This window comes from Rhizobium lentis (genome assembly GCF_014200175.1).
Lineage (GTDB): Bacteria > Pseudomonadota > Alphaproteobacteria > Rhizobiales > Rhizobiaceae > Rhizobium > Rhizobium mulingense.
Genome location: NZ_JACHBD010000005.1, coordinates 284,135 through 341,805 on the forward strand (window position 1 = coordinate 284,135; position 57,671 = coordinate 341,805).

The window sequence follows — 57,671 nt, forward strand, 5'->3', positions numbered from 1 at the left end:
AATGAAAGTGATGACGCTGATGCCGAAAATGACGGGCAGGAACTGCAACGGTCGCGTCAGAACGAATTTATAGCGATGCATGACGGCGATCGCCCCTTTGACTTCGTCGGCTCCGGTCCACTGCCTCTTGCATCAGCCTGCCTCGTGCCGGGCCAGAAAATCGAGAAGCGCCGGATAATAATCCTGCGGGTTCTCATAGAAGGGCATATGGCTGGCATTGGCAAACACCTTGAGCTCGGCATTCGGCAGCGCCAGCTTCATCCTCAGCGCGCAGGCCGGTGTCAGCTCGTCATGTTCTCCCGCAGTGATCAGCACCGGCAGCGTCAGCCGCGGCAGATCGGCAATGCGGTTCCAGTCCTTGAGGTTGCCGATATAGAGAAACTCGTTCGGCCCCTGCATCGTCTCATAGGGCGCCATGTTCCAGTCGTCGAGCGAGCGGCGGACCGGCGCCGGCCATTCCGGCAGACGGCAGACATGGCGGTAGTTGAGGATGGTGACGGCGGCGAGATATTCGGGATGCTTATAGGTGCCCTGCGCCTCGTGCTTCTGCATCATCGAGACGGTTTCGGGACCGAGTGCCGCGCGCAGCCGTTCCAGTTCCGAAATCAGATGCGGCATGTCGGCGACAGTATCCTCGAGAATCAGCGTCTTGAGGTTCTGAGCGTAAGTCAGCGCATATTCGATCGCCAGCCACCCGCCCCAGGAATGGCCGAGCATGTGGACCTTGCCGAGCCCCAGCGCCTTGCGCAACGTTTCCGTCTCCTCGACATAACGGCCGATCGTCCAGAGTGAGAGATCGTCCGGCCGGTCTGAAGCGCCGGTGCCGAGCTGGTCGAAAGCAATGATACGATAACCCTTGTCGACGAGACAGGAATGCGCCTCGCGCAGGTAATCGCAGGGCAGACCCGGCCCGCCGTTCAGGCAGAAAATCGTCTCGCTGCCGGTCCCGAAACTGTAGGCAACGACGCGATAGCCATCGACACCGATCTCGAATCGCTCGTCCGGCTGTATTTCACGCCACATTGACCGCTCCGGCAGAAAGTTTCGCTTGCTCAATATTTGGGCGTGGCTAATTTTTTACCGCAAATCGCGTTCCGTGCCAGCTATAAGAAGTGATAGGGTAGGGCGCCACGTCGAAACCGGAGCAGCTCATGCTTGACGAAATCGGAACGATCAGACGGCAGTTCACGGCGCATGAAACGCTGGACGGCCGGATCGACCAGGCCTTCGAGGCGATGAAGCAGATCGGCTTTGAGGCGCTGATCTACGACTATACGCCGGTGCCCTACGATCTCGACGGCGCGATCATGATACCGTCGCTGCTGAAGCTCAGGAACATTTCGGACGACATGCACGATTACTGGTTCGATCGCGGTTATTTCCGCATCGATCCGGTGCAGCAGGTGGCGCTGCGCACCTCCGCACCCTTCTTCTGGAATTACGATCCCGATGCCGACACGCTGATCAAAGGCTTCATGAGCGAGGACACCGCGCCGGTGACGCGCTATCTGAGCGAACGCGACATGTCGACCGGCGTCACCGTCCCGGTTCACATGCCACGCGGCGACTATGCCACCGTCACCGGCGTCCGCTTCGGCCGCAACAACGATTTCGAACGGCATGCGCTGCGCTATATTGCCGACTTCAACCTGCTTGCCCATGTCTTCCACGAGACCGCCTATTCGCTTTTCGACCGGAAGGCGAGGAGCGTCGGCACGGTGCGGCTGACAGAGCGGGAACGCGAATGCCTGCGCCATTCGGCGGAAGGTTACTCGGCCAAGGAAATCTCCCGCATCATCGACCGTTCGGTGCCGACCGTGGTCATGCATCTCAATGCGGCGGCAAAGAAACTCGGAGCCCGCAACCGCACGCAGGCCGTCGTGCGCGCCACCCATTACCGCCTGCTCGAAGAACGGCCGACGCAGACCTGGCCACCCTATAACTTGTGATAGCTGCCGTCGCCGCCACCATCGCGTTATGGTCTTCAACAGACCAGAGATGGAGACGCCGGTGACCGAAATCGCGACGAATGAAGCTTATCTGCCCTTTCGCGACTATCGCACCTGGTATCGCATCACCGGCTCGCTGGAGAGCGGCAAGCTGCCTCTCGTCGTCGCCCATGGCGGGCCCGGCTGCACGCATGATTATGTGGACTCGTTCAAGGATATCGCTGCGCTCGACGGGCGGCCGGTCATCCATTACGACCAGATCGGCAACGGCAATTCCACCCGGCTTCCGGACAGGGGCCCGGATTTCTGGACGGTCGGCCTGTTTCTTGAAGAACTGGACGCGCTGCTTACCCATATACGCATCCAGCATCGTTATGCCTTCCTCGGCCAGTCCTGGGGCGGCATGCTCGGCGCCGAGCACGCGGTGCGCCGGCCGCCAGGCCTGAAGGCGCTTGTCATCGCCAACTCGCCGGCCAATATGCACACCTGGGTTTCGGAAGCGAACCGGCTGAGGATGGAACTGCCGAAAGAGGTGCAGGACACGCTGCTCAAACACGAGCTGGCAGGAAGCCTGAGCGATCCGGACTACATTGCCGCCTCCCGGGTCTTCTATGACCGCCATGTCTGCCGCGTGGTTCCGTGGCCGCCGGAAGTGGCGCGGACCTTTGCGATCATGGATGAGGACAACACCGTCTACCGCAACATGAACGGCCCGACGGAATTTCACGTCATCGGCACGATGAAGGACTGGACGATCGAAGAGCGGCTCGACCGCATCGAGGCGCCGACGCTGCTGATTTCGGGCAAATATGACGAGGCGACGCCCTTGGTGGTAAAGCCCTACGTCGACCGCGTGCCCGGCTGCGAATGGGTGCTCTTCGAAAATTCCAGCCACATGCCGCATGTCGAGGAAAAACAGCTTTGCCTGGAGACCGTTTCCGGCTTTCTGTCGCGCTACGACTGAAGCAGATGCCCACTCGTCACAATCGGCGGACCAGCCATTTCTTGGCGACACGGCAGGCCATCGTATAGGCCGGATCGAAGACATTGCCGATATCGTAACGCACCACCTGGCCCAGCAGATGGCTTGCCGCCGTTCTGTCGAGGCCGTAATCCGAGGCCAGCCAGGTCAGCATTTCGCTGGTGGCATGCTGAAGCGCCTGATCGAGGGGCCTGGCATTGCCAATGGTGAAGATGTCTTCGGTGGTTTCTCCGCGTGGCCAGACCAGTCCGGCCTTCTTTTCCACCGTCAGCCGCACCGTGACTTCGAAAGTGGTCTCGACGCCGGTGCCGACGATCTCACCATCGCCCTGCACGGCATGGCAATCGCCGAGAAAGAACAGCGCGCCGGGAGCCGATACCGGAAAACGAACGGTCGTGCCAGGGCCGAACAGGCGATAATCCATGTTGCCGCCATATTCGCCGCTGGTCGCCGTCGAGATCGCCTGACCGAGGCTGGGCGCCACCCCGAAACAGCCGATCATCGGGGCAAGCGGCAGAACGAAATTTTCGAGGCCGGCGACCGGCTCGGACAACCGGACGGTCAGCGCTTCGCGGTCGATAGCCCAGATGGCGACATCCCGCGGCGGCAGGTCGCGAACCGTTTCGGGATCGATGACATTGGCCGCGACGATGCTGCGGGTAAAACCAGTGTCCCTTGTCGGTATCATGCTGATGATCTCGACCTTCAGCGCATCTCCGGGTTCGGCGCCATCCACGAAGATCGGGCCGTTCATCGGGTTCGGACCGGATGTCCGCCGGATGCCGTCCTTGTCAAAACCGATGGCATCGAGCGTTTCGGTGACGACGGTATCGCCATCGGGGATATGCAGCGCCGGCGCAAGTGAGCCGAGAACATTGTGAAAGCGCGTCGGAATGAAGCGGTGAGTGGTCATGAGAATACAGCTCTCGCTCGTTTCGAATGCCAGGGGGCCGCGGCTGGTCTGCCCGGCGGAGAGTCCAGACTAGATCAGAGATTACTTGGGAAGCCAACATGCCCGAGGCATGCGATCTGATCTTGCCCCGCATCCTCTCAATGCTAAATGTAGGTATGTACTTACCGCGAGCTTATGCATCTCCGCCATCACGATCCTGGAGCTGGAGCGGGGAATACTCGACGTGCAGCGCCGCGATGCGGCGCAGGGGGCTCGCCTGCGTGCATGGCTGGAAAATAAGGTGCGGCCCGCATTCGCCGGCCGTATTCTGCCGGTCGATGACGCGATCGCCACACGCTGCGCGCATCTGCATATCCCGGATCCGCGCAATGAAGTGGATGCTCTGCTTGCCGCAACCGCCCTGGTTCTCGGCCTGACCGTGGTTACGCGCAATGTCCGGGATTTCGAAGGCGCGGGCGTTGTCGTGTTGGATCTGTGGCAGGGCTGATGTCTTTGCGTCCGGTCATGGCAGCTGATGTATGGTGACATCTGGAACAACGTGCCGCGCGATCTCGCAGAGATGCCAGTGATGGGTGAGGTAGATGACCTGCCCAACCTTTGCCATTGCGCCTAGAAGGCGGAAAACCTCTTCGGAGCGGGGATTGTCGAAGCTCTCCATGATGTCGTCGGCGATGAAGGGCACGGGCGGGCGAAGTGCCGCGAATTCCTCATAACCCGCCAGCCGAAGCGCGAGATAGAGCTGGAACTGCGTGCCGGTCGACATCGCATCTGCAAGCTTCGAGCCGCCGTCGCGTGACACGCCGATCAGTACTTCTTTGTCCCGGTCGGGCTGGGTCGTGAGGCCGGAATAGTTGCCGCCGGTGATCAGGTGAAAGGCTTCCGATGCGCGGTTCATCATCGAGCTGCGGTGTTTTTCGCGATAGATGCGCAGCGCCTGTTCGGCCGCCAGCGTGCCGGCGCGCAACGTCAGATGCCGCACGGCCAGTTCTTCGATCTCAAGGAAGATGGTTCGGCGTTTGGCTTCGATCCGCGCCACCGCGTCATCTCCGCCGACGGCCTCGAGCTTCTGCCGCGCCAGCGACACGTCGGAATAGAGAAGCTTGGCCCGCTCGGTGAGATCCTCGATCCGGGCGCCGAGCTCGATCGCATCGCGCTCGGCCGCATCGGCGTCGATATCGGCAAGGCGGCGTTCGGCTTCGGAAAAACTTGCCGCGCGCAATGCCTCGGCGATCTGGCCGCGCAAGGTAGCGGCCCGCGCCTCCAGCCGGTCCCGCTCTCTTGCCTGGTTCAGGAATACTTCGACCGAGGCAAGCGAGTCCGTGCCGAAATAGCCGGTCAGTTCGTTCCTGCGGGCATTGTGAACGGCAAGTTCTTCCTCTAGCGCCCGGCGTTTCTCCAACTGTTTTTCGAGATCCGCCTGCCGGTCTGCCCGAAGCTGTGCGGCATGCCGTGCCGCCTCATGGCGTTCCACCAGCGCATTGGCCGATGCGAGCGTATCGGATGCCAACCGGCTGAGGCCGCAGTCCGCGAGAAGAGCGGCGATATCCCCGCGGAACTGCTCCTGGTCGCGCTCCATCGCGGCAACGCGGCTTGCGAGGTCGTCCCGCTCCTTCAGGATGGCGGGCAGTGCGGCGAGCGCATCCAGCACGGCGCGGACGGCGGCCATCGAGCCAGCCTTGTCGGCAAACCAGGTTCGCGACAGCGCCTCCGCCCATTCCCGGTTCCAGGCCGCGACCGCAGCTTCCGCCTCCTGCCGGTCCCGCTCGCGTTCCCTGACATTGCGGTCGAGATCGCCGATTGTCTTCTCGTGCGCCTGCCGCGCCGCCTGTTCGGCTTTGCAGGCGGCGAGCACATCGCTCGCCGCCTGCATCAGCGCGGCGACCGGCAGATCCTCGGCGCCACCATGGCCGGCATCCGCAAGGCTCGCTGCAAGCGTTGCGGCATGGCTGTCCAATTCGCCGCGAAGTGCCTCCACCGCGTCTTCGGCCCGCTGCAGTTCGTCCCAGGCGGCCAGCGCTGCGGCTCGCTTGGTGCTCCATGCCTCGAGTGCTGCTATGCTCGGCGAAGCTTCGGCGTCATATTCGATTGCCTCGGGCAGGAGGCCACGGATGCGCTCGGCAAGCACATCATGTTCGGCGCGCGCCTCGCTAAGCAATTCCGTTTGCCGTTCGATCGCCGCCGCCGTTGCCGCTTCGGTCAGGCGGAGCTGACGCAGCTCGGCAAGTTCCTGCGCGCGTGACAGGCGGCCGGCGGACACGACATCGTCCTGGCGCATCCGCTCTTCGAATGTCCGGGCGGTGGCGGCATTCAGGCTGGCAAGATGCGCCTGCCAGGCGGCATCGCGTTCATCGCGCAGCCTCGCGGCCTCGGCATCGTCGATCGAACCACCGGCGACGAAGGCCGCGATCCGGGCTTTGGTCAGCGCCTGTTCGGTGCCTAGATCGCGCAGCCGTGCCTCGTGATCCGCAATCCGCTTGTCGATGGAGATCGCCTGGCCACGCCAAGCCTCGGTCTGCCGAGGCTCCGCCGCGCTCGTCCGCTGCAGAGCGACGGCATCACCTGACCAGGGCGCAAGCTGTGCGAACTGCTTCTCATGTATTCGCTTCGCCTGCACGAGTGTGCGTTCTTCCACGGTGAGCCGCGTTGCGAGATCGGACCCGGCCAGCCGGCTCAGGGCCGCCTCGATGCGGCCGAGACGTGCGCGATCGAGGATCGCGGCTCCGTTTTGCGAGCCGCCTTCCTTGTTCAGCCTTTCGAGATTCTCGCGCGCCCGCACCAGTTCGCGGCCTGCGGCAGCCAGATTGGCCTCGACGCCGGAACGTCGCTCGATGAGATCGCGGATGATGCCGATCAGCGAGGCGGGCAGCAGCAGCGCCTCGGGCGTCGCATGGCCAGGCTGTTCGAGATCGGCCAGCAGCCGCACCAGCTCGCCTTCCTGTTCGGCCAGCGCCAGCCGGCGCTTCGGCAGGTCGCTCTCAGCCGCGAGATAGCGCGCCCGACCCTGATCCAGCATGTCCATATGCGCGGCGATCGCCAGCGCCTTGTCGTCGATCGTGATCGCCTCGATCTCGTCGGCAAGCTGGCGCAGCGTGCGGTCGGCGGTTTCGACAAGCGCCTGCAGCCGCGTCTCGTTATGGAAAAGCTGCGGCAGCAGTGTGAACCATTCGGCCGGCGGCCGCGGCAGGTCGCCCATGCTGGCTGCGTCGGCGTCCAGCCGCCGGAGTTCCAGCGCCGCCGGCAGGGCGCCGAGAAGACGCGTCAGCTCCTGGTGCCGGGCCTTGGCCTCGGCCAGTTCCCGCGTCGTCGCGGCATAGGCGGCGTCGGCCTGCTCGTGGGCCGATTTCAGGCCCGAATAGGTGGAGGCAAGCGTGTCGATGGCATTGCGCTCGGCCTTCAGCGCTTCGAGCGCGCGTTTGAGTTCCGCGAGCTTCGTGCTCGACGACCGCTTCTTGTGAATCCCATTGGCTTCATCGACGGCCGTCACCAGCGAGCGGCTGAGGCCCGCAAGACCCGAGCTTGCGGAAAACAGCAGCTCGCCAAGCTCGCCCTTGCTTTGAATGATGGCGTTGCCGCCTTCCTTGAGCGACTGGTCGTCGAGCGAGAACATGGTGCGATAGGCCTCGCGGCCGACGCCGCCGAGCGCGCCCGCGAGCAGCGCCTCGTTCACAGCCTGTCCCCGATCATCGACGAGGCTGCCGGTCCGCAATTTGAGCCGCGCCAGCTCTTGGTGCGCGCCACCGAATTCCAGCCGCGCACCGACCTTCATCGTATTGTAGGGATGCAGGAAATTATAGGTGCTGCGCTCGCCTATGCCGTAGAGCAGATCGAGATAGGCGGCGAAGGTGGTCGACTTGCCCGCTTCGTTGAGGCCATAGACGATGTGCAGATCGGGCGAACCCGGTCGGACCGCGCCGAAGTCGATCGAGTGGTCGGTGAACTTGCCATAACGGATGAGGTCGAGACGGCGCAGGCGCATCAGCTGTCTCCCCGCTCCGCGGCCTTCATCCGGGCGGCGATGTCCTCGACGCCGTCAGCGAGAAGGCGGTCGATGAAGCGTTCGAAACCCGCCTCGTCATGTCCGGCAAAGGCCCGGCTCTCGGGCGGCAGGTCGGCGAGCAGGTCGCGAACCATCTCCCTGACATCGTCGCGAAAGCCGCTGCGGGCGATGACCTCGTCCCGCATCAGCGCGCCGAGTTCGATGACGGGATCGGCGGCGGATTCGGCTGCGAGGATCGTGGGCGCTTCGAAGGCGAGTTCCAGCTTCTCGATCCAGGTTCGGCCGATCCGGTCACCGCGCTGCTCGGCTTCCGCCTGCATGAGGTCGACATCGCGGCGAAGCTGCCAGGAGAGCGGCGTGCGACCGGAAAGCCTGAGGCGCGCGACGAGATGCGGCGAGGCCGTATGGTCGCGCTGCGCCGTCAGTGCCGCTTCGATCGCCATGGCCGCATCACGCCAATCATCGACACCCGTGAGGTCGACATCGACGCGCTCGAACTGCGCGATGCTGGTGCGCCGCTCCTCGACCGTCACCGTCCGGTCGTCCGCCACGGTCACCAGCGAAACGGTTTTGACGCCCGACTCGTTGATGTCGCGGCCTTGCGGCATGCCGGGCATGATGATCGTCGCCGTGCCGGGATACTGGCTCCGCTGATGAAGATGCCCGAGCGCCCAGTAGTCGAATCCCCAGGCGTGAAGGTCGAGTACGTTGCAGGGCGCATAGACGTCATGGCCGGCGGATCCGGCAAGGCTCGTATGCATGATGCCGATATTGACCGCTCCCGCCACCGGCGGCTTGTACTTCGGCAGAAGCGGGTCCGGCGCTTGCGGCTTGGCAAAGCTCAGACCGTGGATCGCGATCGACAGGCTGCCTTTTGTCGCCTCCACGGTCTCGGCATGGCCGCCGAAGATCTTCACCGTGTCGGGCATCACCAGCTCCCTGGCGATCTTCGACATCGCGTCGTGATTGCCGCGAATCTTGAAGACACCAATCCCCGCCCGGTGCAGCCGTTCCAGCTGGCTTGCCAGGAAGCGCGCCGTTTTCATCGACGTCTGCTCGCCGTCATAGAGATCGCCGGCGATAATGAGTGCATCGACCTGCTCCTCGAGGCAAAGGTCGACGATCACGATCAGCGCCTGCCGGCTGGCGTCACTCACGAGATCGGCCAGCTCGGCGTTGCGAAGCGCCAGGGAACGCAGGGGAGAGTCGAGATGGAGATCGGCAGTGTGGACGAAACGATAGGCCATGAATGCAAAAGCCGCGTGGATAGGACGATGAGCCGGTGCCGTCGGACAGGTGAACGCGCGGTCGCTGTCCTGACCGTGAGCATGAGATTATGGAGCACGCCTCCAAGGGGCGCGAGCGAAATGGGCCGGCAAACCGGCCCATCCACAATCAATGTTGGTCGACCGGCGCCGGTACGGCCGCCGGCACACTCTGCGATCCCAGCCGATCGGCAACCAGCATCGACAGCCACTGCCTTGAAACGCAAAAGGGCTTCTTGACACAAAGGCCGCTGCGGTCTTTGATGGCCAACATTCACCAGGGGTGTCCCGGCAAGGGGCTGAGATTCTGCTAGACGATACGGCTTTGCCTGTTGTGGCGCAGTGACCCGTTGAACCTGATCCAGTTCATACTGGCGTAGGGACGGTGCGGACGCTGCGGCTGTTGGGCGGATTTTCGCTTTGTCGCGCAAGGCGTCTTTCCATCATTCCAACACTGGAACTGGGTCTCCAAACGTCAAACCTTGGAGCCTCATCCATGAATATTGTTGCACCCCAGCTTACTCCCGTCGTCACCACCGGCTCGCTTCCGGCCTCGACCAAGATCGTCAAGCCCGGAACGCTCTATCCGGATCTGCGCGTGCCGATGCGAGAAATCAGCCTTCACCCGACCTCCGGCGAGCCGCCGGTTACGGTCTATGATTCCTCCGGCCCCTATACCGATCCGGCCCATGTGGTTTCTATCGACGCCGGGCTGCCGCGTTTGCGCGAAGCATGGGTCAGGGCGCGTGGCGACGTCGAAGCCTATGAAGGCCGGGTGGTGAAGCCTGAAGACAATGGTTTTGCCACCGGCGAGCGGCTGACGCCGGAATTTCCCATTCGCAACACGCCGCTGAAGGCAAAGGCCGGACGTGCCGTCACCCAGCTCGCCTATGCGCGTGCCGGCATTGTCACCCCGGAAATGGAGTTTATTGCGATTCGCGAAAACCTCGGCCGGCAGGCCGCGAAGGAGGTGCTCGCGCGCGACGGCGAGAGCTTCGGCGCGCATGTTCCGGATTTCGTGACGCCCGAATTCGTGCGGCGGGAAGTCGCCGAGGGCAGGGCGATCATCCCCGCCAATATCAACCACCCCGAAACCGAACCGATGATCATCGGCCGCAATTTCCTGGTGAAGATCAACGCCAATATCGGCAATTCGGCGGTCACCTCGTCGATGGCGGAAGAGGTGGAGAAGATGGTCTGGGCGATCCGCTGGGGCGCCGACACGGTCATGGACCTTTCCACCGGCCGCAACATTCACAACATCCGGGAATGGATCATTCGCAATTCGCCGGTTCCGATCGGCACCGTGCCGCTTTACCAAGCGCTCGAGAAGGTGAACGGCATTGCCGAAGATCTGACCTGGGAAGTCTATCGGGATACGCTGATCGAACAGGCCGAGCAGGGCGTCGACTATTTCACCATCCATGCCGGCGTGCGGCTGGCCTATATCCCGCTCACCGTCAATCGCGTCACCGGCATCGTCTCACGCGGCGGCTCGATCATGGCCAAGTGGTGTCTGCATCACCACAAGGAGAGTTTCCTCTACGAGCATTTCGAGGAAATCTGCGACATCTGCCGTGCCTATGACGTCTCATTCTCGCTCGGCGACGGTTTGCGTCCGGGGTCGATCGCGGACGCCAATGACGCAGCACAATTTGCCGAACTCGAAACCCTCGGCGAATTGACCAAGATTGCCTGGGCGAAGGACTGCCAGGTGATGATCGAAGGCCCCGGCCATGTGCCGATGCACAAGATCAAAGAGAATATGGACAAGCAGCTCAAGGTCTGCGGCGAAGCCCCCTTCTATACGCTCGGACCGCTGACGACCGACATCGCGCCGGGCTATGACCACATCACTTCCGGCATCGGGGCCGCGATGATCGGCTGGTTCGGCACGGCCATGCTCTGCTACGTCACGCCGAAGGAGCATCTGGGACTGCCTGACCGCAGCGACGTCAAGACCGGCGTCATCACCTACAAGATCGCCGCCCATGCGGCCGATCTCGCCAAGGGACATCCGGCCGCCCGCATCCGCGACGATGCGCTGTCGCGCGCACGCTTCGAATTCCGCTGGGAGGACCAGTTCAATCTCTCCCTCGACCCGGATACGGCCCGTTCCTTCCACGACGAGACCCTGCCGAAGGAGGCGCACAAGGTGGCGCACTTCTGTTCGATGTGCGGCCCGAAATTCTGCTCCATGCGAATTTCCCACGACATTCGCGCCGAAGCCCAGAAGGAAGGATTAGAAGCCATGGCGGCCAAGTACCGCGATGGCGGCGATCTCTACATGCCGGTCGCAGAGGTCGCGAAAACTCCAGCCGGAGAATGACCATGCGCGTTCTCGTCAAAGGGGCCGGCGTTGCCGGCCTCACCGTGGCCTGCGAGCTCTATCGCCACGGCTTCCGCGTCACCCTCGCGGAGCAGGCCGACAAGGCCGGGGCCGGCGCATCCGGCTTTGCCGGCGGCATGCTGGCGCCGTGGTGCGAACGGGAAAGTGCGGAGGAGCCGGTGCTGACGCTCGGTCGCCTTGCCGCCGATTGGTGGGATGCGGCATTGCCCGGCCATGTCAATCGCCGGGGAACGCTTGTCGTGGCCGGCGGGCGCGATGCCGGCGAGCTCGACCGCTTTTCCCGCCGGACAAGCGGATGGGAATGGCTGGACGAGGCGGCGATCGCCGCTTTGGAGCCTGATCTCGCCGGCCGCTTCCGCAGGGCGCTGTTCTTCCGGCAGGAAGCGCATCTCGACCCACGGCAGGCACTCGCGGCCCTGGCCGCAGGGCTTGAGGACGCCCGCATGCGTCTTATGCTCGGCGTCACGGGCGAAGCTGACCTTGCCAATTGTGACCGGGTAATCGACTGCACCGGTGCCGCCCAGATCGGCCGGCTGCCCGGATTGCGCGGTGTTCGTGGCGAGATGCTGTGCATCGAAACGGGCGAGGTCAGTCTCTCCCGCCCCGTTCGCCTGCTGCATCCGCGCCACCCGATCTATATCGTCCCGCGCGAAAAAAACCGCTTCATGGTCGGCGCGACGATGATCGAAAGCGGCGATGACGGCCCGATTACCGCGCGTTCGCTGATGGAATTGCTGAACGCCGCCTACGCCTTGCATCCTGCCTTCGGCGAGGCACGGGTTACGGAAACCGGCGCAGGCGTGCGGCCCGCCTATCCCGACAATCTGCCGCGTGTGACACAGGAGGGACGCACCCTCCATGTCAACGGCCTCTACCGCCACGGCTTTCTGCTGGCGCCGGCCATGGCCGCAGAGGTCGCGCGGCGTCTTCTCACAGAACAAGGACAACCGGAAAGGAAGGCGTCATGACCTTCATCATCAATGGCGAGGAACAGGAGGTCGCGGCCGCGACGCTCGCAGATCTGCTTCTCGCTCTGGACTACGAAGGCGGGTGGCTCGCAACCGCGGTGAACGGCGAACTGGTGCACCGCGAGGATCGTGCCGATTTCATGCTCGGCGAGCGCGACCGCATTGAAATTCTCTCACCGATGCAGGGAGGCTGACATGCTGAAACTCTACGACGTCGAGGTCCATTCCCGGCTGCTGCTCGGCACCGCCCGCTACCCGTCGCCCGCCGTCCTGGCAGAAGCCGTGAGACGCTCGAAGGCGGAAATTGTCACCGTCTCGCTGCGGCGCGAGGCCGCCGGCGGCAAGGCGGGCGGCGCCTTCTTCGAGCTTATCCGCGAGCTCGGCGTGCGGGTGCTGCCGAATACGGCCGGGTGCCACAGCGTGCAGGAGGCTGTGCTGACAGCGAAGATGGCGCGCGACGTTTTCCGCACCGACTGGATCAAGCTCGAAGTGATCGGCCATCACGATACGCTGCAGCCCGATGTCTTCGGCCTTGTCGAAGCGGCCCGCATCCTAACCGGAGAGGGCTTTCAGGTCTTCCCCTATACCACCGACGACCTTGTCGTCGCCGAAAAGCTGCTGGAGGCCGGCTGCCGCATCCTGATGCCCTGGTGCGCGCCGATCGGCTCCGCCATGGGACCGATGAACCCGATGGCACTGCGGTCATTCCGAGCGCATTTTCCTGAAGTGCCGCTCATCGTCGATGCCGGCATCGGCCGCCCGTCGCATGCCGCCGCCGTCATGGAGTACGGTTACGACGCCGTTCTTCTCAACACTGCCGTTGCCGGCGCGGGCGATCCCGCTGCTATGGCCGAAGCCTTCGCGCTTGCCATCGATGCCGGCCGTCTTGCGCATGGCGCCGTGCCGCTGGAGCCACGCGACATGGCCGTTCCTTCCACTCCCGTCATCGGAAAGGCCGTCTTCTCATGAAGCTCGACCCCTTCTATCTCATCGTCGACAGCGCCGAATGGATCGAGCGTCTCGTGCCGCTCGGCGTCAAACTCGTCCAACTGCGCATCAAGGACCGGCCGGAGCCGGTGCTTCGCGAGGAGATCCGGCGTGCGAAAGCCGCCTGCGCGGCAGCGGGCTGCCAATTGATCATCAACGATTACTGGAGGCTGGCAATCGACGAGGGATGCGATTTCATTCATCTCGGGCAGGAAGACCTGATGGCGGCCGATCTGGCTGCCATTCGGCGCGTCGGCCTGAAGCTCGGCCTTTCCACGCACGATCCGTCAGAATTAGAAACCGCGCTGGCCGCCGCACCGGACTATGTTGCCCTTGGGCCGGTCTGGCCCACGATCCTCAAAGAAATGAAATGGGCGCCGCAAGGCGTCGAACGACTTGCGGACTGGCGGCGACGTGTCGGACCAATGTCGCTCGTTGCCATTGGCGGGATCACTGCCGAACGCGCGCCGCTAGTATTGGAAAACGGGGCCGAAAGCGCTGCCGTGGTTACCGATATCACTCGCAATCCGGATCCCGAGGCCCGTACACGACAGTGGCTGGCCGCGACCGCGCCGTGGCGATCTGTCGGTTGAGACGCCGCATCTAGCCCGACGTGAAATATATTTCACGTCGTGAATTATATTGACAGGCGTCGAGCTTTACGCTTAGCTGCCCATACCGGACGTCGAGGAGGAAGTCCGGACTTCAACACGATCAGCGGCGCTTTTCGGCGCCCTCGGGCTTTTGGGAGAGGCTTCGGCCTCAAGGAGGACTCTTGCGCACTTTACTCACCACGACCGCAATGGCGGTTTTTGCTGCAACGTTTATCGCCGGCGCCGCAAGCGCGGGAACGGAAAACCCGTTCCGCTGCAAGCCGGGCGAAAAATACGTCATGAACGTTATGGTTTCGGGTGTCGAATATTGGTTCCCCGTTTACGAGATGTTCAAGCAGGCGGGGCAACAACTCGGCTGCGAAACGGAATATACCGGCACACCGGAATATGACGTCAACAAGCAGATCGCCACCTTCGACCAGGCGCTGGCGCAAAATCCGGCCGGAATTCTTGTCCATCCGATGAATTCCGACCCGTTCATCGAGCCGATCAACCGCGCCATCGGCCAAGGCACGGCGGTCGTCACCTTTGCCGCCGACTCGCCGCTGTCCAAGCGCGTCTCCTTCATCACCTCGGACAACACCCGCGAAGGCACCTATGCCGCCGATGCGATCGCCGAGAAGATGGGCGGCAAGGGCGAATACGCCGTTCTCGAAAATCCCGGCCAGGACAACCACGATAAGCGCATCGCCGCCTTCATCGCCCGCATGGAAGAGAAGTGGCCGGATATGAAGCTCGTCGGCCGCGCCGCGTCCAACCAGGATCCGACCAAGGCCTATCAGGGGCTTTCCAGCCTCATCCAGGCCAACCCGAACCTTGGGGCGGTTTTCATGCCGGAAGCGAACTCCGCGATCGGCGCCGCGCAGGCCAACAAGGAAACCGGCGGCAAGGTCCTCGTCATGTGCGCCGACGTCAATGCCAACATACTCGACATGATCAAGGCCGGCGAAGTCTTCGGCTCGATCAACCCCAACCAGGGCATGCAGGGTTATATGGGCTTCATGCTGCTGTGGCTCGCCAAGCACCCGGAACTGATCGACCCGATGAACGACGCCAAGCGCTCGGGCTTCAACCCGATGAGCATCCCGGTCGTCGACAACGGCCTCTCCATCGTCACCGCCGCAAATGCCGACGACTTCTATTGGGACAAGTACCTGAAGCATCGCGGCACCAAGGGCATCGAGGAATGAGACCCGGACAGGCCATCCGCACTTTCGGTGCGGATGGCCGAGATGGAGAGGGAGGAAGATGATGACGGAGCCCGTGCTCACCATTCATGGCGTCACCAAGCATTTTGGGGCGGTGAAGGCGTTGACGGATGTCGACTTCACTCTCGAACGCGGTGAAGTCCATGCGCTCTGCGGCGAGAACGGCGCCGGCAAGTCGACGCTGATGAACATCATCGCCGGCGTGCTGCAGCCGACCGAAGGCGAAATCCACGTCGACGGCAAGGTTGTGCGCATTTCCTCTCCCGCCGTTGCCCAGTCTCTGGGCATCGGCCTGGTGCACCAGGAAATCGCGCTCTGCCCGGATGCGACGGTCGCTGAAAACATGTTCATGGCGGCGACCAATCGCCGTCGGGCACCGCTCATGAACTACCGCGGCCTGGAGCGCGATGCGCAGGCGGTGATGAACCGGCTTGCCGCGATCGATGTCCGCCGCAAGGTCGCCGACCTGCCGATATCAAGCCAGCAGTTGGTCGAGATCGCCAAGGCGCTGACGCTCGACTGCCGCGTGCTGATCCTCGACGAACCGACGGCTGCCCTGACCGAGACCGAGGCGCGACAGCTCTTCTCGATCATCCACGATCTCAAGGCGAACGGCATTTCGATCATCTATATCAGCCACCGCATGGCGGAAATCTTCAGCCTCTGCGACCGGGTCACCGTGTTCCGTGACGGCCGCTACGTCTGCACCGACCGCATTGCCGACGTGACGCCGGATGACGTGGTGCGCCGCATGGTCGGCCGCGAGATCACGCAGCTCTATCCCGACAAGCTGGGCGCCGGCGAACCGTCAGGCGAGATCATTCTCGAGGTTGAAGGCATCAGTGACGGGATGCGTTTTCACGACGTCAGCTTCGGCCTGCGCAGGGGCGAGATCCTCGGCATCGGCGGCCTCATCGGCTCCGGCCGCACGGAAATCGCCGAAGGCATCTGCGGACTGCGGCCACGCACGGCAGGAACCGTCCGCCTGCACGGCACGACGCAACCGATCCGCGCCTATTCCGATGCCGTGAAAGCCGGCATCGTCTACCTGTCCGAGGACCGCAAGGGATCGGGCGTCTTTCTCGAAATGTCCGTCGCGCAGAACATATCGGTGCTGGACCTGAAGGCGCTCACCAATTCGTTCGGCCTGCTGAATGGCCGCGCGGAGGCCGCCCTAGCGGATGATTTTGCCCGAAGGCTTGCCGTGCGCATGAGCGGCATCGAAGCGCCGGTGAAATCGCTTTCCGGCGGCAACCAGCAGAAAGTGGCGATCGCCAAGCAGCTCGCGGTGAAGCCGAAAGTCATTCTGATGGACGAGCCCACGCGCGGCATCGATGTCGGCGCGAAAGCGGAGATCCACCGCCTGCTGCGCGAGCTGGCAAGCTCGGGCATCGGCATCATCGTCATCTCCTCGGAAATGCCGGAGCTGCTCGGCCTTTCCGACCGGCTGCTGGTCGTCCGCGAGGGACGCATCGCGGGAGAGCTCAGTGCCGACGAGATGTCGGAAGAGGCCGTGATCCGCCTTGCCTCCGGCATGGGCAGCGCAAGGGCGGCAGACCATGCCGCGTGAAGAGAACATGGGAGAGAGGGAAATGGCAATCGACACGATGGCGGCAGGCCTGCCCAGGACGTCGTCCTTCAAACGCATCGGCACGATGCGCGAGGCAGGGCTGATCGCGATCATCCTGGCGCTCGGCATCATCATGAGTTTCGCCTCGCCGCACTTCCTGACGCTCGGCAATTTCCGCGCCATGCTGATGAGCTTTTCCGTGGAGGGCATCGTCGTTGTCGGCATGACGATCCTGCTCATCGTCGGCGGCATCGACCTTGCGGTCGGCTCCGTCGTCTGTTTCGCGATGGTGCTTTCGGGCTCGCTCTTTCTTGCCGGGCTCGATCCGTGGACGGCCTCGCTTGCCGGCATTCTTGCCAGCAGCGCCATCGGCGCCATCATGGGCTTCTTCGTGACCGTCGTCGGCCTCAACCATTTCATCACGTCGCTGGCGGGCATGGTGATCGTGCGCGGCCTCTGCCTCATCATCACCAAGGGCACGCCGCTTTCGCTCTTCACGCTGCCGGCCGGCTTCAAGGCGGTGGGGCAGGGCACGTTCTACGGCGTTCCCTACGTCATCCTGATCTTCGTCGCCGTCGTCATCCTGTTCGATTTCCTGCTGCGCCGGGCGACCGCCTTCCGCAAGGTGTTCTACACGGGCAGCAACGAGAAGGCGGCGCTCTATTCCGGCATCAAGACGAACCAAGTGAAGTTCTGGGTGACGGTGCTGTGCTCGACGCTCGCCGGCGTCGCCGGCGTCATCTACATGTCCCGCTTCGGCGCGGCGACGCCCACGTTCGGCGTCGGCATGGAGCTGAACATCATCGCAGCCGCGGTGATCGGCGGAGCCTCGCTGAACGGCGGTTCGGGGACCATCCTCGGGGCCATTCTCGGCATCGCGCTTCTTTCCCTCGTCACCTCGTCGCTGATCCTGCTAAATGTTTCCGTCTATTGGCAGGACTTGATCAAAGGATGCATCCTGCTTGCCGCCGTATCCATCGACCATTTCCTGCACAAGCGGAAGGCCGCCTGACATGCCGATCGCCAAACTGAAACCCAGGACGACAGCCCCGCGCGAGGAAATCGTCATCGCCCGCCAGATGCACCAGGCGCTCGTCCTGCATTTTCTGGAGGGCCTGACGCAGGCGCAGATCGCCGATCAGCTCGGAATCTCGCACGCGACCGTCAACCGCCTCATCAAGCGGGGCCGGCAGCTCGGCCTGGTCGAGATCAAGATCAAATCGCCGATCGAACCTCTGGTCGATATGGAGGAGCGGCTTCTGGCGCTCGGCGGCATCAGCCGCGCGGTCGTGGTCCCGACCGTCTCCGACAATCCGCAGACCGCGCTGCAGGCGGTCGGCGAGGCGGCGGCCCGCCTACTGCTCGAAGAAATCGCCGATGGCGATACGATCTGCATCACCGGCGGCAAGGGCGTCAGCGCCGTCGTGGCCGGTCTCCAGGCGCCGCGCCGCTTCGATGTCGAGGTCATTCCGGCAACAGGCTGTGTGCAGGGCAAACACTATACCGACGTCAACCACGTATCGACCCTGATGGCCGACCGACTTGGCGGGCGCTCCTACCAGATCCACGCGCCGCTCTTTGCCGATGACGCCGAGCAGCGGTCGATGCTGATCAACATGCGCTCCGTCGCCGACGTTTTCCGGCGGGCGCGGGAAGCGAAGGTCGCGGTGGTCGGCATCGGCTCGATCCTGACCGATGATTCGAGCTATTACGACCTGCACCCTTCCTCCAGCACCGATCGCGCGGCGATCGAGCGTTCGGGCGCCAGCTGCGAACTGCTCGCCCATTTGCTCGACGATCACGGCCGCGTCTGCGACTACAGCCTGAACCGGTCGCTGGTTTCGCTGACGCTGCCGGAATTCGCCTCGATCCCGACGAAGATCGGCGTCGCCAGCGGCCCGAACAAGGCCGGGCCGATCCTCAGCATCCTGCGCGGCAACCATCTCGATACGCTCGTCACCGACGAGGCGACCGGCGCGCGCATTCTTGAACTCGCATCCGAGGAAGGATTTTCCGCATGAGCGGCGAACAGTTGACCCGTGAAATCGGCCGCTCCGGCGTCAAGGCCTCGGCCGTCGGCCTCGGCACCTGGGCCATCGGCGGCTGGATGTGGGGCGGCACGGACGAGGCGCAATCCATCGCCGCGATCCAGGCCTCGCTCGATGCCGGCGTTACCCTCATCGACACGGCGCCGGCCTACGGCCTGGGCCGGTCCGAAGAGATCGTCGGCAAGGCGCTTGCCGGACGCCGCGACAAGGCGGTGATCGCCACCAAATGCGGGCTGGTGTGGCATACGCAGAAGGGCAACCATTTCTTCGACCAGGACGGCAAGCCGGTGCACCGCTATCTCGGGCGGGACTCGATCGTTCACGAGGTGGAGGAAAGCCTGCGCCGCCTCGGCACGGATCATATCGACCTCTACATCACCCATTGGCAGGACCCGACGACGCCGATCGAGGAGACCGTCGCGGCGCTGGAAGAACTGAAACAGGCCGGAAAGATCCGCGCAATCGGCGCCAGCAATGTCGACCGGTCGGAGCTCGAACAATATACCGCGACCGGTTCGCTCGATGCGATCCAGGAGCGGTTCAGCATGATCGATCGCCAGATCGAGGCGGACCTGCTGCCGCTCACCATCGCCAACGGCGTGTCGACGCTCAGCTATTCCTCACTGGCGCTAGGCCTGCTTTCCGGCGCTATCGGGCCTGAGCGCGTGTTTTCCGGCGACGACCAGCGCAAGGACAATCCGCGCTTTTCCGTCGCCAATCGCCGCAAGGCCAAGGATTTTGCCGAGGCGATCCGGCCCGTCGCGGAGCGCCAGGGCGCCAGCATCGCGCAGACGGTGATCGCCTGGACACTGGCTCAGCCGGGCATAACCTTCGCGCTTTGCGGCGCGCGAAACCCGGCGCACGCGCTCGACAATGCGCGGGCCGGAACGCTTCGCCTTTCAACCGCCGATCTCGCGGCCATCGACACCGCCATATCGGCGCAGCTCGCCACCATGGACGGATAACGGACGCCATCATGAACCGTGTGGAAACAATGGACGGGCTTCGCCAAAGCCCGAAGGTGGACGTTTGCGTCCTCGGCGGCGGTATCAACGGGCTTAGCGCCTTCCGCGAGCTGGCACTGCAAGGCATGAACGTGCTGCTCGTTGAGCAGGGCGACTATTGCTCCGGTGCCAGTGCCGCCCTCTCGCGCATGGTCCATGGCGGTCTGCGCTATCTGGAGAATGGCGAATTCAGCCTCGTGCAGGAATCGCTCGTCGAGCGCGACCGGCTGCTGCGCAATGCTCCCCATTATGTCGCGCCGTTGCCGACGACGGTTCCTGTTTTCGACGTCTTCTCCGGCCTTGCCAACGGCATCGTGCGCTTCCTCGGTCTCACCCGGCGTCCGAGCCGCCGCGGTGCCGTGGCCATCAAGACCGGCCTTGCCATCTACGATTTCCTGACGCGCAAACGCGCGCTGATGCCCCGCCACCAGTTTCGCGGGCGCCGGGCGACGCTGGCAAAATGGCCGGCGCTCAATCCTGGGATCCGCGGTTCCGCCACCTATTACGACGCCTGGGTGAGCCATCCGGAGCGCATCGGAATCGAATTGCTGCGCGACGGCCTGTCTGCCGGTCCAAATGCCCGGGCCTTGAACTATGCGACGATCGAGCAGGCCGGGGCGGGGGACTTCCTGCTGCGCGACGGCATCGCGGGGGAGACGTTTCGCATCCAGCCGAGGCTGGTTGTCAACGCGACCGGGGGCTGGATCGACATCGCCAATGGATCGCTTTTTCCCGAGGGCGCGCGGCCTGCCCCGCTGATGGGCGGCACCAAGGGGTCGCATCTCATCATCGACAATCCCGCGCTTCACGACATGCTCGACGGGCACATGATCTATTACGAGAACGAGGACGGGCGCATCTGCATCCTCTTCCCCTATCTCGGCAAGGTGCTGGTCGGCTCGACGGACATTCGCGTCGATGACCCCGGCACTGTGCGCTGCGAGCGCGACGAGCGAGACTACATCCTGCAGTCGCTTGCCTTCGTGCTGCCCGGCATTCGCATCCGGCCGGAAGAGGTCGTTTTCCAGTTCGCCGGCGTGCGCCCGCTGCCGGCCAGCAAGGACAGTTTTACCGGACGGATCCCGCGGGATCATTTCTGCACCGTGATCGAAAGCCATGATGGCGGCCCGCCCGTTCTCTGCATGATCGGCGGCAAGTGGACGACGTTCCGCTCCTTCGGTGAACTGGCGGCCGACATGGCGCTGGAACGGCTCGGCCGAGCTCGGCGCATCGATACGTCGGAGAGGACATTCGGCGGCGGACGTGCCTTCCCCAAAGATGGCGGCGGCTGGGTTCGTGATCTTGCGGCCTCGACGGGCATCTCCATCGATCGCGCTGCAATCCTCTTCGAACGCTATGGGACCGATGCGGAGGATGTCGCGGGCTTCATCGCGGCAGGTCCCGACGATCCTCTGCCGCATGCCGGCTACAGCCTTCGCGAAATCCAGTATCTGATCGGCGCCGAAGCCGTCGAGCATCTCGACGATCTGCTGCTGCGCCGCACGACGATCGCAATTTCCGGCGAGCTCTCACTCGACATGGCTGACGCCGTGCTCGACCTGCTGGCCGTCGAAAGAGGCTGGTCGGCTGAGCGCGCCGCCGAAGAGCGCATCCGCTTTCTCACCATCATGCGCGAGCGCCACGGCGTCGCCAAAGCAACCCTTTCCGCAAGGAACGAACGGAGGAGTGAATTATGCGAGACAACCGTAAGGTCCGGATGAACCGGCTGTTCGGCAACGGCCGTTGCCTTGATGTGGCAATCGATCACGGCGTCTGCAACGAACCGTCCTTTCTCGACGGGCTGGAGAACATGCCGGCCGTCGTCAAGGCGCTGGTCGATGCGAGACCGGATGCGATCCAGATGAATTACGGCCAAGCCGACCTTCTGCAGGATCTGTCCGGCAAGGACAAGCCGGCGCTCGTCATGCGCATCGATATGGGAAATCCTTATAACCGCGTCCGTCACCGCGACATGTGGGCGGTGTTGCAAAACGAAGCGGAGCCGCTGGTCGGCGCCTTGCAGATGGATGCCGCCTGCGTGGTGGTCAACCTGTTCATGCTGCCGGATGAGCCCGATCTGTTTCGCCAGTGCGTGCAGAATATTTCGCGAGTCCGGGCGGACTGCGAGAAATACGGCATGCCGCTGATGATCGAACCGCTCGTGATGCAGCCGGTCACCGAGCGCGGCGGCTACATGGTCGATGGTGATGCCGACAAGATCGTCACTTTGACGCGGCTTGCGCGCGAAATGGGCGCCGATATCGTCAAGGCCGATCCGACGACGAATGCGGAGGATTTCCACCGCGTGGTAGAAGCGGCACGATGCCCGGTGCTGGTGCGCGGCGGCGGCAAGGAGGATCTCGCCGCTGTCTTCGCCAAATCCGCGGCCTTGATGCAGCAGGGTGCGATGGGCATGGTCTATGGCCGCAACATCTACCAGCATGCCAATCCGAGCGCCGTCGTGCGCGGGCTGATGGCAATCATCCACCAGGATGCTAGCGGTGAAGAAGCCGTTGCGATCTATCGTCAAGGCTGAGGTGCTGGAGCAATTCCCGGAAAAGCGTGAAGCGGTTTATCTTTGGAATTGCATGAGCAATGACAGAACCTTGGGAGGGGTTCGGAATGGAAGAATATCTGTTGGGGCTCGACGCCGGCAACACTGTCATCAAGGCGGTGATCTTCGACCGTACCGGCCGGGAAGTGGCCTATGCGGGAGAGGAGGGGCATAGCCGCATGCCATGTCCCGGCCATGTCGAGCGGGATCTCGGTGAGCTTTGGGCTAACGCCAAACGCGTCATCCGCACTTGCCTCGACCGGGCAGGCATTGCTGCGGCTGATATCGCCGCAATCGGCTGCGCCGGTCACGGCAATGGGCTGTATGCGCTGGATCGAAATGGCGAACCCTTCCTCGGCATCCAGTCGCTCGATACGCGGGCGACCGGGCTCGTCGAGGAATGGGCGGCCGAGGCTGTCGGCGATCGCACCTATCCGATCGCCCGCCAACGGCCCTGGCCCTCGCAGACACCGACGCTGCTCGCCTGGCTGAAACGTCATCGACCGGAGATTTTCCAGCGCATCGGCACGGTGTTCTGCTCCAAGGATTTCGTCGTCAACCGGCTGACCGGCGAGCGTGTCAGCGAAATGTCGGATATGTCAGGGGCAGGGCTGCTCGATCTCGCCGCCCGCCGTTATGACCGCACGCTGATGGAAGCTTACGGCCTTGGTGACTGCATGGACCTGCTGCCGCGGCTGATCGAAAGCGCCGACATCGCCGGCAAGGTGACGGAAGAGGTGGCGGCAGAGACCGGCCTTGCCGCCGGCACGCCGGTTGTTGCAGGGCTCTTCGACGTCGTCGCCTCGGCCCTCGGCTCGGGCGTCTCGCGCACCGGCAGCGCCTCGATCATCGCCGGCACCTGGAGCATCAACCAGGTCATCTTCGACGGGCCTGATCTCGGCGGACCCGTCTTCATGTCCTCGACCTTCGATCGCGCGCGCTACATGGCGATGGAAAACAGCGCCACGTCGGCCGCCAATCTCGAATGGCTGGTGCGGGAATTCTTCGACGGTGAGCATGCCGAGGGCATCTCGCCCTTCGACGCCTGCTGCGCACTAGCGGCGGAAATCCAGCCGGCTGCCGACGATCCGCTCTATCATCCCTATCTCTACGGCGCCCAGCAGGACGGCCATGCGCGGGCCGGCTTCTACGGCATTGCCGGTTGGCACACCAAGGGACACCTGATCCGCGCCCTCCTCGAAGGTGTTGCCTTCGGCCACCGCCGACACGTCGAGACGCTCCGCGGGGCGGGGGCAACCTTCGACCAGGCGGTGCTGTCGGGCGGCGGATCGCGCAGTCGCCTCTGGCCGCAGATCTTTGCCGATGTGCTCGGCGTGCCGATTTCGGTCGCCAAGTCTAAGGAGACAGGAGCTCTCGGTGCGGCGATTGCGGCAGGTACCGGAGTGGGCTTGTTTGCCGATTTCACGGAAGGCGCGGATGCCATGGTACGTATCGACCGGCACTATCGGCCGAATGCCGCGCTCGCCGCGCATTACGACCGGCGCTACGCGCTCTACAGTGACATAGCGGAAGCCATGGCCCCGCTCTGGCGGCGGCTTTCGGCAGCCGAATCTACGGCGACGGGAGCTGCGGCGTGACGATGCAAGGCAATGAAACGCTGATGGACGAGGGAAGCTACGATTTCATCATCGTCGGCGCCGGCTCCGCCGGCTGTGTTCTGGCAAACAGGCTCTCGGCCGATCCGAAGAATCGCGTGCTGCTGCTCGAGGCCGGAGGCACGGACCGCTATCACTGGGTCCATGTGCCGATCGGCTATCTTTACTGCATGGGCAATCCGCGCACCGACTGGATGATGAAGACGGCCGCCGAGGCCGGCCTCAATGGCCGCGCGCTGAACTATCCGCGCGGAAAACTTCTCGGCGGCTGTTCGTCGATCAACGGCATGATCTACATGCGCGGCCAGGCGGCCGATTATGACGGATGGCGGCAGGCCGGAAACGTCGGCTGGGGCTGGGACGACGTTCTGCCCTATTTCCTGAAGTCGGAAGATAATTACCGCGGCAAATCCGCCATGCATGGCGCCGGTGGTGAATGGCGCGTCGAGCGCCAGCGCCTTTCCTGGCCGATCCTCGACGCCTTCCGCGATGCGGCGGAAGAACTCGGCATCCCGAAAACCGACGATTTCAATGACGGCGACAATGAAGGCTCTGGCTATTTCGAGGTCAACCAGAAGGGCGGCCTGCGCTGGAACACGACGAAAGCCTTCCTGCGGCCGGCGATGAAGCGCGGGAATCTCCGCGTCCTGACGGGCGCCGAGACCGAACGGCTGGAGTTCGACGGCAAGACCGTTGCCGGGGTGCACTTCCGCCTCGGCGGCCGGCTTTGCATTGCCCGCGCATCCCGAGAGGTCGTGCTGTCGGCGGGCGCCATCAACTCGCCGAAGATCCTGGAATTGTCCGGCATCGGCCGACCGGAGGTTCTTTCGGCGCTTGACCTGCCGGTTCGCCACGCGCTGCCGGGCGTCGGCGAAAACCTTCAGGATCACCTGCAGATCCGCACGGTCTTCAAGATCGACGGCGCGCGCACGCTGAACCAGCTTTATCACAACCTCTTCAGCCGCGCCGGCATGGGGCTGCAATATGCCGTCAACCGGTCCGGCCCGCTTTCGATGGCGCCAAGCCAGCTCGGCATCTTCGCCAAAAGCGATCCGGCGGTTGCGACCGCGGACCTCGAATATCACGTCCAGCCGCTCAGCACCGACCGGCTCGGCGAGCCGTTGCACCGCTATCCCGCGGTCACGGTTTCCGTCTGCAATCTCCGGCCGGAAAGCCGTGGCACGGTGCATGTCACGACAGGTGACGCCAGCCAGCCGCCGGAAATCCGCCCGAACTATCTTTCGACCGCCGGCGACCGGCTGCTTGCGGCAAAATCCATCCGTCACGCCCGCAGCCTCATGCGGACCAGGGCCATCTCCCGTTTCAACCCGCAGGAAATGCTGCCGGGCCGGGAATATGAGAGCGACGACGATCTGATCCGCCGCGCCGGCGACATCGCCACGACGATCTTCCATCCCGTCGGCACCTGCAAGATGGGTAGCGATCCGATGGCGGTGGTGGACACGCGGCTGCGCGTGCACGGCGTGGCGAAGCTCCGGGTCGTCGATGCCTCGATCATGCCGACGATCGTTTCCGGCAATACGAATTCGCCGGTGATCATGATTGCGGAGAAGGCGGCGGAAGCCATCATCAAAGGCGATTAGAGAGGACCATGCCTCGCGCAACCAACCGGCCGTCGCGTCGCTCGATGCCCGCCAGACTGGCTCTGATTGAAATCTCGGTGGCGTTGGCTTAGGCGCGACGAGCATTGTCCCAGCCGTTTCGCATTCGCCCCCGCAATCGAGTTCCATAATAGAACTTACGCCAGATTCGCCTGCAGCCGGGCACGTTCTAGCCAGCGTCCGCACGAGATCACCCTCAATGCTCAAAGACGATCATCATCGTTTGGACGCGGCGGCCGCGGCAAACTGCTTCGTCAAATCCATTTCATGACGATCAATATGCCGCCACACTCTTGCCGTGGCGGTCAGCGGAACCGGTTGACTTCGGTGGCCGACTTGCGGCGGCTGATGAATTCGCGCAGCAACGGCAGGAAGAAAGACTTGCTGAAGCGGCCTGTCGGCGGCTCGGGCTCGAGATAGAATGAATTGCCGATGGTGTCGGTGTTGAACTCATCGAAGATGATCCAAAGCCTGCGATCGGCATCAAGGCCGGCGCGGCGCCTTTCGATCGCAGGCACCTCTATAGTAAACCGCGATGCCTCCGGCTGTTTCGTGGTAATGGGAAAGAACAGGACCAGATCACCGTCCGGCCGCGGCATTCTCACGCCCAGGCGACCGGCCGCTCCTTGCGTCCTTCCGTCTCTCCACGCTCAGCCTCCCGCGCCCACAGGTAAGGATAGCGTATGACGCTTGCGGTCTGGATCAGGTCGTAGCTCACTACCGACCTGCCTCATCCTCGCCGGCATCGGTCTCGACGGCGTTCTCGAATTCAACGAAGAGTTCATCCGACATGGTTTCGATGGTGCCGGTGGATCGGCGGTCGGATTGCTTCATCAGCCGCTCGTAGTCTTCGATGTTGAGGAGGACGAGGCGCGGCTTGTTGCGCTGGGTGATTGTGACCGGATGACGAAGCGCCTCGGCGATAATGTCGCCGGATTTCCGGGAGAGATCACTGGTAGAATAGGAACCGCTTGACCTGGGCATAGGCGTCCTCCTTCGCTGTATTTGGTGTTATATACAGCATTTGCAATAATGCTGTATATAGTTGAGGCTGCCTTTATTACAATGATTGAGCTCTCTGTGCCAACATGGTCGAAAACTAAGCTGCCCGGTCTGAGGGGGTTCCGACCCCCGGGATGGACTAGTCCCGCCGCGCCATCATCACCTGAGATCGAAGGTATCTCGCGGCTACGTCGGCTTCAAGAACCAGGCTTGGCGAAAGGGCGCGCAGACCCATCTTGCGCGCGATGTCGTCGCCTTTGAACCTCAGCCCAATAGGTCGCTTTCCTGGAGGCTGCGCTTGGTTCGTCGGTTCGGCCCGAGCAGGTCGCACTTTCCGATAGCGCTGGCGTTGCAACGATTGCGGATCCCCAGTGATCGGCTTATCGGTCGAAGAAATCTCCGTTCCGACCCGGCCCCTGGATAGCTATCAGTTCGAGGCTCTCGGCTTCACCAAGATCGACCTTTAAGGCCACGAGCTAAAAGTATTCAAAGGTGCGGAGGCCACATTGAGCCGAGACCTTCCCAACCTGCTTATCGAGGCGGAAAACCGACATCGACCCAATGCTGTCGGCAGTGTGATCGACTATCTCACACCGTTTGGCTATTCGCTATATTGCCTGAAAGATCGAAAATTGCGTTCCCTGTCGTCCGAGAAGGTTCGGAAGAGCTCTTCCGGAAGGTCCTATATGTACGTTTTTTCTATCCGTGCCGACCTGTAATGCGTCATTCGTGGCCCTCCCCTGCACGGTCATAGCAACTCCCGCAGGTCACCCCTCCGGCTACGCCGTCAATTTGCGCAATTGGCTGACGTGGACGTCCTCCAGCGATCCGTGAGGATCACGTTCCCCGAAACGTTGCGGCGATCGGTTCCGGTTAGCCAGCGCTCCGGCGAAAAATACGTCTTGGTCCTCACCTGCGAAGCTGAAGTCGCCTTGAGACCAAGAACAAAATCAAAATTGCTTCCGCCGTCGGCTTCGCGCATGAAACTGAGGTAGGCGCCGAATCGCTCTTCTTCGACATTTCGAAGGTTTTGGATCGACATAAGACTATCCTCGAAATCGCGCCAGCACGCTTGCTTCACAATGATCTCGAACATGCGCAGAATAGCCGGGGCGAGACGCCCCTCATCGTCTGTCGTCGGCCCGATGATCCTGGCGCGGATCTCAACAATATCGCCCATTTCATTTCCACGCACCTTGAGGAAGGTGGAACTGAGGGGACGCGCCTCGTCGCGTTCATAGATGCGCTGAAAATAACATTCATAATTGCGATTGCGCATCGATGCCGCTTTCCATTCGCTCATTTCGATACCGGCCTCTCGAAGAGCAGCGCAAATGCTCGACCCCGAGACACGCCATATCCGTAGAAACTGACCCGCCAGCTCCGGTTTCGGGACCTCGATCAGCTGCGGCGATATGGGCATCGGCCGGAGGGGAGATGCAGCCTCATCGTCACGGCGGGCGACGATTTCCGATGATGGGGCAGCCTTATTGAGAGATCGATCTTCAATTGGCCCAGCCGGACCGTCGAGGCGGTCGCTTCCACCGAAAAAAACGACGACCCCGGCTGCAAGCAACATGCAGATCAAAAGCACTGGCCAAAGCAGGCAGCGGGGGACGTTCCGCAATGGGAAATTCCAGTGTGAACGTGAGCCGCCGCCAGGAGGATCGACGTCTGATGACACCTTATACACGGCGCGGCCTCACAAACGAACTGGGAGCCGGTGCGTGTTCGAAGTCGAGCGACCTCGATTCTTTTTGCGACCACCCGGGCTTGGATCTGTCAGCCCCGGCTCGCAGCTCCTGGGGAGGTGAGCAACGCATCTGAAAAACCGTACAGTCTGTTCGACTCACCGTCGACACAGCGAGTGTGAGGTTGTGCGCGTATAGCGTCAAGCGGCGATCGACTTCACGAACATGCAGGCGGGCAAACCGCAGACGATGAGACCCGATACCTGCCTCAAAACTCACTCGGAACTGTGCTTTCAGCCAACCAGTCCGTCAGCCTATGGTTCACGTATTGCGTTGTCGAGTCCCCGCAGCAACGGATACAGGAAGTATGAGATCACCGTGCGATTGCCGACCTTGATTTCCGTCGAAACGGTCATGCCCGGAAGCAGCCGCACCGGCACATCTGCGGCATTCAGCCGGGTATCTGCAAGCAGGATCCGCGCCTTGAAGAAAGGGGCGGCCGGCTGGCCGGGGGTGGCTGTCTGCTCTTGTTGGCCGGTTAGAAAGGTGTCCTGGCTGATGGTTCTCACTTCGCCGGAGGCGGTGCCATATTTCTGGAACGGATAGGCGTCGAGTTTGACGCGTGCCTCCTTGCCGACGGCCACGCGGCCGATGTCGCGGGTGTTGATCGACACTTCGGCTTCAAGCGGTACGTTGATCGGCACCAGCGTGACGACCGGTTCGGCCTCCCGCACCACCGAACCGACCGAGCGTTGCGCCAGATCGAGCACGACGGCATCGGCGGGTGCCGTCAGCGCCACCATGTTGCGGCGCAGCTCCAGTTTCTTCAGCTCTTCACCCGCCATGTCGCGCTGGCTGCGCAGGTCCGCCAACTGCTCCATCGCGGCGCGGCGGAAATCCTCGATAAAGGCCTGACGGTCGGCGAGCAGCTTGGCATAGGTGTGAGCCGCCTCGTCGGCCTTGCCGCGCACTGCAGTGATATCGGCCTCGACATCAAGGCGGGCGTCGCGCGAGCCGAGCATGGTGAGCAGCGAGCCGCTTTCCGTGTCATAGAGCTTCTTTCGTGTCGCCTCGATCTGCGAGAGATTGTCACGCCGGTCGTTCAGCACGGACTCCTGGTTGCGGTTTGCCTTAAGGACGGAGGACTGGCCGGCGATCTGCTGCTCGAAATTCTGCAGCTGCGCCGTGTAGAAGGCACGCCGCTGGCCGAACAACTGCACCTGCAACTGCTCGTCCGGCGTATTGCCGGCGATCTTTGAATAGTCCTCGCCGGTCAGCTCGGTCTCAAGCCGCTTCACCTGGGCGTCGAGGGCGGAAAACTTCGTCTTCAGCTGCCCGACATCGGCTTGGCTGAAGGTGGCGTCGAGCGTCGCCAGCGTCTGGCCGGCACGCACCACCTCGCCGGCCTTCACGTCAATCGTGCGGATGATCGAGGTTTCGAGCGGCTGGACGACGATGGTCGGCTGAGTGGTGACGAGCTTGCCGGGCGCAATCACCACCTCGTCGATTGACGAGACCGAGGCCCAGGTGATCGCTGCGGCAAGCAGCGCCGTGACGCAGTAGAGCGTCATGCGGGCAACGCGCGGCGGCGCGCGCTCTTCCAGCTCGACGGCGTCGGACTGAAATTCCGCAATCGCCGGCGGCAGTGGTGGGCGGGCGGTGAGCTCCCTGCCCTTGTCCGGCCCCTTGGCCGATGGGCCATTGTTCGAGCGTACGGGCAGGTTCTCGCTGGACTTTTTGACATGCGCGTTCATGCGACCTGCCTCATCTGCTGTGCCCAGAGGTGACGGTAGGTCATGCAGCGAGACACGAGCTGATCGTGTCGGCCGATATCGGCGACCTTGCCGCGATCGATCACGAGAATGGCATCGGCGTCGACGAGCGTCGAAAGCCGGTGCGAGACAATGATGACGGTGCGGCCGGCGGCGATGCGGCTGAGATTCTCGCGGATGATCGCCTCGCTATCGGGGTCGAGCGCGCTCGTCGCCTCGTCGAAGATCAGCAGCTTCGGATCGGTGATCAGCGCGCGGGCAATCGCCAGGCGCTGCTTTTGGCCGCCGGAGAGGTTGGCGGCATTTTCCTCCAGCATCGTGTCGAAGCCGCGCGGCAGCCGTTCGATGAATTCTTCGGCGCCGGCGATGCGGGCGACCTCCATGATCTCCTCGATGCTGGCATCGGGCTTGGCGGCGGCGATATTGTCGCGCACCGAGCCGCGGAACAGGAAATTGTCCTGCAGCACAACGCCGATGCTGGTTCTCAGATGCACAAGGTCGATCTCGCGACTGTCATATCCGTCCATGCGCACAAGCCCTTCCTGGCTCTGATAGAGACCCTGGATGAGCCGGGTGATCGTCGTCTTGCCCGAGCCGCTCTTGCCGACCACGCCGAAGACGCAGCCTGCCGGAATGGCGAAAGAAACATTGTCGAGCGCCGGCGCGGTGTCGGGAGCGTAGCGGAAGGTAACCCTGTCGAATGCGATGTGGCCCCGCAGATGCGGCCGAACACCGCGTCCGCGGCCCGCCTGCTCCGGCCGCTGGTTCATGATCTCCCCAAGCATGCGCACGGAAAGCGCCACTTCCTGATATTCATGCACCATGGTGACGATCTGGACGAGCGGTCCGGAGACCCGGCCGGCGAGCATGTTGAAGGCAACCAGTGCGCCGATGGTCATCGCGCCATTGAAGACATCGAGCGCTCCGAGGCCGATGATCGCGACACTCATCAGCTTCTCCAGCAGTCCGGTCATCGCCTGGGCGATGGTCGAGATCTTCTCGACGCGGAAACGCACCGAGATCGACTGGGCCGAATAATCGTCCCATACCTTGCGCTGGCGCGGTTCCAGCGCCAGCGATTTGACGGTGCGCATGCCGTGCACGGTTTCCACCAATAGGGCCTGCCGGTCGCCTTCTGCCTGATAGAGCGCCTGCAGGCGGCGCTGGAATGGCCCGACGAGCAGCATTACCACCAGGCCGACAAGCGCTGCGAAGCCGAGCACCACGAGCGTCAGCTTGACGCTGTAGAGAAGTAGGATCGGTACGAAGACGAAGAGGGACACGCCGTCGAGAAGCGTCAGGAACAGCCGGCCCGTCAGGAATTCGCGGATGCGCCCCGTCTGCTGCATGTGCTTGACGAGAACGCCGGCCGAAGCCTGTTCGAAGAGCGCGATCGGCAGGTTCAGCAGATGGCCGAAGGTGCGGGTCGCGACGCGGATGTCGATCCTGTTGGTGGCGTAGAGCAGCAGATAGCGCCGCAGGAAGGTGAACGTCGCGTCGAAGACGAGCGCAATCGCAATGCCTGCCGTCAGAACCGTCAGTGTCGCATAGCTCTGATGCACGAGCACCTTGTCGATGACGAGCTGGAAGAAAATCGGGGTCATCAGCCCCAGGCCGTAAAGCACGAAGGCCGCGAGCGCGACATCGCGGAAGAAGCTGCGCTGCTTGATGATTTCGGGAACGAACCAGCGGAAGCCGAAGGGCCGGTCCTCATCGGACATGCGATAATTGCGCTTCAGCAGGATCACCGATCCGAGCCAGGCCTTGGCGAATTGCTCTTCGCTGAGCATCATCGCTTCGGCGCGTGAGGCGAGCGGGTCGAGAACGCGAATTCTCTCCTCCTCACCGCTCCCGACAGCGTCGGCGATAACCACCCAATTGCCGTTCGCCAGTTCCGCGAGCACCGGAAAGGCCTCGCGGAGCTGAAACAGCGATCGCCAGTCGAGCGTCAGATGCCGGGCCCTGAGGCCCGCATCCTTGGCCATGCGCAGCAGCTGCCGCACGGCAACGGGATCGTTGCCGACGGCATAATCGTGCTGCAGGCGCTCAGGAGCAAGATCGACGCCGTGATGTCGCGCGACGAGCGCCAGACAATGCAGGTTGGTATGCAGAAAACCACTCATGGCCCACCCGAAACCCAATACGAAACCGAGGCGAAATCTGTTTTATCAGTTGAAGTTCGGCGAAGCGTTCGAAGCGCCGGCCGGCCCCGATTGAATATCGGCAGCCGCCGCAGCCGACATATCGCCAACGCGACGAACTGCACCCGCTTCGACCAACCCACCGAGCGCCTTCTGCATCAGATCGACCGCATTGGCGAAGGCATCGACAGGCATGATGATGCGCTGGCGGAAGACCGGTTTCGGGTTGTTGTTGGCATCACGATCGGTAGCCGAAAGCGACATCAGGTCGATGCGCACGATCGTTCCGGTAATGGTGATTTCGCCGATGCCGTCTGCGTAAAGTTCGTTGCTCATTGTTCTCTCCTCTGGTTGATAATCAAAACGTCTTCACCTGAAGGCGCGCCTTACGTCCATGAGGACGCTCTAACTGTTTGAATGTGCATGCACATGCCCGTGCGGCCAGGCAGGAAACGGGTCCCGGAGGCCGACAGCCGTCTGAGGGTCGAAGCCTGTCTCCTCACCGGTCAGGCAGTCGTCGAGTGCCGTCCTGATTGCTCCTTCGTCGAAGCCGGCGCCGATGAAGACAAGTTCCTGGCGGCGGTCGCCCCAGACCTCGTCCCAATGCCGGTCGATGAGCTGGCGGAACTGCGGAAAGCGTGGCCACTGCACCTTCGGCACCGAGGCCCACCAGAAACCTCTGGTATCGATGCGGCACTGCGTGCCGGCAATCGAGAGAAGGCCGATCTCATCCGGCCTCGTGGCCAGCCAAAAATGCCCCTTCGCACGGATGAGCCCCGACCATTTCCTGCCGAGGAAACCCTGCAGCTTCGAAGGATCAAACGGCCGGCGGCTGCGATAGACGAAGCTTCTGATGCCATATTCCTCGGTCTCCGGCACATGGTCGCCCCAACCGAAGAGTTCCTTGTGCCAGAGCGGATGGCGGGCGGCCTTCGCCTCGCTGAAGAGACCGGTATTCAGGATCGTGCCGAGCGGCACCTGGCCGAAGACTGCTTCGATCATCTCAGCATCCGGATTAAGGGCCGCGACGACCCGGCGCACCTCGGCAAGGTCGGCGCACGGCACGTCGCCTGCCTTATTGATGATGACAACGTCGGAAAATTCGATCTGCTCGACGAGCAGTTCCACGAGCTTGCGCTCATCGTCCCCGTCACGCCGTTCGCCACGGTCGGCAAGGAACTCGGCACTCTGGTAATCGGCAAGCAGATTGACCGCATCGACGACGCAGACCATCGTGTCCAGTCGGGCGACGTCGCAAAGGGCTGCCCCGCTTTCGTCGCGGAAGGAGAACGTGGCTGCGACCGGCAGCGGCTCGGCAATGCCGGTGCCCTCGATCAGCAGATAATCGAAACGGCCGGCAGCTGCCAATCGCCGCACCTCGCTCAGGAGATCGTCGCGCAGAGTGCAGCAGATGCACCCGTTGGTGAGCTCTACCAGCGTCTCGTCCGTGCGCGACAGATCCGCGCCGCCCTCCCGTACGAGATCCGCATCGATGTTGACTTCGCTCATATCGTTGACGATGACAGCAACCCGACGACCCTCCCGATTGCTCAGGACATGATTGAGGACAGTCGTCTTCCCGGCGCCGAGAAACCCGGCGAGAACCGTAACCGGCAATCTGATATCTGTACGCATCATCGATACTCTCACACTTTACGGCATGCTTGGTCTTGCATCCGCGTGGGCGTTACGCCGCGAGCTGCGGTTTGAATGCCACGTCCACGTAGTAGTTCGTGCTGTTGTAGCTGGCGGTCGGGAACAGCCCGCCCGATCCATAGGCATAGACGCCGTTATTGCCGCCGGGCGCCTTCAGGTCCCCATTCGTCACATCGCTGGCAAAATAATTGCCGGTCGCCGAGTAATTGCCGTTGCTCGAGTAGGAAACGACGTAGGTCGTATCCGCCTGGATGGCGATCTGCTGGGTGAGCTGCGCAGTCTGCCAGCCGCTCGCCGTCTCGTTGTTGAAGGTGACGCTGCCGAGCAGCGTGCCGGAGGCCGTCCATAGATAGCCATCATGCGGGCCGGTATTTTCGGCCCCCTTGTAGAAGCGGATGCCGGTGATCCAACCCGCGGTATCGGCCTGGAATTTCATACCGAGATTGATCTGCTGGTTGTCGTTAGCGTTGACGATCGCAGGCGTCGCATCGGCGGCAAAGAGGTTCTGCTCCGGCCCAGCCGACTGGCTGCCGTTGACGGTGAGCGCAACCTGCGCCGAGGCCGTGCCGCCCTTGCCGTCCGAAATCGCGTAGCTGAAGCTTGCCGGCCCTGAGTAGCCTGCCGTTGGCGTAAATGTCACCGTCTGGGCCTGGGCATCGTAGGAGACAGTGCCGTTGACCGCGCCGCTGACGCCGGTAACGACAAGCGGATCGCCATCGCCATCGCTATCGTTTGCCAGGAGTGCCGAGGCCTGAATGGTGATCGGCGTGCCGGTACTGGTCGAGAAGCCGCTGTCATTGCCGGCGACCGGAACCGCATTCTGCCCGCTGCCCTGCCGATAGAGCACGTCGATCCAGTAATTGCTCGCATTATAGGAAGCGGTCGGAAACAGGCTGCTCGTGCCATAGGCATAAAGGCCGTTGCCGCCGCTCGTCGCACTCGACGGCGCCGTCAGCGCGCCGTTCGAATAATCTGTCGTGAAGTAGTTCGCCGTTGCGGAATAGAAACCGTTCGAATGGTAGCTCGCCACATAGGTGGTGCCGGCCGTCACGTTGATCGGCTGGGTGAAGGAAACCGTCTGCCAGCCGCTCGCCGTCTCGTTGATGAAGGTCGCCTGGGCCAGCAGCTGGCCGTTCGCAGTCCACAGCGAGCCGACATGCGTGCCGGTATCCTGGGCGCTTCTGTAGTAGGTGAGCCCGGTGATCTGGCCGTTCGCAGAGGCGATGAACTTGACGCCGAGTTCGACCGAGTTGGCGTCGTTGGCGGCGGCAATCGCCGACGTGTCGGCGTCGGTGAACAGGCTCGACGTCGCGCCCCCGGCCGGCGGCGTGTCGACGGTGAGGCTGACCGTGGCCGATGCCGTGCCGCCAAACCCGTCTGAAACCGTATAGGAGAAGCTCGCCGCACCGGTATAACCCGCCGTTGGCGTGAATATGACCGTCTTGGTCTGGCTGTTGAAGCTCACCGTTCCGTGGACCGCACCATTGACGCCGGTAATGCTGAGCAGGTCGCCATCACCATCGGTATCGTTTGCAAGCAGGCTGGCTGCGGCAATCGACAACGCCGTGCTGGAATAAGTCGTGTAGCCATTGTCATTGGCCGCGACCGGCAGCACGTTGCTCGTTTGGTTATAAATGACATCCACCCAGTAGTTCGAAGACTGGTAGCTGGAGGTCGGGAAACCGGAGCCGTCGGCAAAGACGCCGTTACTGCCGGCAAGCGCCGTCAGCGAACCATTGCTATGGGCTGATGTGAAATAGTTTGCCGTTGCCACGTAGGAGCCGGTCGTGTGGTAGGAGGCGACATAGGTCGTGCCGGCCAGGATATGCACCGGGTTCGAGAATGTCGCGGTCTGCCAGCCGCTCAGCGATCCGCTGTCGGCGAACGCGACGGTCGCGACCAGCGTGCCGTCAGCCGTCCACAGCGAGCCGGTATGCGGACCGGTATCGCCGGCCGCCCTGTAGAAGCGGACGCCGGTCACCATCCCGCTCGAGGAAGCGGAGAACCGCATGCCGAGTTCCAGCGACTGGCCCTCGTTATAGCTTGCGCCCATCGGTCCTTCGCTTGGCTTGAACAGCGTCTCCCCTGAAGGGCCGGGGTCGACGATAAGGCTGACACTGCCCTGATCCGTGCCGCCGCGCCCGTCCGACAGCGTATAGGTGAAGCTTGCCGGCCCCGAATAATTATTGGTTGGCGTGAAGGTGATGGTGCCGTTCTGCTTGTTGAGCGTCACCGTGCCGTTGACAGCGTTGCCGACGGCCGAAATCGTCATCGCATCGCCATTGGGATCCGTATCGTTTCCGATGAGCGAGGTGATCGAGAGGACGACGCTGTCGTTGCGGGTGAGCGTCAGCCCCGTATCGTCGGTCGCAACCGGCGCACCGTTAGGCCCGGCATCGAAGACCACGTCGACCCAGTAGTTGGTGCCGGTGCCAGGGCTCTGGCCGGGGAATGTGCCGGCATTGTCGCCATAGGCATAGACGCCGCCGCCATCGACGGCCTTCAACGCGCCGCTGGCATAGGCGCTGCCGAAATAATTCTGGGTGGCGGAGTAGTATCCATTCGTGTGATAGGAGGCTACGTAGGTCGTGCCGGCGGCAATCTGGATCGGCGAGGAGAACATCACCGTCTGCCAGCCGGAGAGCGACTCGCCGACCGAGACACCCGTTGCCAGCAGCGTTCCGTCGGCTCTCCAGAGGCTGACGGCATGGTCGCCGATATTGTAGAAGCCCTTATAGAAGCGGATACCCTCGACATAGCCTGCCGTCGTCGCCTGGAAGCGCAGGCCGAGTTCGACGGAATCGCGATCGATCGCCGTTTCGACGGCGGGCTTGTCGGCCAGCGTCCACAGGCCCTGCGTGCCCGGCAAGTTGACGGTGACCTGCTTGCCGGCCGCTGGCGCCTCCATGTTGACGCTGTCGTCGACGGCGCGCGACATGATCGTATAGGTGCCGCTCGCCTGCACGACCCAGTTATAGCTCCAGCTCTCGCGGCCGGTGGCCTTGAACCAGTGCTGCCCGCCGTCGGTGGAGATTTCGACGCCGGCGATGATGCCGCCGCCGAAATCCTGCGCCGTGCCCGTGATCGTCACATGCTGGCCTTCGAGGAAGCTTGCGCCGACGATCGGCGAGCTGATCGTCGAGGTGGGCTTCAGCGTGTCGGTCGATTGTGTCGCCAGGATCAGGCTCGCATCCAGCGTCGTCGGCTGGATCCCCATGTCGGCGAACATGTTGACCATTGCCTGCTGCACGTTGCGATCGGTCGATGTCGTCGGACCCTGGTGGTTGTCGCTCAGGCCCCACGACCAGAAGACGGTGCCGGCGCCGAAGACCAGCGCGCCACTTGCCGCCCGGTACATGGTCAGACTATGGGTCGCCACCGCATCGCCGACCGTGGTGCCGTAGTCGCGCAGGTAGGTGCTCACGGAGACCGTCGACAGTGACAGGTTGATCAGTCCATCGGGACGAAATCCGTTCTCGACATCGGAATCCCATTCATAGCCGAGCAGGTTCTGCACGAGATTGTAGGTATCGCCCTCCTGCAACTCCGAAACGTCGGTGTTGCGCCAGAAGCGCAGATTCGAATAGTCGTAGGGGATGGAGATCGTATCCTGGCGGTAGCTGTCCACCTGGAACATCGTTCCCGTCAGCGAATTCTCCGGCTCCTGCCCCGGATCGGCATAACGCGGGTCGCGCCAGGTGCCGGTGCCGACATTGCTCGGATCCGTGCTCGTGCCCCATGTTTCCTTGTAGCAGACCATGGTGCGATAGGCCTGGCCGCTGCCGTCGATGCTGCTTTCCCAGCGCACCTTCCAGTAGCATTCGTTGCCGCTCCAGAAGGCGAGGTTGACGCCGGCGTCGCGTGCGGCCTCGACATTGGCGCGCTGTTCGGCCGACCAGTATTCGTCATGCCCGACGGAAAGATAGGCATCGTGGTTGAGTAGCAAGCTGCCGCTGCGCGCGGCATCGACGCCTGAAATATAGGACACGTCGTAGCCGTTCTGCTCCAGCCAGGAGATGGCGGAGGATTCGGCGCCGAAGATGTAATCATGCGAGCCGCCGATCGGGCTCGTAGTGGTGATGATCGGCCTGTTGTAGCTGACTGCCGAGGCGCGGCCGATGGCCTGCAGGCCGCAGCTGCAGTTCGGCGGCAGGTAGCCGATCATGTTGGCCGGATCGACGGGCACTTCGCCGTAGTAGAGGCTGGCGCCACCCCAGGCATTATAGGCCTGCCAGGTCGTGTCCGACGTCTGGAAGACGATGTTGCTGGTCGAGGCGTCGTCGCGCACGACGAAGGGGATGATACTGGCATCCTCGGTGCCATCCTCGCGCACGAGTTTGGCGAAATAAACGCCGGAGACCGCGTCCGTTGGAATCTGCCAGCTCGCTGAAACCGACCAGTTGCCGCAGTCGATAAGGCCGAGCGACATGTCGACAATCGGATGCGGCTGGATCTGCGCCGTGGTCAGCTGCTGCTCGATCGAGTCGACCTTGCGCGCGCCAAGCCCGCCATAATAACCCATACGGTAGATATCGATGCGGTAGTGGGTGGAGTCTGTGGCAATCTTGAAATCGACTGTCTGACCGATATTCGTGCTGATTTCGGTGGCAAAACCCTGGATGGTGCCGTTGCCGTCGCCCTCCAGGCCCCATTCGCTGATCGGGTTGCCCTGCTTCAGGTTTTCCAGCGCGATCTTGTTGGGCGTCGCCACTGCCGAAGGCACCGCCGCCGGTCCCGACAATGCTGCCGGGGCCGCTGTAGTCTCGGCAGACGAGTCCTGGTTCGGCGCGACCGAGAGGGATGCAGCCGAGGTTTGAAGGCGTAGCGAAGCCGTGGCGACACTGCTGGAAGAAGGAACAGGTGCTGCCGTTTCGGCGCTGCCGGTATCGCTGGTAGTACCCGTCAGCGCGGGAGCAGCAGGCAGCGTCGCAGCCTCCTCGTACGGATCCGGGCCGAGCACGGTGCGCTCGGATGTCGGGGGGGACGTGTCGAAGACCGCGGAAGCCGACGCCGTCTTCGTCGATGTGGCCTGCGTGCCGCCATCGGCCGCAGGCGCCGGCGACGATTGAGGGGACGATTGCATGTCACCTGATGATATCAGGGAAGATGTGACCGTGCCGGTGAAGGAGGACTGGACGGTTGCGCTCTCCTGACTGGCAAAACCCGAGGATCCGTCAGTGCTCGTCGAAGACACGACCATCGCGGATCCAAGGGTTGCCCCCCAGGCAGGGGGCGCACGCCAGATACTCAACGCTCCACCAAATATACTCAAATACTCACGATTACTAACATGAATTCTCCGCATCAGCGGCGTCCCCATCCCGTCGATCGATACTACAAGACTTCATCCTGCCAGCTTTCGTAAGGGAACGGACGACAGCAATCTTGGGTATATGGGTGGTACCCCCATACGTCGATATGATGACCCTCACCCGCACCCGGCGGATAAGGCCCCAAAGCCGCCTACGCAGCTGGCCGCGCTGGTTGGTCGGGCCGGTTAACTCGAGCGCTGTCGTTCGCCGCCCCGTGCTACCAGGCCGGAAACGGATCTTCGAGGGCGGCCCAGTCGCGCGGATCGGCGCTGGCAAGGCATCCGTCCAGCGCGGTCCGTACAGCTGTCTCGTCCATGCCCACGCCGATAAAAACCAGCTCCTGCCGGCGGTCGCCCCAGGCGCTGTCCCATCGGCTCTGCAGCTGTCGATGAAACTGCTGGTGGTTGGGCCAGTCCTGCCGGGGCACGGCTGCCCACCAGAGCCCCATGGGTTCGCAGCGCCGCTGGATCCCGGCAGCCGACATCAGGCCCACATGACGCGGGCGCGTGGCAAGCCAGAAATGGCCCTTGGCGCGCAGCACTCCCGGCCAGGGCTCGTCGAGGAATGCCCGAAACCGCGTCGGATCGAAGGGACGCCGGGTTCGATAAACAAAACTCGAGACCCCGTATTCCTCCGTCTCCGGAACATGCTCATCCGGGCTGTACAATTCCTTGTGCCACAGCGGATGCGCCGCGGCCTTTTCTTCGTCGAAGAGGCCTGTATTCAGAACAGTTTCGAGAGAAATCCTGCCGAAATCCGTCTCCACCTGGAGCGCGTCCGGATTGAGCGCAGCCACTGTCTTGCGGACATCCGCTCGGATCTCCTCGGTCGCCTCCGAGATCTTGTTGATCACGACGACATCGGCAAACTCGATCTGGTCCACCAGGAGGTCGATCAGTGTGCGCCGGTCCTCACCGTCCCGCTGCTGGCCGCGGTCGGCAAGCAGATCGCCGCAGCTGTAATTGGCCAAAAGGCTTGCAGCGTCAACGACGGTGACCATCGTGTCGAGTCTGGCAAAATCGGAGAGCGAAACGCCGTACTCGTCGCGGAAGGAAAAGGTCGCCGCGATGGGACGTGGCTCGGCAATGCCCGTTCCTTCGATCAGCAGATAATCGTATCGCCCCTCTTCGGCCAGTCGTCGCACTTCCGTCAAAAGGTCGTTGCGCAGGGTACAGCAGATGCAGCCATTGCTGAGCTCGATCAATGTCTCCGTCGTATACGAGAGGTTGCAGCCACTGTCGCGAATGAGGCTGGCGTCTATATTCACTTCGCTCATATCATTGACGATGACGGCGACCCGCAGGCCTTGACGGTTGTTCAGCACGTGACTGAGGAGCGTCGTCTTGCCGGCGCCGAGGAAGCCGGCCAGCACGGTCACCGGGAGTCGCTCGACCTTGTTCATCGGTGTCCCTTGAAGGGGAGCGGAGGCAACGCCCCTCGTTGCGACCTGCGTTTGCGTCCTATTAGCCTCATTCGAAATCGATCCCTAACCTTATTCCCTTGCGTCACGCCGCGAGCTGCGGCCGGAAGACAACGTCGGCGTAGTAATTGCTTGAATTGAAGCTGTTGGTCGGGAAAAGACCCGCTGTGGCGGAACCGCCATAGGCATAGACGCCGTTGCCGCTGGCGGGCGCCGTCAACGGACCATTGGTGACTGGGGCAGTGAAGAAATTGTTGGTCGCCACGTAAGCGCCTGTCGTGTGATAGGAGGCGACATAGGTCGTGTTGGCGGCAATGGTGAAGGGCGTTGTGAAGTTCGCCGTCTGCCAGCCGCTCGCCGTGGTATTGGTGAAGGTGGCGGTGGCAAGTTTTGTGCCCGTGGCGCTCCACAGGTCGACGACGTTCTGGCCGTTGTCGTTGGCGCTGCGATAGAACCTGATGCCGGTGACATCCCCGGCAACGTTCGAGGTGAACTTGACGCCGAGTTCAAGCTGCTGACCGTCGTTGAGGTTGGTCTGGGCCGGCGTGCTGGAGGCCGAGAACAGGCTGTAGGTCGCAGGCGTCGTCGATGCAGTAATGTTGAAGGACTCGTTGGCGGCAAGGCCGCCAAGATCGGTCGCCGTCACCTTGACGCCATAAGTGCCTGAGGTCGTCGGCGTGCCGGAGAAGGTCCGCGTCGAGGCGTTGAAGCTCAGCCATGAAGGCAGCGCCGTGCCATCGGCAGCCGTTGCCGAATAGGTCAGCGTCTCGCCGCTGTCGACATCGCTGAAGGTCGTGGACGGCAGGGTGAAGGAGAAGGCGGAGCCGACGGTGGCATTCTGGGCCGCTGTCTGCACCGCCAGCACCGGCGCATCATTGGCGCCATGGATGGTGATGGTCAGGTTTGCCGTTGCGGTGGCGCCGCCACTGTCGCGCATCGTGTAGCTGAAGACATCGCTCAGCGTATTGGTCGACTGCCGCAGCCCCTGGACGGCGGTATTGCTCTCGTTGATCGTATAGGTATAGGCGCCCGATGCATTGAGCACGAGACTGCCGTAGGTGCCGTTCAGCGCCGAGCCGAGCGTGCCCGACGTCGCGCCGAAGTTGACTGCCGACACCGTCTTGGTGTCACCGGCATCCGGATCGGTGTCGTTGGTCAGCACATTGCCGCTTGCAACCGCGCCGCCCGACCCATTGGCTACCCCGCCCTTCTCGGTCGCATCCCCCGCATCGGCAACCGCCGTCGGCGTCGTATTGCCGGGCGTGCCCGATCCCGGACGGAAGACCACATCGGCCCAATAATTGGTAGCACCGAAAGTGGCATTTGGGAAAATGCCAGCGGTGGCGGATCCGCCATAGCGGTAGACGCCGTTGCCGCTGGCGGGCGCCGTCAGCGGGCCGCTGGTGACGGCGGTCGTGAAGAAATTGGCCGTCGCCACATAGGCCCCTGTCGTGTGATAGGAGGCGACATAGGTCGTGTTGGCGGCAATGGTGAAGGGCGTTGTGAAGTTCGCCGTCTGCCAGCCGCTCGCCGTGGTATTGGTGAAGGTGGCGGTGGCAAGTTTGGTGCCCGTGGCGCTCCACAGGTCGACGACGTTCTGGCCGTTGTCGTTGGCGCTGCGATAGAACCTGATGCCGGTGACATCCCCGGCGACGTTCGACGTGAACTTGACGCCAAGCTCAAGCTGCTGACCGTCGTTGAGGTTGGTCTGGGCCGGCGTGCTGGAGGCGGAGAACAGGCTGTAGGTGGTCGACGAAGTCGTCGACACGGCGATATTGAAGGTCTCGTTGGCGGCAAGGCCGCCAAGGTCGGTCGCCGTCACCCTGACGCCATAAGTGCCTGAGGTCGTCGGCGTGCCGGAGAAGGTCCGCGTCGAGGCGTTGAAGCTCAGCCATGACGGCAGCGCCGTGCCATCGGCGGCGGTTGCCGAATAGGTCAGCGTCTCGCCGCTGTCGACATCGGTGAAGGTCGTCGTCGGCAGGGTGAAGGAGAAGGCGGAGCCGACGGTGGCATTCTGGGCCGCTGTCTGCACCGCCAGCACCGGCGCATCATTGGCGCCATGGATGGTGATGGTCAGGTTTGCCGTTGCGGTGGCGCCGCCACTGTCGCGCATCGTATAGCTGAAGACATCGCTCAGCGTATTGGTCGACTGCCGCAGCGCCTGGACGGCGGTATTGCTCTCGTTGATCGTATAGCTGTAAGCGCCCGATGCATTGAGCACGAGACTGCCGTAAGTGCCGTTCAGCGCCGAGCCGAGCGTACCCGACGTCGCACCGAAGACAACCGCCGTGACGGTCTTGGTGTCACCGGCATCCGGATCGGTGTCGTTGGTCAGCACGTTGCCGCTGGCAACCGCGCCGCCCGAACCATTGGCCACCCCGCCCTTCTCGGTCGCATCACCCGCATCGGCAACTGCCGTCGGCGGCGTGTTGCCTTGCGTTGACACGGCGATGTTGAAGGTCTCGTTGGCGGCAAGGCCGCCGAGATCGGTCGCCGTCACCTTGACGCCATAAGTGCCTGAGGTCGTCGGCGTGCCGGAGAAGGTCCGCGTCGAGGCGTTGAAGCTCAGCCATGACGGCAGTGCCGTGCCATCGGCAGCCGTTGCCGAATAGGTCAGCGTCTCGCCGCTGTCGACATCGCTGAAGGTCGTCGTCGGCAGGGTGAAGGAGAAGGCGGAACCGACGGTGGCATTCTGGGCCGCTGTCTGCACCGCCAGCACCGGTGCATCGTTGGCACCATGGATGGTGACGGTCAGGTTTGCCGTGGCGGTGGCGCCGGCACTGTCGCGCATCGTGTAGCTGAAGACATCGCTCAGCGTATTGGTCGACTGCCGCAGCCCCTGGACGGCGGTATTGCTCTCGTTGATCGTATAGGTATAGGCGCCCGATGCATTGAGCACGAGACTGCCGTAGGTGCCGTTCAGCGCCGAGCCGAGCGTGCCCGACGTCGCGCCGAAGTTGACTGCCGACACCGTCTTGGTGTCACCGGCATCCGGATCGGTGTCGTTGGTCAGCACATTGCCGCTGGCAACCACGCCGCCCGACCCATTGGCCACCCCGCCCTTCTCGGTCGCATCCCCCGCATCGGCAACCGCCGTCGGCGTCGTATTGCCGGGCGTGCCCGACGTCGTGAACATCACATCGACCCAATAGTTTGTCGACTGGAAGGTGCTCGAGGGGAACAGGCTGTTGCTGCCATAGCGGTAGACGCCGTTGCCGCTGGCGGGCGCCGTCAGCGGGCCGCTGGTCACATTTGAGGTGAAGTAGTTGGTGGTCGTCGAATAATGACCGCTGTTCGTGTGGTAAGACGCGGTGTAGGTTTGCCCGGCCGTCAGCGTCACCGGACTGGTGAAATAGGCGGTCTGCCAGCCGCTGGCCGTCTCGTTGGTGAAGGTGAGGGTCGCAAGCCGCGTGCCGGTGCTTGACCACAATGAGCCGGTATGCGTGCCCGTATCCAGGTTGCCCTTGTAGAAACGGATGCCGGTGACGGTGCCTGCGACGGAGGTCTGGAATTTGACGCCGAGCTCAACGGCTGAGGTATCGTTGGTGTTGACGACCGCTGGCGTCGCCGCACCGAAGAGTGACGTGTAATTCGGCCCGTTAACAGTGACCGTTCGCCCCGCGGAGGGGGTTTCCAGGTTAACGTTATCGTCGACTGCGCGAGATCGGATGGTGTAGGTGCCCGAGGTCTGCGGCGACCAGGTATAAGTCCAGTTCTCGTCGCCCGTGGCCGGATGCCAGCTGGCCCCGTTGTCGGTCGAAACCTCGACGGCGGCGATGACCCCGCCCCCCGCATCGCTAGCGGTGCCGGTAATCGTCACGGTGGATCCAACGGTCGCCGTGGCGGGCACCGTGATGAGCGAGGTCGGTGCGGTATGGTCCGACGAAGCGGTTGCTGCGACGAGCCCGGATTGCAGTGTTCCCGGCTGAATGCCCATGTCGGCGAGCAGATTGACCATCGCCTGCTGCACGCGGGGATCGGTCGGGGTCGCCTGATTGTCGTGATTGTCGCTCAGGCCCCATGTCCAGTAGACAGTGCCAGCGCCGAACACCAGCGCCCCGCTCGGTGCGCGGTAAAGCGTCAGATTGTGGGTCGCGGTGGCATTCCCGGTCGTGTTTCCGTAGTCGAGCAAGTAAGTGCTGACTGGAAGCGTTGTCGATGACAGCTTGACGAGACCCGCCGGATCGAAGCCGTTGTCAGACGCTTCATCCCACTCGTAGCCAAGATAGTTCTTGGTGAGCGTTGCCGTCTGGCCGGGCTGAAGATTCGCGACGCTGGTATTGCGCCAGAAGCGCAGGTTGGCGTCGTCATACCCGACCGTGATCGCGGCGAGATTGTTGCCGACATCGTCGACCTTGAATAACTGCCCGGTCAGTGAGTTTTCCGGGTTTCCGCCGCCGATGGCGGGTGGGCTGAAGCGTGGATCGCGGAAGGTGCCCGTCCATTCGTTGGAAGGATCGATGCCGGAGTTGGCCCACGTCTCCTTGTAGGTGATGAGGGTGCGATAAGGCGTGCCATCGGCGCTGTAGGCATTACCCCAACGGGTGCGCCAATAGACCTCGTTGCCGCTCCAGAACATCAGGTTGACGCCGGCATCTCGCGCGGCTTCGACATTGGTTCGCTGTTGACCCGACCAATATTCGTCGTGCCCGGCATCGATATATGTCTTGTGATTGAGCAACAGGCTGCCATAACGGTCGACGTCGACACCGGACATGTACGAAACATCGTAGCCGTTCTGTTCCAGCCAGTAGATGCCCGCATATTCGGCGCCGAACAGATAGTCCTGCGGACCGGCAAAAGTGCCGACCCCGCCGCGAGTCGCAATCGGTCTGTTGTAGCTCACCGCATAAGCGCGACCAGCACCCTGCCCCGTCGCCGGGCCGTTGCCGCCATAGAGGTTTGCGCCGCCCCAGCCGTTGTAAGCCTGCCAGGTCTCGTCTGCCGTCTGGAAGACGATGTCGCTTTGGCTGCCGTCATCGCGCACAATGAACGGGATATGATTTTCGCCGAAGGTGCCGTCTTGTCGCACGAGCTTGGCGACATAGACGCCCGAGACGGCATCATCGGGGACGGCCCACGAGGCCGAGACAGCCCAGTTGCCGGCGTCGACCGTGCCCGTCGTGGAATTGCGCAATGGATTCGGCTGGGTCTGCAAGCCGGTGTGCTGCATGGTCGCGACCTTGCGGGCGCCCATGCCGCCGTAATAGCCGAGCCGATAGATATCGATCCGGTAGTTGGTGGAATTCGTGTTAATCTTGAAGCTGATCGTCTTGCCGTTGTCGACGCTGATATCGGTCGCAAACCCTTCGATGTTGGAGCTGCCGGCACCGTCGATGCCCCACTCGCTCTCCGGATTGCCTTGCTTCTGGTTTTCCAGGACGATCGCGTTGCTGGCGGCCGCCGCCGCGGCCAGACTTTGTGTCGTCATCGACCGCTGCGTAGTCGTCGTTGCCGTCGTCACCGAGCCAGAAAGGATGCCGGTGCCCTTCGTAGTGGTGCCCTTTCCGGTCTCTCCGCCGCCCGGCAAGGATCCGTTCAAGGCCGCTGTTTCCGTCCAACTTGCGGTTCCGCGCCAGCCCGAGAGCGGAGACAGGTTACGATCGAGAAGCGGGTCGCTGATCGAGGCAGCGATCGCCCGCTTGGCCGTAGATACAAAGTCCGGGCCCTCGGTCAGCTTGGTCCCCGGCAATTGACCGTCCTGTTGGAGCATGCCGACACCATGAGCCCAGTCGAGAATTCGCGTCGGGGATGTATAGTAGCCGCACCCGCACACACCAAAGGGCATGCCAAAGGCCAGTGAATTCGCCCCAGCATGCTGGGCGGTGGCCTGCGCTGACGGGCTCGATTCGAGAATGACGACTTTGCCCGAGTGCGCACGTTCGCCGGCCACCGCAGAATTCTGCCCCGAGCCTGTCGGTGCCGGGCTCTGCGGCAGATACGGCGCCAGTGGATCGTCGCCAATGAGGCTCATATCAGCGGAGCTGCGATAAAGCGGCGATCGAGGTCCGAATGCAACTCCGTTCGCGTGCACGTTGAATCCCGAAAAGCCCGGCCCATAAGTAAAAAACCGAGATGCAACGCTGTTACCTTTCCGGTCTCCGGTCTCGCGATCTGCTGCGAAAGGGTCGGACAAGGGCGGCAGTGGGTGGGTGATACTATCCTGAACGTCAGGGTCGGCGATCACCCCCGTCCGATGTTCCGCCTCGCGCTCGGCGAACGCCGGGTTATTGTTGGAATCGTCTACAAGCTTGCCATCAAGCTTGGGTCCACCCGCAGTATGCGCGGATGCCGCAAGTTGAGCACTGTCTGCGTGCCTTTCGGCAGGCTTGCGCGGTCTCACCGTCTCGCCGGCTGCAAACCACCGAGGAAATAGCGAATCCACCAGGAGTGAGCGCGAAGTCCACCGACGAGCGTTGCGATTCATGGCAGGCACCTCTCGCGAGATTAGCAGAGTTAGATTTATCATGATCTTTTTGGTACGCGGCCTCGAATTGTAGTCGAAAACGACCGGGGTATACCCTACGCCTTTCGCTCTACAGGCGGCATCCTTTGGGCAAACGGCCATGCTGCGCCGCCGACGCCCTGGACGAGACGCACGAGAGCAACGATTCGCAGTGTCCGAGCAGGCTCCCAGCCGCAGTGGTGGCGACGCCGTCGGTCATAATCGGGCAAAATCGACGATCCGAGCAGAAAGGCACTACCGGCAGAGTTGCGGCTCCGCCAAGCGAGCGCGGCTATTCCTGCGTGCAGAACCTGTTGATTTTCCCCGGTCTATAGCTTCGTGTCGCGCCGAAGATATATGTTTCTACCCAATTTAGTCTGAAGCTCCTCCCCACCTCATCAATATTGATGTGGCAGAGCAAACGACCTCCACCTTCCTCAAGGCTTCGCCAGACTGCACACTAGCGGGAAGCTTCGGACTTGGCGTCCGGCGTTCAAGCAGCGTTCAAACGTATTGTACCGTGTTGGAATGTTTTGCAGGCGAGACATGTACATGAATCTACCACACCGCGCCCCTCGCGTGTTCCTCCGCGCGATGTCCGTCATTAGTGCACTCGTTTTTGTCGCCGGAGCTGTACCGCCAGCTCTCGCCGGTAGCTTAGCGCCACAAACGAAGATCCGCCTGACGGTCGTTCAATGGATAGCCTCCAAAGGCCAGTTTGAACGATGGGATGGGATCGGCGGCGAATATACGGTTTCCGATGCAGGTATCGTCTCACTGCCCTTCCTAGGGTCGCTGGCGGTCGGCAATCTGGACAATGAGGGTCTTACCAAGGAGATCGGCAAGCGCCTTCAGGCAAAGATGGGTCTGGCCCAGGCACCTGCCGTGACCATCGAACTTCTCGAATACCCGCCGATCTACGTCGTGGGGGACGTAACGACCCCGGGGCAGTACAGCTTCCGCCCCGGACTGACCGTCCTCCAATCCCTGGCGATGAGCGGCGGGCCGCGTCGCGCCAAAGATCAGGAGAAAACGCATTCGACCCAAATCGTAGGAGAATTGCGCGAAATCAATCACTCGATCCTGCGCAGCACCGCGAGATTGGCGCGGCTCCAGGCGGAGATGGATGGAGCGCAGGAGATTACCTTCGATCAGGCGACCGGCGCCGATCAGCAATTTGCCGCCGGGATATACAAGGAGGAAAGGATTATCTTTAGGGCTCGCGCCAATGCGCTGGAGAGGCAGGCAAGAGCATTCACCGAATTGCGCGATCTTTTGACCACTGAAATATCGACGTTGGAAGAGAAACTGACGGGCGCAGACGACAATATCAAATCCGTCGAGGACCAGTTGCTCAGCGTCAAGTCGCTAGTTCAGAAGGGCCTGACGGTCTCGTCGAGGCAGTTGGATCTGGAACGGTTGCTGACGACTTACCGCTCCGACAAGCTCGACCTTGTCACCGCCGTCATGCGGGGCCGCCAGGCAATCAGCGAGACGACACGGAACCTCGAGGGACTCTACGACGCACGCCGGAGCGAAGTGGCGATCGAAGCACAGTCCGAACGGGCAAGTCTCGATCAACTGAAGATGAAGCGCGACACAACGCAGAAGTTGCTTATCGAAGACCTTGGAAGCAATGACGGCATTGAAAGCCTCGCCGAGGACCTTCCGCTTACCTTCAGCGTGACCCGTCGGAACGGAGGACAAATCGACCAGTTCCAAGCCTCGGAAACGACGACGCTGGCGCCGGGCGATGTCGTGAGGGTCGTTCAGCCTCGCATTTTGGACAGTTCGCTTCAGACCAATTCGAGCCGATCATCAGAAGCCCCCGCGCTCGCAGATCGAGCCGGCCAGTGAGCCTCGACGAGCACCTATTCTCATTCAGCTGGAGCGGACGTTTGAGCGCTGCCAAGGCGCCAAGGCCGCCTGTCTGGAAGGAATGGCGCTTGATGGGGACCGACCTGACCCGAGCGACAAGGGTTGAATGATGACTTTGCGCATGATCCCACCCAGCGGTCAGACTTATACCCAAATCCTCAAGTCGACGATGCTGATGGGTGGTTCCTCGCTGGTAAATGTCGCCCTGAGCATCGTTCGCAACAAGGCGCTCGCCGTTCTGCTCGGCCCTGAAGGCGTGGGGCTTCTCGGCCTTTACACGGCAATCCTCGATATCGCCCAAGCGATAGCTGGTCTGGGCGTGAGCAGCAGCGGTGTGCGCCGAATCGCCGAGGCGGCGGGCGCCGGCGACGAAGAGAAGATCGCGCGGTCGGCGACAGCGCTCAGGCGCATCTCGCTGGTGCTCGGGTTGCTTGGCGGGCTTTTACTTGCTGCGCTGGCCTTTCCGGTGTCGAATTTCACCTTCGGCGACTACCAGCATGCCGGCGGCATCGTGCTGCTGTCCCTGGCGGTTTTCTTTCGGATCGTGTCTGCCGGGCAGGCTGCGTTGATCCAGGGCATGCGGGGCATTGCAAATCTTGCCCGCATCAACGTGCTTTCGGGGCTCTTCGGCACGATGATCAGCATCCCGCTGATCTATCTGTTCGGCGAGCAGGCGATCGTACCCTCTCTCGTGGCGATCGCGGCCGTGTCAGTCCTTCCCACCTGGTGGTACAGCAAACAAATATCCACGCGCCCACCCCCAATGTCGGCGCACCAGTTTAGCTCGGAAGCCAAAGCTCTGTTCAGGCTCGGCGTCGCTTTCATGGCAAGCGGACTCCTGACCTTCGGCGCGGCCTATGCCATCCGCCTTATCGTGCTGAATGAAGGCGGCATCGTAGCGGCTGGATTGTATCAGGCAGCCTGGGCGCTCGGGGGGCTGTATGCCGGCTTCATCCTTCAGGCGATGGGAACGGATTTCTATCCGCGCTTAACCGCAACCGCGGACAACAATGCCGAGTGCAACCGGCTGGTCAATGAGCAGGCGGAAATCAGCATGCTGCTGGCAGGCCCCGGCCTGATCGCCACCCTGACCTTGGCGCCGCTCGTCATGAGCTTGTTCTATTCGGCCGAGTTTCATGGAGCCGTGGAGCTTCTGCGCTGGATCTGCCTTGGAATGATGCTCAGGATCGTCGCCTGGCCGATGGGCTTCATCGTGCTGGCGAAGGGTGCGCAGACGATCTTCTTCTGGACGGAGGTCGCAGCAACGGTGGTGCATGTGGGGCTGGCGTGGCTCTTCGTGTCAAAGTTCGGTACGACAGGAGCCGGCACGGCGTTCTTCGGCCTCTACGTCTGGCACAGCATCCTGATTTACGTGATCGTGCGTCGGCTTACCGGTTTTCGCTGGTCGCGCGCCAATCGCAGGCACGCGCTTCTGTTCCTGCCTGCATCGGGATTGGTCGTATCGGCCTTCTTGCTCCTGCCGGCATGGTCGGCGACGGTGATCGGCTGCGTCGCCGTTGTCGTGACCGGGCTTTACTCGCTGCGCATGCTGGTGGAGCTGCTACCACCGGAGTCGATGCCGGCAATCGTCAGAGGATGGATCACGAAATCCGCATGAGAAAAAGCGCGCATTGGACAATGCGCGCTTTTTCTGATGTGGTATTCACACGCCGCAGCGGGCAGGCATTCGCTTCAGGCCGGTACGACGTCCTGCTCGGGCTGACGGACGACGCGCCCGGCGTCGGCAACGGCCTGGCGCAATGCCTCGATGACTCTTTCGATATCGACCTCCGTCATCTGGGCGTAAAGCGGCAGGATGATGGTTTGCTGCTGCGCCGAAACGCTTCGCGTCAGGCTGGTGGCCGCGCGATGGGAGTTTTGGCCGGAATAGGCTCCCTCCAGATGAATGTTCATCACACCGCGTCGCGTCGATATTCCTTGATCGAGCAGCGCTTGCATGACGGCCCGCTGGTCGATTTCATCAGACAGTCTCACGCAGAAGCTTTGCCAGTTGCTTCGAGCCCAGTGCGGCTCGGTGGGAATCGACAGACCTTGGATCGTGGACAGCCCCTCGCGATACTGCGAGGCAAGCTGTCTCCGCTGCGCAATCAGCTCCGGCAGCCGCCGCAACTGCACTCGTCCCACCGCGGCCTGGAGGTCGGTCATCCGGTAGTTGTAGCCCAGCTCATCATAGTCCTCAAAGATCACCTGCTTAGAGCCGTGGCGGACTGCGTCGGTGACGCTCATACCATGCTGGCGCCACAGCCGGAATTTTCGGTCATATTCCGGGTTCGCCGTCGTCAGCATACCGCCATCACCCGTGGTGACGACCTTTCGGGGATGGAAGGAGAAGCAGGCGATATCGCCATGCGGTTTGCCAATCTTTTCCCAACCGCCTTGCCACAGGATTTCGCTTCCCGTAGCACAGGCCGCATCCTCGATAACCGGTATCGAATATTTCTTGGCGATGTCCACAATCGAACGGAGATCGCAAGGCATGCCGAGCTGATGCACGCACAGGATTGCCTTGGTGCGGGGCGTGATTGCCGTTTCGATCAAGCGGGGGTCGATATTGTAGCCGTCCGCCTCGATGTCGACGAAGATCGGCACTGCACCGCAGTATCGAACAGCATTCGCGGTGGCGATGAACGAATGGCTGACCGTGATGACTTCATCCCCAGCGCTGACGCCGACTGCCATCAAGGCGAGATGGAGCGCCGTTGTGCAGTTGGAAACGGCGCAGGCGTGTGCCACGCCGACATAGGCCGCAAATTCACGCTCGAAAGCGGCGACTTCCGGCCCCTGGGTCACCCATCCCGATAGAATAACGCGCCGGGCGGCCTCAGCCTCTTCCTCTCCGAGGACGGGTTTGGCGACGGGGATTGTGGATAATGACGGGCTCATGCAGCTTGGCCTCCGGCCGCAGTCTTCGACTGCCACCACGCGACAAGGTCACGAAGCCCCTGCTCCATCGAGATTTCCGCCTTGAAACCCAGAAGCCTTTCGGCCTTGCTGATATCAGCAAGACGACGGGTTACGCCGTTGACCGTGCGCGCTTCTTTGTGCTGCGGCTCGAGTGAGGACCCCATGATGTCGCTCAGCATCTGCGCGAGTTCCAGCAGGCTTATTTCCCTGCCGCTCGCGACGTTGAACACCTCGTCGGTAACGTCGCTCTTCGCCGCCAGCACGTTTGCCCGGGCGATGTCGCGTGCATCGACGAAGTCCATCGTCTGGCTGCCGTCTCCATAGATCAGCGGCGGCATTCCGGCTGCAAGGCGTTCCATCCAGCGGATCAGCACTTCGGTGTAGGCGCCGTAAACGTCCATTCGCGGCCCGTAGACGTTGAAATAACGCAGCGCGACATAGCGCAGACCATACATGTCGGCGAAGCTGCGCAACAATCCCTCGTTGAAGGTCTTTGCCGCGCCATAGATCGTCCGGTTGTTGTAGGGATGATGCTCTTCGGTCGTCGGAAAACTTTCGGCAAGCCCCAGTACGGAGGCGGAAGAGGCTGCAACGACCTTCGAAACTTCCGCTTTGACGGCAGCTTCGAGAACGTTGAACGTGCCTTCGGCAAGGACTTCGAAAGCCAGTCGTGGCTCTTCGGCGCATTGGGTGATGCGGATGGCCGCCTGATGAAAGACGATATCGACGCCGTCGAAGGCTTTCGCCAGCAGTGCCCTGTCGCGGATATCTCCGTCGATGATGTTAAGGGGCGCGCTGCCGATTGCCGAGCTGAGATTGTCCCGGCGCCCGCGCACGAAATTGTCGAGGATGATGATCTCGCGAGGTTTTTCCAATGCGACAAGATCGGCAATATGCGAACCGATCAGACCGGCACCGCCGGTAATGAGCACCCGTTTGTTTTTCATGATCTTTCCTCACGCGACATGTTCGTCATCGGATCATTCTCCGAACGCCAACGAATAAATTTCGCAGGAACCCCTGCGACAACCGAGAAGGGCTCGACGTCCGAAACGACGACGGCTCCCGCTCCAACGATCGCCCCCTTCCCGATAGTCACGCCGGGAAGAATGGTCGCATTCGTTCCTATATCGGCCTCCGCGCAGATGCGGACCGGCCTGATTTCAAGATCCGTGCGAATGATCGGGACATCCACCGGCAGTGCCGTGTGGCTCGAGCCAAGCACCTTGGCGCCAGGTCCCCACCCGACGGAATCCTCGATCACCAGATCGCGGGCGTCGAAATAGGCCGTCGGTCCGATCCAGACGTTGTCGCCGATCGTGCAGCGGCCGTCGAAGCGTCCCTGGATATAGGCCTGAGCCCCGATGAACACCCCGTTGCCGATCTCGAACGTCTCCGGGTGTTTGAAGCCGGCGCCGCCTGCAACCTGCAATCCCGTGCCGCAGCTGCGCGTTATCGCCTGCCAAATGGCTTTGCGCATCATGGTGTCGACGACACCATCCCCCGTCGCGAAGCGACCGTAGAGCTCGATCAGGCCGGCGCGTCCATAAGATTGCCTGAGTTCTTCGACGAGCCCCGCCTGGTAAGCCGGATCCGCCGGTCTTTCTTGACGGCCGTGCACCGCATGCACGATCCGAATCTCGCCCGCACGATCAGCTGACATAGGCGTCTTCCAACGCGGCTGCCACCTGATCGACGTGCCACGCGGGCATCTCAGGATAAATCGGCAGCGAGAGAACCTCTTTTGCAGCAGCCTCCGAAACCGGGAAATCGCCGGCTTGGTAACCGAGGTCGGCATGAGCCTGCTGCAGATGAACAGGGATCGGATAGTGCAGCCCGGACTGAATGCCCTCCGCGCTCAGCACGCGCTGAAGCTCGTCGCGATCGCGGCTTCTGACGGCATAGACGTGGTAGACGTGGCGCCGGCCGGCTTTCTCGACGGGCGTCGTCAAATGCGCCGATCGCCCAAGCAGCGACGTGTAGCGGCCCGCATGCGCGCGCCGCGCCTCGGTCCAGGCCTCGAGGTGCCTGAGCTTGATGCGTAAGATCGCGCCCTGAATGGCGTCCATTCGGTAGTTGAAGCCCTTCAGCAGATGGTGGTAGCGCTGCTCCTGGCCCCAGTCGCGCAGCATGCGCATTGTTTTGGCCTGGTCGTCGCGGTTGGTCACGACGATGCCCCCCTCGCCGCAGGCTCCGAGGTTTTTACCCGGGTAGAAGCTGAAGCAGCCCGAAGCGCCGAGGCTGCCGGCGCACGCGCCTCTGTATTGCGCCCCATGCGCTTGGCAGGCGTCCTCGATAACAGGTATCCGGTAGTGGTCGGCAATCGCTTGGATCGCATCCATATCGGCCATCTGCCCGTAAAGATGGACGGGAATGATGGCCTTGGTGCGGGGTGTGATCTTTGCCTCGAGCTGAGCCGGATCCATCGTCAGCGTGACAGGCTCGACATCGACGAAAACAGGCCGTGCGCCCGCATAGCAGATCGCCGATACGGTCGCGACGAAGGTAAATGGCACGGTGATGACTTCATCGCCGGGGCCGACGCCAGCCGCGAGAAGCGACAGATGCAGCGCGCTGGTACCGGTGTTGACTGCGATCGCATGTTTGACGTTGCAATATTCCGCGAATTCCTGCTCGAGGCGGGCAACCTCTTCGCCTAGTATGTATTGCCCCGAAGCCAGGACGCCGAGCACCGCGGCGTCGATTTCGCTCTTGATGGAATTATACTGTGCCTTGAGGTCCAGGAACGGAATCATGCAATGCGCCTCGCCTCTTCGAGCTCGATGATACGACCGCGCTGAGCGAGTGACCGGCTTGCGGCTTCAAGGATGCGGACGACACGCAGCCCGGCTTGGCCGTCGGTAATCGGCCGCGTATTCTGCTCGATGCAATCGACGAAGTGATCCAGCTCGCGTTTCAATGCCTCGGTCATATCGAGCTTGGGCGCCCACATGTCGCCGCTGCGGTAGCCGACCAGCATCTGATGGACCTTCTCGCCATATGCATCAGAGTTGGGGCACATGGTGATGCCCTTGTCGTAAACCTTGATCTTTTCGCTGGGCTCCAGATCGTCATAGACGATCATCTTGTTGCTGCCGCCGATTAGCGTACGGCGCACCTTGACCGGCGCCAGCCAATTGACGTGGATGTGGGCGATGAGCTTGCTTTCGAAGAAGAGCGTCAGATAGGCGATGTTCTCAGGTTCGCCGAGGACATGGCTCATCCCCGTTGCGGAAACCGCCACCGGCCTTTCCTGCAGGACATGGTCGAGGATGGACAGGTCGTGCACCGCGAGATCCCAGATGACGCTGACATCATGCTGGAACAGCCCCAGATTAACCCGAACCGAGTCATAGTAATACATGTCGCCGAGGCCACTTTCGACCAGCTCGCGCATTTTGCGGACGGCGCCGGTGTGGACGAAGGTGTGATCGACGGCGAGCACGAGGCGTCGCCGCGCTGCTTCCTCGACCATCCGCGAGGCTTCTTCCGTCGTCGATGCCATCGGCTTTTCGACGAAGACATGCTTTCCGGCCATCATCGCCTGCATTGCGAGCTTGTAATGGGTAGAGACCGGTGTCGCGATAGCGATCGCATCCACTCTCGGATCACGCAGGACTTCCTCGAAATTATCGGTGATCGTTACTGCTGGATAGCGGCCCTTCACCGCCGCCAACCGTTCGACATTGAGATCGCAGACGGAAATAAGCTGTGCCCCGCCCGCCTCGGAGATATTGCGGACCAGGTTCGGACCCCAATATCCATATCCAACAACAGCAATGCCGATCATCGCATTCCTCCAAACGCTTGCATGTTTACTGACCGGTCATGAACGTGACCGGTGATCCTGGCCGGAACACCGGCAACAATGGCGCCGTCAGGCACATCCTTCGTTACGACAGCGCCGGCGCCGACCTGGGCGGCCTCTCCGATGGTCACGCCAGGCAGAATGGTGGCGTTACTGCCGATCGAAGCATGGCGCTTGACCAGTGTGGGAATGACAACCCAGTCGGCCTCGGTCTGCAGACTGCCGTCCGAATTGACGGCCCTGGGGTAAGTGTCATTGGTGAACATCACCCCGTGGCCGATAAAGACGCCGTCTTCCAGCGTCACGCCTTCGCAGAGGAAGGAATGGCTGGAGATCTTGCAGTCTTTTCCGACGATGACGTTTTTCTGGATTTCAACGAAGGTGCCGATCCGCGTTCCCGCGCCGATCGTGCAGCCGTAAAGATTAACCAGATCTCGATGGTGAATAACGCAGCCGTCATCCAGCTTGACGTTCGATGCAATCATCCGGTTCGTCCCCTACTCCAACAGGCCCTGATTTGGCTGAAACCGGTCACAATCTTGGGAATGCACAAGATTTCATTTCGACAGGGCAAATACTTCTCTGCCTCCAAGGAGAATTGTTTTCACCCTAATAGTAAAGGAAACAATACGTGGAACCTTATTCACCAAAAGGCGTATATGCTTACGGGGATCGGATGACGAGGCTCGCGTGCATCTATCGCAATCGCTCGGCAGGATCGGTTATCAGCCGATGGTCGATCCCGCCACTGGATCCATGCCGGGTAATTGATTTCACATGTTTGGTAAATATATATAGTAATGTCACAAATCTTTATACAAAATGTTTATAAATATATTGATCAGCCCCAGAAGTTGTTCTATTGATATCCAATGATGGAACAAAGGTGCAGGCCTAACCACTATTAATTAGTGTGACGACCCCGGAAGTGTGGTAATAAATTAGCACTTTTGTTAATCAAACTCTCCATTTTGCGAGGGGAGGTCACGTTCGACTTTGCGTACCGCGTGGAAAAAGACTGGGAGGACAAGGCGTTGGATTCAATAAACATAAACCATAGGCAGGAAAATATATCACTTCCCCTGGAGGTAGAAAATGGCTCGGCGGCGCTTGCCCGACCGGCAAGTCCAAAGCACTCACTTGTTATACTCGACAGGAGAGAACTTGATCGGCATTGCCTCGCGCAATGCATGGCCGCCCACACGGCAGATTTCGAGATTCTGGCGTTTGGATCGATTGAGGAGTGGAAGCAGAAGCGCGAAGAATATCCCCCACTTTCGGCAATTCTCTTGAATGTCGGAGGCAAGATGGTCGACGACCCTGCCGTTTCGGAGCAGATCAAGAGCCTTTCGTCCGAATTCGTCTCGACGCCCGTGATCATCCTGTCAGATAGTGATGATTTCGCCCAGATCGTTAGGGCGATCGACTGCGGAGCCAAAGGTTACATACCAGCCTCGGTCAGCATTAGCGTTTGCATGGAGTTGATCGCACTGTCGGTAGCAGGGGGACTTTTTGTGCCTGCAAGCGCTCTGTTTGCTATGCGCCACTTGCTGCAGTCGAGCGGCTCGCCAGCCCAGCCGCTGGCGGGGATATTCACCGATCGTCAGGCCGAAGTCGTAGCGGCGCTGCGGCGCGGCAAGGCGAACAAGATCATTGCCTATGAGCTCAATCTTCGAGAAAGCACCGTCAAGGTGCATGTCCGCAACATCATGAAAAAGGTTAAAGCCACCAACAGGACGGAAGTCGTGTTCAAGCTCAACGACCTTTTTCAGAATAATCTTTCGGGCGGCTCAACGGCAAGCAGCCTGTGCTGATGCGGCAGGCGGGCCTCTATCGTGCCTCGCACTGCGAGCACATTTTTTCCTAAACATCTCGGTGGCGGCACGGAAAATGCGCCACCGAGTCGATAATCTGACATCATGGATTGTCATCGGGTGGCGCATAGGCTCAGTTGAATTCTTTCCCACGCGCCGT

40 protein-coding genes, 1 pseudogene and 1 riboswitch (1 of these 42 cut by a window edge) are annotated in these 57,671 nt (G+C 62.1%); of the genes and pseudogenes, 20 read left to right on the plus strand and 21 right to left on the minus strand.

Annotated features, from left to right (window positions below; all coding sequences use genetic code 11):
* Together GGI60_RS14390 and GGI60_RS14395 are read right to left on the minus strand one after the other, a co-directional pair.
* Positions 1-81, minus strand: partial view of an ABC transporter permease gene (locus tag GGI60_RS14390; RefSeq protein ID WP_183916788.1) — the 5' end (the start) only. The gene continues 858 nt to the left of window position 1, outside the view; only the first 81 of its 939 coding nucleotides appear in the window; it begins with the start codon at positions 79-81; its stop codon lies off the left edge, out of view.
* A 51-nt stretch (positions 82-132) separates the two neighbouring features.
* Positions 133-1,023 carry a proline iminopeptidase-family hydrolase gene (locus GGI60_RS14395; RefSeq protein WP_183916790.1) on the minus strand — a complete coding sequence of 297 codons (891 nt, stop codon included), beginning with the start codon at positions 1,021-1,023 and terminating at the stop codon, positions 133-135.
* A 128-nt stretch (positions 1,024-1,151) separates the two neighbouring features.
* Between GGI60_RS14395 and GGI60_RS14400 the strand changes: the two genes are divergently transcribed.
* Both GGI60_RS14400 and GGI60_RS14405 read left to right on the plus strand, forming a co-directional pair.
* Complete coding sequence (locus GGI60_RS14400; RefSeq protein WP_183916792.1) at positions 1,152-1,949, plus strand: LuxR family transcriptional regulator; 798 nt, start codon at positions 1,152-1,154, stop codon at positions 1,947-1,949.
* 61 nt (positions 1,950-2,010) lie between these two features.
* Entirely contained in the window at positions 2,011-2,913 is a 903-nt protein-coding gene (locus GGI60_RS14405; RefSeq protein WP_183916794.1) for a proline iminopeptidase-family hydrolase, read from the plus strand.
* A 16-nt stretch (positions 2,914-2,929) separates the two neighbouring features.
* Here GGI60_RS14405 and GGI60_RS14410 read toward each other — a convergent pair whose 3' ends face one another.
* Entirely contained in the window at positions 2,930-3,844 is a 915-nt protein-coding gene (locus GGI60_RS14410; protein ID WP_183916796.1) for an acetamidase/formamidase family protein, read from the minus strand.
* A 109-nt stretch (positions 3,845-3,953) separates the two neighbouring features.
* Here GGI60_RS14410 and GGI60_RS14415 point away from each other — a divergent pair, with 109 nt between their 5' ends.
* Positions 3,954-4,331 (plus strand): PIN domain-containing protein, encoded by a 378-nt coding sequence (locus tag GGI60_RS14415; protein ID WP_183916798.1) that lies wholly within the window; start codon positions 3,954-3,956, stop codon positions 4,329-4,331.
* 15 nt (positions 4,332-4,346) lie between these two features.
* Here GGI60_RS14415 and GGI60_RS14420 read toward each other — a convergent pair whose 3' ends face one another.
* Both GGI60_RS14420 and GGI60_RS14425 read right to left on the minus strand, forming a co-directional pair.
* Positions 4,347-7,820, minus strand: a complete 3,474-nt coding sequence (locus tag GGI60_RS14420; protein WP_183916800.1) for an AAA family ATPase — start codon at positions 7,818-7,820, stop codon at positions 4,347-4,349.
* Entirely contained in the window at positions 7,820-9,088 is a 1,269-nt protein-coding gene (locus tag GGI60_RS14425) for a DNA repair exonuclease (protein WP_183916802.1), read from the minus strand. The genes GGI60_RS14420 and GGI60_RS14425 overlap by 1 nt, the downstream gene beginning before the upstream one ends.
* A gap of 287 nt (positions 9,089-9,375) precedes the next feature.
* Positions 9,376-9,507: riboswitch (TPP riboswitch) on the plus strand.
* Positions 9,508-9,602: 95 nt separating this feature from the next.
* On the opposite strand from GGI60_RS14425, the gene thiC reads away from it, so the two are divergent.
* The 14 genes from thiC to GGI60_RS14495 all read left to right on the plus strand — a co-directional run bounded on the left by thiC (position 9,603) and on the right by GGI60_RS14495 (position 25,629).
* The gene (gene thiC / locus GGI60_RS14430) at positions 9,603-11,435 is read left to right on the plus strand and encodes a phosphomethylpyrimidine synthase ThiC (protein ID WP_183916804.1); all 1,833 of its coding nucleotides are present in this window, start codon (positions 9,603-9,605) and stop codon (positions 11,433-11,435) included.
* 2 nt (positions 11,436-11,437) lie between these two features.
* Positions 11,438-12,424 carry a glycine oxidase ThiO gene (gene thiO / locus GGI60_RS14435; protein ID WP_183916806.1) on the plus strand — a complete coding sequence of 329 codons (987 nt, stop codon included), beginning with the start codon at positions 11,438-11,440 and terminating at the stop codon, positions 12,422-12,424.
* Complete coding sequence (gene thiS, locus GGI60_RS14440; RefSeq protein ID WP_183916808.1) at positions 12,421-12,618, plus strand: sulfur carrier protein ThiS; 198 nt, start codon at positions 12,421-12,423, stop codon at positions 12,616-12,618. The genes thiO and thiS overlap by 4 nt, the downstream gene beginning before the upstream one ends.
* A 1-nt stretch (position 12,619) precedes the next feature.
* A complete protein-coding gene (locus GGI60_RS14445) occupies positions 12,620-13,393 on the plus strand; it encodes a thiazole synthase (RefSeq protein WP_183916810.1) in 774 nt (257 codons plus the stop codon).
* Positions 13,390-14,004, plus strand: a complete 615-nt coding sequence (locus tag GGI60_RS14450) for a thiamine phosphate synthase (RefSeq protein ID WP_183916812.1) — start codon at positions 13,390-13,392, stop codon at positions 14,002-14,004. Before GGI60_RS14445 ends, GGI60_RS14450 begins: the two co-directional genes overlap by 4 nt.
* A gap of 182 nt (positions 14,005-14,186) precedes the next feature.
* Positions 14,187-15,215, plus strand: a complete 1,029-nt coding sequence (locus GGI60_RS14455) for a substrate-binding domain-containing protein (RefSeq protein ID WP_040112907.1) — start codon at positions 14,187-14,189, stop codon at positions 15,213-15,215.
* A gap of 61 nt (positions 15,216-15,276) precedes the next feature.
* Positions 15,277-16,803 carry a sugar ABC transporter ATP-binding protein gene (locus GGI60_RS14460; RefSeq protein ID WP_183917017.1) on the plus strand — a complete coding sequence of 509 codons (1,527 nt, stop codon included), beginning with the start codon at positions 15,277-15,279 and terminating at the stop codon, positions 16,801-16,803.
* Positions 16,804-16,825: 22 nt separating this feature from the next.
* Entirely contained in the window at positions 16,826-17,815 is a 990-nt protein-coding gene (locus GGI60_RS14465) for an ABC transporter permease (RefSeq protein WP_183916814.1), read from the plus strand.
* A 1-nt stretch (position 17,816) separates the two neighbouring features.
* On the plus strand, positions 17,817-18,824 hold the full coding sequence (locus GGI60_RS14470; protein WP_064685329.1) for a sugar-binding transcriptional regulator: 1,008 nt from the start codon (positions 17,817-17,819) through the stop codon (positions 18,822-18,824).
* Positions 18,821-19,816 carry an aldo/keto reductase gene (locus tag GGI60_RS14475; RefSeq protein WP_183916816.1) on the plus strand — a complete coding sequence of 332 codons (996 nt, stop codon included), beginning with the start codon at positions 18,821-18,823 and terminating at the stop codon, positions 19,814-19,816. Before GGI60_RS14470 ends, GGI60_RS14475 begins: the two co-directional genes overlap by 4 nt.
* 11 nt (positions 19,817-19,827) lie before the next feature.
* On the plus strand, positions 19,828-21,576 hold the full coding sequence (locus GGI60_RS14480) for a glycerol-3-phosphate dehydrogenase/oxidase (RefSeq protein ID WP_183916818.1): 1,749 nt from the start codon (positions 19,828-19,830) through the stop codon (positions 21,574-21,576).
* A complete protein-coding gene (locus tag GGI60_RS14485; protein ID WP_183916820.1) occupies positions 21,549-22,391 on the plus strand; it encodes a class I fructose-bisphosphate aldolase in 843 nt (280 codons plus the stop codon). The genes GGI60_RS14480 and GGI60_RS14485 overlap by 28 nt, the downstream gene beginning before the upstream one ends.
* Before the next feature lie 86 nt (positions 22,392-22,477).
* A complete protein-coding gene (locus tag GGI60_RS14490) occupies positions 22,478-24,007 on the plus strand; it encodes an FGGY-family carbohydrate kinase (RefSeq protein ID WP_183916822.1) in 1,530 nt (509 codons plus the stop codon).
* 2 nt (positions 24,008-24,009) lie between these two features.
* Positions 24,010-25,629 carry a GMC family oxidoreductase gene (locus tag GGI60_RS14495; protein ID WP_210314471.1) on the plus strand — a complete coding sequence of 540 codons (1,620 nt, stop codon included), beginning with the start codon at positions 24,010-24,012 and terminating at the stop codon, positions 25,627-25,629.
* 323 nt (positions 25,630-25,952) lie between these two features.
* On the opposite strand, the pseudogene GGI60_RS14500 reads toward GGI60_RS14495, so the two are convergent.
* The 10 genes and pseudogenes from GGI60_RS14500 to GGI60_RS14545 all read right to left on the minus strand — a co-directional run bounded on the left by GGI60_RS14500 (position 25,953) and on the right by GGI60_RS14545 (position 46,828).
* Positions 25,953-26,365 (minus strand): annotated as a pseudogene (locus tag GGI60_RS14500) (hypothetical protein).
* A complete protein-coding gene (locus GGI60_RS14505) occupies positions 26,365-26,631 on the minus strand; it encodes a type II toxin-antitoxin system prevent-host-death family antitoxin (RefSeq protein ID WP_183916826.1) in 267 nt (88 codons plus the stop codon). Before GGI60_RS14505 ends, GGI60_RS14500 begins: the two are co-directional and overlap by 1 nt.
* A gap of 805 nt (positions 26,632-27,436) precedes the next feature.
* Complete coding sequence (locus GGI60_RS14510) at positions 27,437-28,228, minus strand: DUF6030 family protein (RefSeq protein WP_183917021.1); 792 nt, start codon at positions 28,226-28,228, stop codon at positions 27,437-27,439.
* A 426-nt stretch (positions 28,229-28,654) separates the two neighbouring features.
* Complete coding sequence (locus tag GGI60_RS14515; RefSeq protein ID WP_183916828.1) at positions 28,655-30,094, minus strand: HlyD family type I secretion periplasmic adaptor subunit; 1,440 nt, start codon at positions 30,092-30,094, stop codon at positions 28,655-28,657.
* Positions 30,091-32,235 (minus strand): peptidase domain-containing ABC transporter, encoded by a 2,145-nt coding sequence (locus GGI60_RS14520; RefSeq protein ID WP_183916830.1) that lies wholly within the window; start codon positions 32,233-32,235, stop codon positions 30,091-30,093. Before GGI60_RS14520 ends, GGI60_RS14515 begins: the two co-directional genes overlap by 4 nt.
* 45 nt (positions 32,236-32,280) lie before the next feature.
* Positions 32,281-32,589 (minus strand): hypothetical protein, encoded by a 309-nt coding sequence (locus tag GGI60_RS14525; RefSeq protein WP_040112893.1) that lies wholly within the window; start codon positions 32,587-32,589, stop codon positions 32,281-32,283.
* A 69-nt stretch (positions 32,590-32,658) separates the two neighbouring features.
* On the minus strand, positions 32,659-33,891 hold the full coding sequence (locus GGI60_RS14530; RefSeq protein ID WP_183916832.1) for a GTP-binding protein: 1,233 nt from the start codon (positions 33,889-33,891) through the stop codon (positions 32,659-32,661).
* Between the two features lie 49 nt (positions 33,892-33,940).
* Positions 33,941-39,229, minus strand: coding sequence for a DUF4082 domain-containing protein (locus GGI60_RS14535; protein ID WP_183916834.1), 5,289 nt, complete (start codon positions 39,227-39,229; stop codon positions 33,941-33,943).
* A 209-nt stretch (positions 39,230-39,438) separates the two neighbouring features.
* Positions 39,439-40,623 carry a GTP-binding protein gene (locus tag GGI60_RS14540; protein WP_183916837.1) on the minus strand — a complete coding sequence of 395 codons (1,185 nt, stop codon included), beginning with the start codon at positions 40,621-40,623 and terminating at the stop codon, positions 39,439-39,441.
* A 103-nt stretch (positions 40,624-40,726) separates the two neighbouring features.
* A complete protein-coding gene (locus tag GGI60_RS14545) occupies positions 40,727-46,828 on the minus strand; it encodes a DUF4082 domain-containing protein (protein WP_409527262.1) in 6,102 nt (2,033 codons plus the stop codon).
* 804 nt (positions 46,829-47,632) lie between these two features.
* Here GGI60_RS14545 and GGI60_RS14550 point away from each other — a divergent pair.
* Complete coding sequence (locus tag GGI60_RS14550) at positions 47,633-48,943, plus strand: polysaccharide biosynthesis/export family protein (protein ID WP_183916841.1); 1,311 nt, start codon at positions 47,633-47,635, stop codon at positions 48,941-48,943.
* 130 nt (positions 48,944-49,073) lie between these two features.
* Positions 49,074-50,582: an O-antigen translocase gene (locus GGI60_RS14555; RefSeq protein WP_183917023.1), complete on the plus strand. Its 1,509-nt coding sequence runs from the start codon at positions 49,074-49,076 to the stop codon at positions 50,580-50,582.
* 74 nt (positions 50,583-50,656) lie between these two features.
* Here GGI60_RS14555 and GGI60_RS14560 read toward each other — a convergent pair whose 3' ends face one another.
* Genes GGI60_RS14560 through GGI60_RS14585 form a run of 6 tightly spaced genes read right to left on the minus strand, consistent with a single transcriptional unit; the run spans position 50,657 to position 56,182 of the window.
* Entirely contained in the window at positions 50,657-51,868 is a 1,212-nt protein-coding gene (locus tag GGI60_RS14560) for a DegT/DnrJ/EryC1/StrS family aminotransferase (RefSeq protein WP_183916843.1), read from the minus strand.
* Complete coding sequence (locus GGI60_RS14565) at positions 51,865-52,836, minus strand: NAD-dependent epimerase/dehydratase family protein (protein WP_183916845.1); 972 nt, start codon at positions 52,834-52,836, stop codon at positions 51,865-51,867. Before GGI60_RS14565 ends, GGI60_RS14560 begins: the two co-directional genes overlap by 4 nt.
* Positions 52,833-53,552: an acyltransferase gene (locus GGI60_RS14570; RefSeq protein ID WP_077993451.1), complete on the minus strand. Its 720-nt coding sequence runs from the start codon at positions 53,550-53,552 to the stop codon at positions 52,833-52,835. The genes GGI60_RS14565 and GGI60_RS14570 overlap by 4 nt, the downstream gene beginning before the upstream one ends.
* Positions 53,542-54,645, minus strand: a complete 1,104-nt coding sequence (locus GGI60_RS14575; protein WP_183916847.1) for a DegT/DnrJ/EryC1/StrS aminotransferase family protein — start codon at positions 54,643-54,645, stop codon at positions 53,542-53,544. Before GGI60_RS14575 ends, GGI60_RS14570 begins: the two co-directional genes overlap by 11 nt.
* A complete protein-coding gene (locus tag GGI60_RS14580) occupies positions 54,642-55,679 on the minus strand; it encodes a Gfo/Idh/MocA family protein (RefSeq protein ID WP_183738412.1) in 1,038 nt (345 codons plus the stop codon). The genes GGI60_RS14575 and GGI60_RS14580 overlap by 4 nt, the downstream gene beginning before the upstream one ends.
* A complete protein-coding gene (locus GGI60_RS14585; RefSeq protein ID WP_040112884.1) occupies positions 55,676-56,182 on the minus strand; it encodes an acyltransferase in 507 nt (168 codons plus the stop codon). The genes GGI60_RS14580 and GGI60_RS14585 overlap by 4 nt, the downstream gene beginning before the upstream one ends.
* Before the next feature lie 549 nt (positions 56,183-56,731).
* On the opposite strand from GGI60_RS14585, the gene GGI60_RS14590 reads away from it, so the two are divergent.
* Positions 56,732-57,511: a response regulator transcription factor gene (locus GGI60_RS14590; RefSeq protein ID WP_183917025.1), complete on the plus strand. Its 780-nt coding sequence runs from the start codon at positions 56,732-56,734 to the stop codon at positions 57,509-57,511.
* Positions 57,512-57,671 lie beyond the last annotated feature (160 nt).

What these genes read in the sequence shown, in the direction of transcription:
- GGI60_RS14540 (WP_183916837.1), bottom strand. Translation starts at nt 40,623, where the DNA reads ATGAACAAGGTCGAGCGACTCCCGGTGACCGTGCTGGCCGGCTTCCTC.
- GGI60_RS14470 (WP_064685329.1), top strand. Translation starts at nt 17,817, where the DNA reads ATGCCGATCGCCAAACTGAAACCCAGGACGACAGCCCCGCGCGAGGAA.
- thiO (WP_183916806.1), top strand. Translation starts at nt 11,438, where the DNA reads ATGCGCGTTCTCGTCAAAGGGGCCGGCGTTGCCGGCCTCACCGTGGCC.
- GGI60_RS14450 (WP_183916812.1), top strand. Translation starts at nt 13,390, where the DNA reads ATGAAGCTCGACCCCTTCTATCTCATCGTCGACAGCGCCGAATGGATC.
- GGI60_RS14585 (WP_040112884.1), bottom strand. Translation starts at nt 56,182, where the DNA reads ATGATTGCATCGAACGTCAAGCTGGATGACGGCTGCGTTATTCACCAT.
- thiS (WP_183916808.1), top strand. Translation starts at nt 12,421, where the DNA reads ATGACCTTCATCATCAATGGCGAGGAACAGGAGGTCGCGGCCGCGACG.
- GGI60_RS14520 (WP_183916830.1), bottom strand. Translation starts at nt 32,235, where the DNA reads ATGAGTGGTTTTCTGCATACCAACCTGCATTGTCTGGCGCTCGTCGCG.
- GGI60_RS14525 (WP_040112893.1), bottom strand. Translation starts at nt 32,589, where the DNA reads ATGAGCAACGAACTTTACGCAGACGGCATCGGCGAAATCACCATTACC.
- GGI60_RS14415 (WP_183916798.1), top strand. Translation starts at nt 3,954, where the DNA reads ATGCGATCTGATCTTGCCCCGCATCCTCTCAATGCTAAATGTAGGTAT.
- GGI60_RS14410 (WP_183916796.1), bottom strand. Translation starts at nt 3,844, where the DNA reads ATGACCACTCACCGCTTCATTCCGACGCGCTTTCACAATGTTCTCGGC.
- GGI60_RS14535 (WP_183916834.1), bottom strand. Translation starts at nt 39,229, where the DNA reads ATGGGGACGCCGCTGATGCGGAGAATTCATGTTAGTAATCGTGAGTAT.
- GGI60_RS14530 (WP_183916832.1), bottom strand. Translation starts at nt 33,891, where the DNA reads ATGATGCGTACAGATATCAGATTGCCGGTTACGGTTCTCGCCGGGTTT.
- GGI60_RS14445 (WP_183916810.1), top strand. Translation starts at nt 12,620, where the DNA reads ATGCTGAAACTCTACGACGTCGAGGTCCATTCCCGGCTGCTGCTCGGC.
- GGI60_RS14560 (WP_183916843.1), bottom strand. Translation starts at nt 51,868, where the DNA reads ATGAGCCCGTCATTATCCACAATCCCCGTCGCCAAACCCGTCCTCGGA.
- GGI60_RS14420 (WP_183916800.1), bottom strand. Translation starts at nt 7,820, where the DNA reads ATGCGCCTGCGCCGTCTCGACCTCATCCGTTATGGCAAGTTCACCGAC.
- thiC (WP_183916804.1), top strand. Translation starts at nt 9,603, where the DNA reads ATGAATATTGTTGCACCCCAGCTTACTCCCGTCGTCACCACCGGCTCG.
- GGI60_RS14465 (WP_183916814.1), top strand. Translation starts at nt 16,826, where the DNA reads ATGGCAATCGACACGATGGCGGCAGGCCTGCCCAGGACGTCGTCCTTC.
- GGI60_RS14570 (WP_077993451.1), bottom strand. Translation starts at nt 53,552, where the DNA reads ATGTCAGCTGATCGTGCGGGCGAGATTCGGATCGTGCATGCGGTGCAC.
- GGI60_RS14480 (WP_183916818.1), top strand. Translation starts at nt 19,828, where the DNA reads ATGAACCGTGTGGAAACAATGGACGGGCTTCGCCAAAGCCCGAAGGTG.
- GGI60_RS14575 (WP_183916847.1), bottom strand. Translation starts at nt 54,645, where the DNA reads ATGATTCCGTTCCTGGACCTCAAGGCACAGTATAATTCCATCAAGAGC.
- GGI60_RS14515 (WP_183916828.1), bottom strand. Translation starts at nt 30,094, where the DNA reads ATGAACGCGCATGTCAAAAAGTCCAGCGAGAACCTGCCCGTACGCTCG.
- GGI60_RS14495 (WP_210314471.1), top strand. Translation starts at nt 24,010, where the DNA reads ATGCAAGGCAATGAAACGCTGATGGACGAGGGAAGCTACGATTTCATC.
- GGI60_RS14505 (WP_183916826.1), bottom strand. Translation starts at nt 26,631, where the DNA reads ATGCCCAGGTCAAGCGGTTCCTATTCTACCAGTGATCTCTCCCGGAAA.
- GGI60_RS14395 (WP_183916790.1), bottom strand. Translation starts at nt 1,023, where the DNA reads ATGTGGCGTGAAATACAGCCGGACGAGCGATTCGAGATCGGTGTCGAT.
- GGI60_RS14425 (WP_183916802.1), bottom strand. Translation starts at nt 9,088, where the DNA reads ATGGCCTATCGTTTCGTCCACACTGCCGATCTCCATCTCGACTCTCCC.
- GGI60_RS14490 (WP_183916822.1), top strand. Translation starts at nt 22,478, where the DNA reads ATGGAAGAATATCTGTTGGGGCTCGACGCCGGCAACACTGTCATCAAG.
- GGI60_RS14565 (WP_183916845.1), bottom strand. Translation starts at nt 52,836, where the DNA reads ATGAAAAACAAACGGGTGCTCATTACCGGCGGTGCCGGTCTGATCGGT.
- GGI60_RS14400 (WP_183916792.1), top strand. Translation starts at nt 1,152, where the DNA reads ATGCTTGACGAAATCGGAACGATCAGACGGCAGTTCACGGCGCATGAA.
- GGI60_RS14580 (WP_183738412.1), bottom strand. Translation starts at nt 55,679, where the DNA reads ATGATCGGCATTGCTGTTGTTGGATATGGATATTGGGGTCCGAACCTG.
- GGI60_RS14485 (WP_183916820.1), top strand. Translation starts at nt 21,549, where the DNA reads ATGCGAGACAACCGTAAGGTCCGGATGAACCGGCTGTTCGGCAACGGC.
- GGI60_RS14475 (WP_183916816.1), top strand. Translation starts at nt 18,821, where the DNA reads ATGAGCGGCGAACAGTTGACCCGTGAAATCGGCCGCTCCGGCGTCAAG.
- GGI60_RS14550 (WP_183916841.1), top strand. Translation starts at nt 47,633, where the DNA reads ATGTACATGAATCTACCACACCGCGCCCCTCGCGTGTTCCTCCGCGCG.
- GGI60_RS14460 (WP_183917017.1), top strand. Translation starts at nt 15,277, where the DNA reads ATGACGGAGCCCGTGCTCACCATTCATGGCGTCACCAAGCATTTTGGG.
- GGI60_RS14510 (WP_183917021.1), bottom strand. Translation starts at nt 28,228, where the DNA reads ATGTTGCTTGCAGCCGGGGTCGTCGTTTTTTTCGGTGGAAGCGACCGC.
- GGI60_RS14555 (WP_183917023.1), top strand. Translation starts at nt 49,074, where the DNA reads ATGACTTTGCGCATGATCCCACCCAGCGGTCAGACTTATACCCAAATC.